The 57462-nt window shown below is 62.6% G+C and carries 50 protein-coding genes (1 of these 50 only partly in view); 20 read left to right on the top strand and 30 right to left on the bottom strand.

Going from position 1 to position 57462, the window contains the following annotated elements; genetic code table 11:
• Both QIW53_RS13995 and QIW53_RS13990 read left to right on the top strand, forming a co-directional pair.
• Positions 1-1408, top strand: the 3' portion of a protein-coding gene (locus tag QIW53_RS13995; RefSeq protein ID WP_371050192.1) for a circularly permuted type 2 ATP-grasp protein. Its footprint begins 1079 nt before the window's first position; only the last 1408 of its 2487 coding nucleotides appear in the window; its start codon lies beyond the left edge, outside the window; it ends in the stop codon at positions 1406-1408.
• Positions 1408-2298, top strand: coding sequence for a transglutaminase family protein (locus QIW53_RS13990; RefSeq protein WP_371050191.1), 891 nt, complete (start codon positions 1408-1410; stop codon positions 2296-2298). Before QIW53_RS13995 ends, QIW53_RS13990 begins: the two co-directional genes overlap by 1 nt.
• A 137-nt stretch (positions 2299-2435) precedes the next feature.
• Here the strand turns inward: QIW53_RS13990 and QIW53_RS13985 are convergent, their stop codons facing one another.
• Together QIW53_RS13985 and QIW53_RS13980 are read right to left on the bottom strand one after the other, a co-directional pair.
• Positions 2436-2627 carry a hypothetical protein gene (locus tag QIW53_RS13985; protein WP_192307724.1) on the bottom strand — a complete coding sequence of 64 codons (192 nt, stop codon included), beginning with the start codon at positions 2625-2627 and terminating at the stop codon, positions 2436-2438.
• A gap of 67 nt (positions 2628-2694) precedes the next feature.
• Positions 2695-3282 carry a TIGR00730 family Rossman fold protein gene (locus tag QIW53_RS13980; protein WP_371050189.1) on the bottom strand — a complete coding sequence of 196 codons (588 nt, stop codon included), beginning with the start codon at positions 3280-3282 and terminating at the stop codon, positions 2695-2697.
• Positions 3283-3627: 345 nt separating this feature from the next.
• Between QIW53_RS13980 and azu the strand changes: the two genes are divergently transcribed.
• On the top strand, positions 3628-4074 hold the full coding sequence (gene azu / locus QIW53_RS13975) for an azurin (protein ID WP_371050187.1): 447 nt from the start codon (positions 3628-3630) through the stop codon (positions 4072-4074).
• A 23-nt stretch (positions 4075-4097) separates the two neighbouring features.
• On the opposite strand, the gene QIW53_RS13970 is transcribed toward azu, so the two are convergent.
• The 4 genes from QIW53_RS13970 to QIW53_RS13955 form a co-directional block, all read right to left on the bottom strand.
• Entirely contained in the window at positions 4098-4445 is a 348-nt protein-coding gene (locus tag QIW53_RS13970) for a hypothetical protein (protein WP_371050186.1), read from the bottom strand.
• Positions 4446-4684: 239 nt separating this feature from the next.
• Entirely contained in the window at positions 4685-5512 is an 828-nt protein-coding gene (nadE, locus tag QIW53_RS13965; RefSeq protein ID WP_371050185.1) for an ammonia-dependent NAD(+) synthetase, read from the bottom strand.
• A 4-nt stretch (positions 5513-5516) separates the two neighbouring features.
• Positions 5517-6743: a nicotinate phosphoribosyltransferase gene (pncB, locus tag QIW53_RS13960; protein WP_371050184.1), complete on the bottom strand. Its 1227-nt coding sequence runs from the start codon at positions 6741-6743 to the stop codon at positions 5517-5519.
• Between the two features lie 189 nt (positions 6744-6932).
• A complete protein-coding gene (locus QIW53_RS13955; RefSeq protein WP_371050183.1) occupies positions 6933-7835 on the bottom strand; it encodes a LysR family transcriptional regulator in 903 nt (300 codons plus the stop codon).
• Between the two features lie 174 nt (positions 7836-8009).
• Between QIW53_RS13955 and amaB the strand changes: the two genes are divergently transcribed.
• The 8 genes from amaB (at position 8010) to QIW53_RS13915 (ending at position 17865) form a co-directional block, all read left to right on the top strand.
• On the top strand, positions 8010-9500 hold the full coding sequence (gene amaB / locus QIW53_RS13950) for an L-piperidine-6-carboxylate dehydrogenase (RefSeq protein WP_371050182.1): 1491 nt from the start codon (positions 8010-8012) through the stop codon (positions 9498-9500).
• Between the two features lie 153 nt (positions 9501-9653).
• Positions 9654-10937: an L-pipecolate oxidase gene (gene amaA / locus QIW53_RS13945; RefSeq protein ID WP_371050181.1), complete on the top strand. Its 1284-nt coding sequence runs from the start codon at positions 9654-9656 to the stop codon at positions 10935-10937.
• A gap of 355 nt (positions 10938-11292) precedes the next feature.
• Positions 11293-12426 carry an ABC transporter substrate-binding protein gene (locus QIW53_RS13940; RefSeq protein ID WP_201193642.1) on the top strand — a complete coding sequence of 378 codons (1134 nt, stop codon included), beginning with the start codon at positions 11293-11295 and terminating at the stop codon, positions 12424-12426.
• 171 nt (positions 12427-12597) lie between these two features.
• Entirely contained in the window at positions 12598-13512 is a 915-nt protein-coding gene (locus tag QIW53_RS13935; protein ID WP_201193640.1) for an ABC transporter permease subunit, read from the top strand.
• 3 nt (positions 13513-13515) lie between these two features.
• Complete coding sequence (livM, locus tag QIW53_RS13930; protein WP_201193636.1) at positions 13516-14799, top strand: high-affinity branched-chain amino acid ABC transporter permease LivM; 1284 nt, start codon at positions 13516-13518, stop codon at positions 14797-14799.
• Positions 14796-15668, top strand: coding sequence for an ABC transporter ATP-binding protein (locus tag QIW53_RS13925; protein ID WP_371050180.1), 873 nt, complete (start codon positions 14796-14798; stop codon positions 15666-15668). Before livM ends, QIW53_RS13925 begins: the two co-directional genes overlap by 4 nt.
• Positions 15665-16384 carry an ABC transporter ATP-binding protein gene (locus QIW53_RS13920; RefSeq protein WP_371050179.1) on the top strand — a complete coding sequence of 240 codons (720 nt, stop codon included), beginning with the start codon at positions 15665-15667 and terminating at the stop codon, positions 16382-16384. The genes QIW53_RS13925 and QIW53_RS13920 overlap by 4 nt, the downstream gene beginning before the upstream one ends.
• Positions 16385-17094: 710 nt before the next feature.
• On the top strand, positions 17095-17865 hold the full coding sequence (locus tag QIW53_RS13915) for an SDR family oxidoreductase (protein ID WP_371050178.1): 771 nt from the start codon (positions 17095-17097) through the stop codon (positions 17863-17865).
• A gap of 75 nt (positions 17866-17940) precedes the next feature.
• On the opposite strand, the gene QIW53_RS13910 is transcribed toward QIW53_RS13915, so the two are convergent.
• From QIW53_RS13910 to ureE, 5 genes are all read right to left on the bottom strand, one after another.
• Positions 17941-19074 (bottom strand): AGE family epimerase/isomerase, encoded by a 1134-nt coding sequence (locus QIW53_RS13910; protein WP_371050176.1) that lies wholly within the window; start codon positions 19072-19074, stop codon positions 17941-17943.
• Positions 19075-19301: 227 nt separating this feature from the next.
• Positions 19302-19874 (bottom strand): HupE/UreJ family protein, encoded by a 573-nt coding sequence (locus QIW53_RS13905; protein ID WP_371050175.1) that lies wholly within the window; start codon positions 19872-19874, stop codon positions 19302-19304.
• Between the two features lie 34 nt (positions 19875-19908).
• Entirely contained in the window at positions 19909-20523 is a 615-nt protein-coding gene (gene ureG, locus QIW53_RS13900; protein WP_371050173.1) for an urease accessory protein UreG, read from the bottom strand.
• A 23-nt stretch (positions 20524-20546) separates the two neighbouring features.
• Positions 20547-21221 carry an urease accessory protein UreF gene (locus QIW53_RS13895; RefSeq protein ID WP_371050172.1) on the bottom strand — a complete coding sequence of 225 codons (675 nt, stop codon included), beginning with the start codon at positions 21219-21221 and terminating at the stop codon, positions 20547-20549.
• On the bottom strand, positions 21218-21718 hold the full coding sequence (gene ureE, locus QIW53_RS13890) for an urease accessory protein UreE (RefSeq protein ID WP_371050170.1): 501 nt from the start codon (positions 21716-21718) through the stop codon (positions 21218-21220). Before ureE ends, QIW53_RS13895 begins: the two co-directional genes overlap by 4 nt.
• Before the next feature lie 313 nt (positions 21719-22031).
• On the opposite strand from ureE, the gene ycaC reads away from it, so the two are divergent.
• The gene (gene ycaC, locus QIW53_RS13885) at positions 22032-22661 is read left to right on the top strand and encodes an isochorismate family cysteine hydrolase YcaC (RefSeq protein ID WP_371050169.1); all 630 of its coding nucleotides are present in this window, start codon (positions 22032-22034) and stop codon (positions 22659-22661) included.
• A 277-nt stretch (positions 22662-22938) separates the two neighbouring features.
• Positions 22939-24780 (top strand): amidohydrolase, encoded by a 1842-nt coding sequence (locus QIW53_RS13880; RefSeq protein WP_371050347.1) that lies wholly within the window; start codon positions 22939-22941, stop codon positions 24778-24780.
• Between the two features lie 144 nt (positions 24781-24924).
• Here QIW53_RS13880 and QIW53_RS13875 read toward each other — a convergent pair whose 3' ends face one another.
• The 5 genes from QIW53_RS13875 to QIW53_RS13855 form a co-directional block, all read right to left on the bottom strand.
• Entirely contained in the window at positions 24925-26517 is a 1593-nt protein-coding gene (locus QIW53_RS13875; protein WP_371050167.1) for an MFS transporter, read from the bottom strand.
• Between the two features lies 1 nt (position 26518).
• Positions 26519-27817, bottom strand: coding sequence for an OprD family porin (locus QIW53_RS13870; protein WP_371050166.1), 1299 nt, complete (start codon positions 27815-27817; stop codon positions 26519-26521).
• 101 nt (positions 27818-27918) lie between these two features.
• Positions 27919-28830: a LysR substrate-binding domain-containing protein gene (locus QIW53_RS13865; RefSeq protein WP_371050165.1), complete on the bottom strand. Its 912-nt coding sequence runs from the start codon at positions 28828-28830 to the stop codon at positions 27919-27921.
• A 31-nt stretch (positions 28831-28861) separates the two neighbouring features.
• The gene (locus tag QIW53_RS13860) at positions 28862-29494 is read right to left on the bottom strand and encodes a TetR family transcriptional regulator (RefSeq protein WP_371050164.1); all 633 of its coding nucleotides are present in this window, start codon (positions 29492-29494) and stop codon (positions 28862-28864) included.
• 163 nt (positions 29495-29657) lie between these two features.
• Entirely contained in the window at positions 29658-30254 is a 597-nt protein-coding gene (locus tag QIW53_RS13855; RefSeq protein ID WP_371050163.1) for a hypothetical protein, read from the bottom strand.
• A 387-nt stretch (positions 30255-30641) separates the two neighbouring features.
• Between QIW53_RS13855 and QIW53_RS13850 the strand changes: the two genes are divergently transcribed.
• Positions 30642-32717, top strand: a complete 2076-nt coding sequence (locus tag QIW53_RS13850; RefSeq protein ID WP_371050162.1) for an AsmA family protein — start codon at positions 30642-30644, stop codon at positions 32715-32717.
• 80 nt (positions 32718-32797) lie between these two features.
• Here QIW53_RS13850 and QIW53_RS13845 read toward each other — a convergent pair whose 3' ends face one another.
• Positions 32798-33328, bottom strand: a complete 531-nt coding sequence (locus tag QIW53_RS13845; protein WP_371050161.1) for a ferritin-like domain-containing protein — start codon at positions 33326-33328, stop codon at positions 32798-32800.
• Between the two features lie 242 nt (positions 33329-33570).
• Here QIW53_RS13845 and QIW53_RS13840 point away from each other — a divergent pair, with 242 nt between their 5' ends.
• Entirely contained in the window at positions 33571-34461 is an 891-nt protein-coding gene (locus QIW53_RS13840) for an esterase/lipase family protein (protein ID WP_371050160.1), read from the top strand.
• Positions 34462-34575: 114 nt separating this feature from the next.
• Here the strand turns inward: QIW53_RS13840 and QIW53_RS13835 are convergent, their stop codons facing one another.
• Positions 34576-35463, bottom strand: a complete 888-nt coding sequence (locus QIW53_RS13835; RefSeq protein ID WP_371050159.1) for a DMT family transporter — start codon at positions 35461-35463, stop codon at positions 34576-34578.
• A 170-nt stretch (positions 35464-35633) separates the two neighbouring features.
• Between QIW53_RS13835 and QIW53_RS13830 the strand changes: the two genes are divergently transcribed.
• Both QIW53_RS13830 and QIW53_RS13825 read left to right on the top strand, forming a co-directional pair.
• Positions 35634-35936, top strand: coding sequence for a PsiF family protein (locus QIW53_RS13830; RefSeq protein WP_371050158.1), 303 nt, complete (start codon positions 35634-35636; stop codon positions 35934-35936).
• A 170-nt stretch (positions 35937-36106) separates the two neighbouring features.
• A complete protein-coding gene (locus QIW53_RS13825; RefSeq protein WP_371050157.1) occupies positions 36107-37120 on the top strand; it encodes an AI-2E family transporter in 1014 nt (337 codons plus the stop codon).
• Positions 37121-37166: 46 nt separating this feature from the next.
• Here the strand turns inward: QIW53_RS13825 and QIW53_RS13820 are convergent, their stop codons facing one another.
• Positions 37167-38441, bottom strand: a complete 1275-nt coding sequence (locus QIW53_RS13820; protein ID WP_371050156.1) for an Hsp70 family protein — start codon at positions 38439-38441, stop codon at positions 37167-37169.
• 297 nt (positions 38442-38738) lie between these two features.
• Here QIW53_RS13820 and QIW53_RS13815 point away from each other — a divergent pair, with 297 nt between their 5' ends.
• A complete protein-coding gene (locus QIW53_RS13815) occupies positions 38739-39686 on the top strand; it encodes a DnaJ C-terminal domain-containing protein (protein WP_192307757.1) in 948 nt (315 codons plus the stop codon).
• A gap of 23 nt (positions 39687-39709) precedes the next feature.
• The gene (locus QIW53_RS13810) at positions 39710-40015 is read left to right on the top strand and encodes a chaperone modulator CbpM (protein ID WP_192307758.1); all 306 of its coding nucleotides are present in this window, start codon (positions 39710-39712) and stop codon (positions 40013-40015) included.
• An 81-nt stretch (positions 40016-40096) separates the two neighbouring features.
• Here the strand turns inward: QIW53_RS13810 and QIW53_RS13805 are convergent, their stop codons facing one another.
• A complete protein-coding gene (locus QIW53_RS13805) occupies positions 40097-41221 on the bottom strand; it encodes an ATP-binding protein (RefSeq protein ID WP_371050154.1) in 1125 nt (374 codons plus the stop codon).
• 216 nt (positions 41222-41437) lie between these two features.
• On the opposite strand from QIW53_RS13805, the gene QIW53_RS13800 reads away from it, so the two are divergent.
• Positions 41438-48361, top strand: coding sequence for an NEL-type E3 ubiquitin ligase domain-containing protein (locus tag QIW53_RS13800; RefSeq protein ID WP_371050153.1), 6924 nt, complete (start codon positions 41438-41440; stop codon positions 48359-48361).
• Positions 48362-48424: 63 nt separating this feature from the next.
• Here QIW53_RS13800 and ureC read toward each other — a convergent pair whose 3' ends face one another.
• The 10 genes from ureC to urtB form a co-directional block, all read right to left on the bottom strand.
• Positions 48425-50125 carry an urease subunit alpha gene (gene ureC, locus QIW53_RS13795; RefSeq protein WP_201193607.1) on the bottom strand — a complete coding sequence of 567 codons (1701 nt, stop codon included), beginning with the start codon at positions 50123-50125 and terminating at the stop codon, positions 48425-48427.
• A 139-nt stretch (positions 50126-50264) separates the two neighbouring features.
• Positions 50265-50570, bottom strand: a complete 306-nt coding sequence (locus QIW53_RS13790; RefSeq protein ID WP_371050152.1) for an urease subunit beta — start codon at positions 50568-50570, stop codon at positions 50265-50267.
• Complete coding sequence (locus QIW53_RS13785; RefSeq protein ID WP_192307763.1) at positions 50570-51103, bottom strand: GNAT family N-acetyltransferase; 534 nt, start codon at positions 51101-51103, stop codon at positions 50570-50572. Before QIW53_RS13785 ends, QIW53_RS13790 begins: the two co-directional genes overlap by 1 nt.
• A gap of 6 nt (positions 51104-51109) precedes the next feature.
• Complete coding sequence (locus QIW53_RS13780; protein WP_371050151.1) at positions 51110-51643, bottom strand: GNAT family N-acetyltransferase; 534 nt, start codon at positions 51641-51643, stop codon at positions 51110-51112.
• A gap of 9 nt (positions 51644-51652) precedes the next feature.
• The gene (ureA, locus tag QIW53_RS13775; RefSeq protein ID WP_007915951.1) at positions 51653-51955 is read right to left on the bottom strand and encodes an urease subunit gamma; all 303 of its coding nucleotides are present in this window, start codon (positions 51953-51955) and stop codon (positions 51653-51655) included.
• A gap of 143 nt (positions 51956-52098) precedes the next feature.
• The gene (locus tag QIW53_RS13770) at positions 52099-52938 is read right to left on the bottom strand and encodes an urease accessory protein UreD (protein WP_371050150.1); all 840 of its coding nucleotides are present in this window, start codon (positions 52936-52938) and stop codon (positions 52099-52101) included.
• Between the two features lie 143 nt (positions 52939-53081).
• On the bottom strand, positions 53082-53780 hold the full coding sequence (gene urtE, locus QIW53_RS13765; RefSeq protein WP_371050149.1) for an urea ABC transporter ATP-binding subunit UrtE: 699 nt from the start codon (positions 53778-53780) through the stop codon (positions 53082-53084).
• A 133-nt stretch (positions 53781-53913) separates the two neighbouring features.
• Complete coding sequence (gene urtD, locus QIW53_RS13760) at positions 53914-54783, bottom strand: urea ABC transporter ATP-binding protein UrtD (protein ID WP_371050148.1); 870 nt, start codon at positions 54781-54783, stop codon at positions 53914-53916.
• The gene (gene urtC, locus QIW53_RS13755; protein ID WP_201193599.1) at positions 54780-55859 is read right to left on the bottom strand and encodes an urea ABC transporter permease subunit UrtC; all 1080 of its coding nucleotides are present in this window, start codon (positions 55857-55859) and stop codon (positions 54780-54782) included. The genes urtD and urtC overlap by 4 nt, the downstream gene beginning before the upstream one ends.
• Positions 55859-57361, bottom strand: coding sequence for an urea ABC transporter permease subunit UrtB (gene urtB / locus QIW53_RS13750; RefSeq protein ID WP_371050147.1), 1503 nt, complete (start codon positions 57359-57361; stop codon positions 55859-55861). Before urtB ends, urtC begins: the two co-directional genes overlap by 1 nt.
• Between the last annotated feature and the right edge of the window lie 101 nt (positions 57362-57462).

Genomic DNA, 57462 nt, shown 5'->3' with positions numbered 1-57462 from the left:
GCTGGCCCAGGCACTGGAAAAACTCCCGCAGTTGCTGATCAGGCCGGCGTTTCCCTCCCAGAGCTTCGCCCCGGTGCTGGGAAGGGACTTGAACGAAGAGCAGCGTCGGATACTCGCCGAACGCATGCAGGCGCGACCTTACGCCTACGTGGCGCAGGAGCTGGCGCAACTGTCCCAGGCGCCGGTGTGGCAGGCCGAGAATGGGCAGTTGCAGCCCAGGGCCATCGGCATGCGCGTGTATGCGGTGGCCAGCGATACCGGTTATCGGGTGCTGCCCGGTGGCCTGACCCGGGTGGCCGCCGAAGCGGATGCCGAAGTGGTGTCGATGCAACGCGGCGGTGCGAGCAAGGACACCTGGGTGCTGGGAGACCGCCCACCCAGCGGCGAGCAGTGGAAAGCCCAGCGCAGTATCGGCGTGCACGACCTGGTGCGACGCGATCCGTATTTGCCGTCGCGGGTCGTGGAGAACCTGTTCTGGTTCGGTCGTTACTGCGAGCGCTGCGATGACAGCGCCCGGCTGCTGCGGATCATGCTGGCGCGTTACGTCGACGGTGACGACCCGCAAGCTCTGCGCGCGGCGGTCGATCTCGGCGAGCGTCTGATGCTGTTGCCCGAAGAAGGCGCGTTGCCGGAGCGGTTGCTGGCGGCATTGCTCGGCGATGACTGGCCATTCAGCCTGCGCGCCAATCTGCAGCGTTTGCAGTGGGCGGCGTCTCAGGTGCGCGGCAAGCTTTCCCGGGAAAACTGGCAGGCGCTGGTGGAGTTGCAGCGTGAAGCGATGGAGCTGGAAACCGCAGAGCCGGACTTCGGCGAGTTGCTGGATTTTCTCAACCGACTGGTGATGTCGCTGGCGGCGCTATCCGGTTTCGCCCTCGACGACATGACGCGCGACGAAGGCTGGCGCTTCCTGATGATCGGGCGGCGGATTGAGCGCCTGCAGTTTCTCAGTGCCAGCCTGGCGGCGTTCCTGCGTGGCAGTGGGGCTTTCGATCAGGCGGGTCTTGAGTGGTTGCTGGAGCTGGGCAACAGCAGCATCACCTACCGTTCGCGGTATCTGGCGGTGGCGCAGTTGATCCCGGTGCTCGACCTGTTGCTGCTCGACGAGCAGAACCCGCACGCGGTGCTGTTCCAGCTGAAGCTGGTGACCCGCAGCCTCAAACGCCTGAACGACGATTTCGCCGCGCCGCGCGAAGCGGTGCTGCCGCTGTTGGTGGAGCGCCTGGCGCGTTTCGACCTGGGTTGCCTGGAGAATCCGCTGTTCGGCGAAACCAGTGTGCGGGCCGCAGTCGACGGTCTGGCTGACCTGTTGCAAGAGATCGCAGACGCCAGCGGACTGGTGTCGGATCGCCTGGCGCTGCGCCACTTCGCCCACGTCGACGATGTCAGCCAGCGCACGGTGTCCGTCTGATGAGCGCCCGTTACCAGATTTTCCACGACACTCATTATCACTACGACAGCCCGGTGTCCCTCGCCCAGCAGTTGGCGCATCTGTGGCCGCGACCGTGTGCGTGGCAGCGCTGCACCGAGCAGCAACTGCAGATCAGCCCCGAGCCGACTTCGCGCCGGGACGAGCTGGACGTGTTCGGCAATCCGCTCGCGCGCCTGGCGTTCGAGCGGCCCCATGATGAATTGCAGGTCAATGCCCGGCTCACCGTTGAAGTGCTGGCCAGGCCTGTGCTGGATTTCACCCGGTCCCCGGCCTGGGAGGACACCCGCGATGCGCTGGCCTACAGCGGCCAGCCACTGACTGCCGAGCGACTGGATGCGTGTCGATATCGATTCCAGTCGCCCTATGTGCACCTCAAGCGCAATTTCGTCGACTTCTCGCAAAGCTGTTTCCCGGCTGGTCGACCGCTGTTGCTGGGTGTCCAGGCGTTGATGGAGAAGATTTTCGGCGAGTTCACCTTCGATGCCGAAGCCACCCAGGTGGCGACGCCCCTGGTGGAAGTGCTGGAACGCCGGCGCGGGGTGTGCCAGGACTTCGCCCACCTGATGCTCGCGTGCGTACGCTCACGGGGGCTGGCGGCGAGGTACGTCAGCGGCTACCTGTTGACCCAGCCACCGCCGGGGCAACCGCGTCTGATCGGTGCCGATGCTTCTCATGCCTGGGTTTCGGTGTATTGCCCGGTGCTGGGGTGGGTGGATTTTGATCCGACCAACAATGTGCAGCCGGCGCTGGAACACATCACCCTGGCCTGGGGCCGGGACTTTTCCGATGTGTCGCCGTTGCGAGGGGTGATTCTGGGGGGCGGCAATCACGACCCGGAGGTTCGCGTCACCGTGATGCCCTTGGACTGACAGCAGCCCTTTCGCCCTGCGTGGGAGCGAGCCTGCTCGCGATGGACGTGAAGGTGACGCGGGGAATCAGATGCCCGGACGCCTTCACATACTTTGCGAACGTGCTCGCTCCTGCAACGTTCAGAGCGGCTGCAGGCTCAGGCGTCGGGCGCCTGGTCCTTCGGAGTTTCAGCATCACTTTCTGCAGCCGCGTCACCGTCTGTTTCCGGGTTCAGTGCGGCGGCTTCTTCTTCAGCCATCGCTTTCTTGCGCTGAAGTTTTTCCTCTTTCTTCTGCTCCTTGGCCAGGTCTCTCTGACGTTTGGCGAAGGAATAATTAGGTTTGGCCATGGGCGATCCTTTGGGGTCGAAGGTGAGGTGAACGGCGCATATTCTGCCCGGTATCGGCACCGAAGGGTTAGTCGGGCGTTTGCTCGGTCCACTTTGGCGTCATTGTCGGCTGCCAGGCGTTCAGGGCGTCGAGCAGCGTTTGCGGCGATTCGCTGACTTGCAGCATGTCACGGTGTGCTCCGCGAACGAAGCCTTCGCCGACGATGTGATCAAGGAAACCCGTCAATTTGCTGTAGAAACCGTTCACTTCCAGCAACCCCAGGGGTTTGCCGTGGTAACCGAGCTGGCCCCAGGTCCAGACTTCGAACAGTTCTTCCAGGGTGCCCAGGCCGCCGGGCAGGGCGATGAACGCGTCGCTGAGCTCGGCCATCCGGGCCTTGCGCGCGTGCATGCCATCGACCACTTCCAGGCGAGTCAGGCCGCTGTGGCCGATTTCCTTGTCTTTCAGGCTTTGGGGAATGATTCCGATCACTTCACCGCCGGCCGCCAGTGCGGCGTCGGCCACGATCCCCATCAGACCCACGGCGCCACCGCCGTACACCAGGGTCAACTGGCGCTGCGCCAAGGCGCGCCCGAGGGCGACGGCGGCTTCACGATAGGCCGGATGGGAGCCGGTGCTGGCGCCACAAAATACACAAACGGATGCTAATGACATGCCTTGCTCCAGGATCAGGGTGACCACAGGGTAAAGGCAGTGACGCGAGGCTCCAAGGTCTAAACGTCGCGCCGGGACGTTTCACAGGTGCCACTGGCGCCGCAGGCATAGGCGGCGAGCAAGCTGCACAAAAAGCTGTTGATGAACATGACAGGCGTTTCCTGATGAGGGGTAATGGTCTAATGATAGGGCTGCCTCGGACGTCTGACTGGTAGATTGTTTCGATGGGGGTCATAGCGCTAAAGTTGTATACAGTTTATGACCCAGGTCATATGAACTTGCCGGATTTTCAGGCAGTCTTCTGTCCATTCGAAATTGTTGTTAACCATGCCTTGGAGATTCACCATGTTTGCCAAACTTGTTGCGGTATCCCTGTTGACGCTGGCCAGCAGCCAATTGATGGCTGCCGAGTGCAAGACCACCATCGACTCCACCGACCAAATGTCCTTCAGCACCAAGGCCATTGAGATCGATAAAAGCTGCAAGACCTTCACCGTTGAGCTGACCCACTCCGGCAGCTTGCCGAAAAACGTGATGGGCCATAACTGGGTGCTGAGCAAAGAAGCTGACATGCAGCCCATCGCCACCGATGGCCTGGGTGCTGGCATCGACAAGAATTACCTGAAAGACGGCGACGCCCGCGTCATCGCCCACACCAAGATCATCGGCGCCAAGGAAACCGACTCGGTGACCTTCGATGTATCGAAACTGGATGCGGCCGAGAAATACGGCTTCTTCTGCTCGTTCCCGGGCCACATCTCGATGATGAAAGGCACCGTGACCCTGAAGTAATCGATGCCCGGGCCCCCGGGCGTCTAGTTCAAGGCCTCTATTGAAAGGGGGTCTTGCAGGTCGATTGAGATCCCGAACGAGCGGGGTCTCGATCGCTGCTCTTCCTTATCCAGAAAATGTTTCTGACGGGTGTCGGCCGGTTGCGTGCCGTCGCTCTGTGCGCCCGAGGGCCTGCAATTCAGCATCTGCGACGCCTGCGGAGTTTCCTCCGCTTGCCAGGCGTAGCTTGTTGCGCCCTTCAATGAAAAAAAGTCCGGCAGCAGCCTGTCTTGCGATGCGCCTGACTGCGGTTGGGCGAAGGCCAGCGGCTGGCTGACGATCAGCCCCAACACGATCGCGGCTTTGCGAGTAGCAAATAATCGGGATCTCATGAGGGCGGTCCGGCGAGGGGCGATGCCCGAATGTGCATCGCCGCTTGTGCCGCCTCAATGGGCGCCCATTGCTTTCAGAAACGCCCTACGTCGATCTCAGTTTTGCCTGACCTTCGACTGCGTCATCGTTCATCGCGAGCAGGCTCGCTCCCACAGGTTTGGAGTGTTCTGCAGATTTGTGTGGGAGCGAGCCTGCTCTGGGCGGCATTCCGAGATGGCGTCATTTCAGGCGCCCACAATCACGGCGCAAACGGCATCACGCGCTTGTGCCGGGTCTTGCGGTAGGTGTCGCAGATGATCCTGAACGCTTCCTCGCGCACCGGCTCGCCGTGCAGGAAGGCATCGATCTCGGCGTAGGTCACGCCGTGGGAGGCCTCGTCCGGCTTGCCCGGTGCCAGGTCTTCAAGGTCTGCGGTAGGGATTTTTTCCACCAGCGACTCCGGCGCGCCGAAGCTGCGGGCGATGGCCCGAACCTGATTTTTTACCAGGCCGCTCAACGGCGCGAGGTCGCAGGCGCCGTCACCGAACTTTGTGAAGAACCCCATCACGGCCTCGGCGGCGTGGTCGGTGCCGATCACCAAACCCTGGGCCGCGCCGGCGATGGTGTATTGAGCGACCATGCGCATCCGCGCCTTGGTATTGCCCAGAACAAAATCCACCGACACCGCCGCCTTGCCTTCAAACGCCGCGACTTCATTGGCCAGGGATTTGACCGCCGGGCCAATGTTCACGGTGTGACGCTCGTCGGGCGCGATGAAATCCACCGATGCGGTGGCGTCGTGCTCGTCGAATTGGGTTTCGTAAGGCAGGCGCACGGCAATGAACTTGTACTGTTCGTCCCCGGTGCGGGCGCGCAGTTCACGCATGGCGCGCTGGGCCAAGAGGCCAGCCGTCAGGGAATCGACGCCGCCGCTGATGCCGAGCACCAAGGTCTTGAGCCCGGAGTTGACCAGGCAATCCTGAATGAAACCGATGCGCCGGGCGACTTCCGCCTCGAGGGCGGCGTGGTCGGTGAACGGCGGTTGAACATTGAGCTGTTCAGCAATCTCACGCTGTACGGCTTGCATGAATTCACTCCTTGCTTGATGTGCTGGAAAGGGCGGCAGGTACTTTGAACACGTGTCGCAAGTAGGCGACGAAATTCGGGTCCTTGCAGTGCGTCTTGCCCGGCTCGTCGGAGATCTTCGCCACCGGTTGGCCATTGCAGGCAGCCATTTTAAGCACGATGCTCATCGGTTCAACACCCGGGATATCGCACGTCAGGTGGGTGCCGATGCCGAAGCTGACATTGATCCGCCCGCGCAGGGCGCGAAAGATCTCCAGTGACTTGGGCAGTGTCAGGCTGTCGGAGAACGTCAGGGTCTTGCTCATCGGGTCGATGCCGAGCTTCTGATAGTGGGCGATCGCCTTTTCCGCCCAGATCACCGGGTCCCCGGAGTCATGCCGCAGACCGTCGAAGAGCTTGGCGAAGTACAGGTCGAAGTCGCTGAGGAAGGCATCCATGGTGATGCAATCGGTCAGGGCGATACCCAGCAGGCCACGGTATTCGCGGACCCAGCAGTCGAGTGCGGCGCTCTGGCTGTCGATCAGGCGCGGGCCGAGTTGCTGGTGCGCCATGATCCATTCGTGGGCCATGGTGCCCAGTGGCTTCATGTCCAGTTCCCGGGACAGGTGCACGTTGCTGGTGCCGACGAAACGCCCGGGGAAATCGTGCTTGAGCACGTTGACCACTTCCTCCTGCACCCGGTATGAAAAACGTCGGCGGGTGCCGAAGTCGGCGACCTGCAACTCGGACAATTCGTCGCTGCTGGCGTTGGCGTTCAGCCAGTCGAACTTGCGGTAGAGCTGTTCGCGAGCCTGTTCCAGAACCACGTCCCGGTAGCGATAGCGGTTGCGTACTTCGCTGACGATGGACAGCAGCGGCACTTCAAACAGAATCACATGCAGCCACGGCCCACGCAGGCGGATGAACAGCTCGCCGTCTTCGATCCCGGTGTGGACATAGCGCAGGTTGAAGCGGAACAACCCGAGAAAACGCAGGAAATCCGGCTTCATGAAACTGATGCGTTCCATGAACCCCAACTGGTCGGCACTCAGGCTCAACTCGGCCAGGCGTTCGATCTGGAAGCGGATTTCCGCCAGATAAGGGCGCAGGTCTTCACGGTTGCGGCAACGAAACTCCCATTCGACTTCCACGTTCGGGTAGTTGTGCAGCACCGCCTGCATCATCGTCAGTTTGTAGAAATCGGTGTCGAGCAGGTTCTGCACGATGCGATCGGCAAATACGCTCTCGCTCATAACGGGGTTCTCCACTTTGAATAGCGACAGTGGCGCATATCGGTGCTGGGAATTACCAGCATTTTCTCAGGTGGCTGCGATCCTTGTGGGAGCGGGCTTGCTCGCGAAAGCGGTATGTCAGTGGACATCAATGTTGGATGACATATCGCTTTCGCGAGCAAGCCCGCTCCCACAGGGATTGAGCAAGCCTCAAGTTATGGGGCTGTCGATCTGTTCCAGCATCCACTGCACGAAATCCCGCACCTTGGGCACTTCCGCCGAATGTTCCGGATACGCCAGGTAATAGGCGTCGACGCTTGGCATCGCATGCTGCCAGGGAATGACCAGTTTGCCGTCGGCCAATTCCTCTTCCACCAGAAACCGTGGTAACAGCGCCACGCCGCAGCCGACCTGGGCGGCGCGGATGCACATGTAGAAGGTTTCGAAGCGCGGGCCGTGGTAGCTGTGCTCCGTGTGATAGCCCTGGCTGTCGAACCAGTCGTGCCACGCCTGGGGCCGGGAGGCGTTTTGCAGCAGGACCAGGTCGGTGAGTTGGGTGGGGTCGGTCAAGGGTTCGGCCGGCAGACTGGCCGGTGAGCACACCGGCACCAGCTCTTCGCCGAACAGCTTGAGGCATTCGCTGCGCGGGCGTGAGCCCTGGCCGAAATAGAACGCCAGGTCGCTGCGGCCTTGCAACAGGTCATCGGCTTCCTGTTCGCTGCACAGGTCCAGGTGGATCGACGGATGCCGCACACGCCAGCCTTTCAGGCGGGGCACCAGCCAGCGGGCGCCGAAGGTCGGAGGCGCCGAGACGCGCAGGACTTCGGTTTCACCGCCGTAGGAGCGCAGATAATGGGTGGACATTTCGACCTGCGTCAGGATTTTTCGGACTTCCACCAGGTACAGGTCGCCCGCCGGGGTCATTTGCAGGCGGCGACGGACCCGACGGAACAACAAGTGCTGCAACAAATCTTCCAGTTGCGCGACTTGCTTGCTGACCGCGCTCTGGGTCAGGTTCAGCTCTTCGGCGGCCCGTGTGAAGCTCAAATGCCGGGTCACGGCCTCGAAACACTGGAGGGCGGTGATCGACGGCAGGTAGCGTTTATTGAGCATGGCGTGTCCTGTTTCCGGATTCTTTCTGATCAGCAATTCGCAGCATGAATAAACGGAATGATATCTCTCTTAAAGGTCGTTTGTTGGGTAACCTTCGGCGAGCTAAAACTACAGGTCTGATCAGTCGAGAATACCCGGCTGCACGTTTACTGTTTTTTGCTTGAGGAGTGACCCATGGTTGCCGCATTGCTTGATCGTCTTGGTGTAAACCCGGCCCTGTACCAGAACGGCGAAGTGCCGGTGCATTCGCCGATCGATGGCAGCCGGATCGGCGCCGTGAACTGGGAAGGCGCCGCTGAAGTCGAGCAGCACATCAGTCGTGCAGATCATGCGTTCGAACTATGGCGCAAGGTTCCGGCGCCACGTCGTGGTGAGCTGGTGCGCCAATTTGGCGAGGTCCTGCGCGAGTACAAGGCGGACCTGGGCGAGTTGGTGTCCTGGGAAGCCGGCAAGATCACCCAGGAAGGCCTGGGCGAAGTTCAGGAAATGATCGACATCTGCGATTTCGCCGTCGGCCTGTCCCGCCAGCTGTACGGTCTGACCATCGCGTCCGAGCGTCCTGGCCACCACATGCGTGAAACCTGGCACCCGCTGGGCGTCGTCGGCGTGATCAGCGCGTTCAACTTCCCGGTGGCGGTCTGGGCCTGGAACACCACGCTGGCGCTGGTCTGCGGCAACCCGGTGATCTGGAAACCGTCGGAGAAAACCCCGCTGACCGCCCTGGCGTGCCAGGCCTTGTTCGAGCGCGTGCTGAAGAACTTCAGCGATGCGCCGCCACACCTGAGCCAGGTCATCATCGGTGGCCGCGATGCCGGCGAAGCACTGGTCGACGATCCGCGCGTGGCGCTGGTCAGCGCCACCGGCAGCACCCGCATGGGGCGCGAAGTGGCGCCGAAGATCGCTGCACGTTTTGCCCGCAGCATCCTGGAACTGGGCGGCAACAACGCCATGATCCTCGGCCCGAGCGCCGACCTGGACATGGCCGTTCGCGCGATTCTGTTCAGCGCCGTCGGCACCGCCGGCCAGCGCTGCACCACCCTGCGTCGCCTGATCGCCCACGAGTCGGTCAAGGAAGAAATCGTCACCCGCCTGAAAGCGGCCTACGCCAAGGTGCGCATCGGCAACCCACTGGAAGGCAACCTGATCGGTCCGCTGATCGACAAGCAAAGCTTTGACAACATGCAGGACGCCCTGGAGCAGGCGCTGAGCGAAGGTGGCCGGGTCTTCGGCGGCAAGCGCCAGCTCGAGGACCAGTACCCGAATGCTTACTACGTTTCGCCGGCGATCGTGGAAATGCCGGAACAGAGCGATGTGGTCCGCCACGAGACCTTCGCGCCGATCCTGTACGTGATCGGCTACAACGACTTCGACGAAGCCCTGCACCTGAACAACGCCGTGCCACAAGGCCTGTCCTCGTGCATCTTCACCACCGATGTGCGTGAAGCCGAGAAATTCATGTCGGCGGTGGGCAGCGACTGCGGCATTGCCAACGTCAACATCGGCCCGAGCGGCGCGGAAATCGGCGGTGCCTTTGGTGGCGAGAAGGAAACCGGCGGCGGTCGCGAATCCGGCTCCGACGCCTGGCGCGCCTACATGCGCCGTCAGACCAACACCGTGAACTACTCGCTGGAATTGCCGCTGGCGCAGGGCATCACGTTCGACTGATCCCTGGTCGAGCGGATAACCCTGTGGGAGCGGGCTTGCCCGCGATGAGGTAGGGTCAGTCACCATAAATGGCGACTGAATTACCGCCATCGCGAGCAAGCCCGCTCCCACATTTGATCTATGTGTTTGTTGGGTTTCTGTTGGAGTCTGGCAATGCCGTTACGCGAAGAGTGTCTGTGGGAAACGTTGACGCCGCAAAGGCCTGAGCATGCGGCACTCAAGGGCGAGGTCAGGGTCGATGTGTGCGTCATCGGTGCCGGCTTCACCGGGCTGTCGGCTGCGGTGCACCTGCTGGAGCAAGGCAAGACGGTCTGTGTGCTCGAAGCCCATCGAGCAGGCCATGGTGGTTCGGGGCGCAATGTCGGGCTGGTGAACGCCGGCATGTGGATTCCTCCGGACGAGATCGAAGCCGGTTTTGGCGAAGCGGTCGGCAGTCAGCTCAACCGCATGCTGGGCGCGGCGCCGGCGCTGGTGTTCAGCCTGGTCGACAAGTACAACATCGATTGCCAGTTACGCCGTGAAGGCACGCTGCACATGGCGCACAACGCCCGTGGCGAAGCGGATCTGCGCAGTCGCGAACAACAGTGGAAACGTCGCGGTGCCCCGGTCGAGCTGTTGACCGGCCAGGCGTGCGAGCAAGCCACGGGGACAAAAAAGATCGCCGCCGCGCTGCTCGACCGGCGGGCTGGCACGATCAACCCGATGGCCTACACCAGCGGTCTGGCCAAGGCGGCCGAGGGCCTTGGTGGTCAGTTGTTCGATCATTCACCCGTCACGCGCCTGGAACGTCAGGGCCAACGCTGGTCGGTGCAGACGGCGCAGGGTTCGGTGCTGGCCGAGCAGGTGGTGATCGCTTCCAACGCTTATACCGAAGGCGACTGGACGCAGCTGCGGCGCAATTTTTTCCCCGGATATTACTATCAGGTGGCGTCTGTGCCGCTCACCGACGAGGCCGCGCAGCGCATTCTGCCGGGTGGCCAGGGCTCCTGGGACACCCGTCAGGTGCTCAGCAGCATTCGTCGGGACAAGGACGGTCGACTGCTGCTCGGCAGCTTGGGCAATGGCAATCAGAAACCCACCTGGTTTCTCAAGGCCTGGGCGGATCGGGTCCAGCAGCACTACTTCCCCTACCTCAAGCCGGTGGAGTGGGAATGCACCTGGACCGGTCGCATCGCCTTTACTCCCGATCACCTGATGCGCCTGTTCGAACCGGCGCCTGGGCTGGTGGCAGTCACCGGTTACAACGGGCGCGGTGTGACCACGGGCACGGTGGTCGGCAAGGCCTTCGCCGACTACCTGTGTAACGGAAATCCTCAGGCGTTGCCGATTCCTTTCGCGCCCATGCAGCCGGTGGCCGGGGTGGGCTTGCGCAGCTGTCTGTACGAGGCCGGTTTTTCGCTGTATCACGCGGGCCAGTGCCTGCGCATCGTGATCTGAGTGCTGAAATTCCCGACGCTTTTCGGTGTAGCGACTAGCCTGTAATGGTGCGGGTTGTAGCAGTCCCCGCACCAGCAGTGTGCACTTCGGTTACGTGCATTGTTACAGGCGGGTTGCACGCCGTTTGGGGTCGCGGTTGCAATGATGGCGCATGTGGGTTGCGCCTTGAAAAATAAACGGTTTCACCTTCCGCGGTTTAGACGGTTGCACGCCCAATGAAAATGGGGACGAAACGGTCGTAAAAACAATAAAGCAGCGACTTTTTTCAGAATAAAAAACCGATGGCACGGCCCTTGCTCTGAGCATTCAGTGAAGTCGCAGTGCCAAATCAAAAAAAACCTTGGAGCACCACCTCATGTCCCAGACGTTTTACAAGAAAGGCTTTCTGGCCCTCGCAGTGGCTACTGCGTTGGGTGTTTCTGCGTTTGCTCAGGCCGACATCAAGATCGGCGTAGCGGGTCCAATGACGGGCGCCAACGCGGCATTTGGCGAACAATACATGAAGGGTGCACAGGCAGCGGCCGATGCGGTCAACGCAGCAGGCGGCGTGAACGGGGAAAAAATCGTACTGGTCAAGGGCGATGACGCCTGCGAACCGAAACAGGCTGTGACGGTCGCCAAGGACTTGACCAACCAGAAAGTGGCAGGCGTGGTGGGTCACTTCTGTTCCTCGTCGACCATCCCGGCCTCCGAGATCTACGACGAAGCGGGCATCATCGCCATCACCCCGGGCTCCACCAACCCGCAGGTCACCGAGCGCGGCCTGAGCGCCATGTTCCGCATGTGCGGGCGTGACGACCAGCAGGGCATCGTGGCCGGTGACTACATCGTCGACATGCTCAAGGGCAAGAACGTCGTCGTGCTGCACGACAAGGACACCTACGGCCAAGGCCTGGCTGACGCCACCAAGGCACAGCTGGAAAAACGCGGCGTGAAGCCGGTGCTGTACGAAGGCCTGACCCGTGGCGAGAAAGACTTCAGCGCCGTGGTCACCAAGATCCGTGCGGCCAAGGCCGACGTGGTCTATTTCGGCGGCCTGCACCCGGAAGCGGGTCCACTGGTCCGTCAACTGCGTGAGCAAGGTCTCAAGGACGTGAAATTCATGTCCGACGACGGCATCGTGACCGACGAGCTGGTGACCACCGCTGGCGGCCCGCAATACACCAATGGCGTGCTGATGACCTTCGGCGCCGACCCGCGCCTGCTGCCAGACAGCAAGGCCGTGGTAGACGCCTTCCGCAAGGCCGGCACCGAGCCTGAAGGCTACACCCTGTATGCCTACGCGTCGGTTCAGACCCTGGCGGCTGCCTTCAACGGCGCCAAATCCAACGATGGCGAGAAAGCCGCCGCCTGGCTGAAAGCCAACCCGGTCAAAACCGTCATGGGTGAAAAGGCCTGGGACAGCAAGGGCGACCTGAAAGTCTCCGACTACGTGGTTTACGAGTGGGACGCGAACGGCAAATACCATCAGCTGGACAAGCAGAAGTGATATGACCTGCTGAACCGCCCGGCGCCTGGTGCGCCGGGCTTTCAACAGCCATGTCCGTGCAGTACTGGTCTTTTCTCGTAGAGCTGCACACAACCGAATTGCGCCGGCGGCTGAACCCCGGTCCGTCGCAGGCGGCTTCTGTGCAGTCTCTCAAATGCGTGAGATTGCGTTATGGATGGTATTTTCCTGCAGCAACTGGTCAACGGCCTGACCCTCGGGTCGGTCTATGGCCTGATCGCCATCGGCTACACAATGGTCTATGGCATCATTGGCATGATCAACTTCGCCCACGGCGAGGTTTACATGATTTCCGCTTACCTCGCGGCAATCAGTCTGGCACTGCTGGCTTACTTCGGTATTGAATCCTTCCCTCTGCTGATGCTCGGCACACTGGTGTTCACCATTGTCGTCACCGGCGTGTATGGCTGGGTGATCGAACGGATCGCCTACAAACCCCTGCGCAACTCCACCCGACTGGCTCCGCTGATCAGCGCCATCGGGATCTCGCTGATCCTGCAAAACTACGCACAGATTGCCCAGGGCGCGCGCCAGCAGGGTGTTCCGACCTTGCTCACCGGTGCCATGCGCATCGATGTGGGCAGCGGCTTCGTCCAGCTCACCTACACCAAGATCTTCATTCTGGTGGCGGCTTTCGTCGGCATGGGCGTACTCACCTACATCATCAAGTACACCAAGCTTGGCCGCATGTGCCGTGCGACCCAGCAGGACCGCAAGATGGCCTCGATCCTGGGGATCAACACCGACCGGGTGATTTCCTACGTGTTCATCATCGGTGCAGCCATGGCGGCACTGGCGGGTGTGCTGATCACCATGAACTACGGCACGTTCGACTTCTATGCCGGTTTCATCATCGGGATCAAGGCCTTCACCGCAGCAGTGCTGGGCGGCATCGGTTCGCTGCCGGGCGCCATGCTGGGCGGGATCATCCTGGGCATCTCCGAGTCGATGTTCTCGGGGTTGGTCAACTCGGACTACAAAGACGTGTTCAGCTTCTCATTGCTGGTTCTCGTTCTGGTCTTTCGGCCTCAAGGCCTGCTCGGCCGTCCTCTTGTGTCGAAGGTGTAAGCGATGTCTTCAACCACCAAAAAAACCATAGATCTGAAAAAAAGCCTGGTTGATGCGATTCTTTCCGGCCTCATCGCCCTGATCGTCTTCGGACCGATTGTCGGCGTCGTCCTGGACGGCTACGGCTTCAACATGGAGACCACGCGCCTGGCGTGGCTCATTGGCATCGTCATGCTCGGGCGCTTCGCCCTCAGCACCTTTCTGCAGACCCCCCGGGGCCTGAAGATCCTCGAGGGATTCGAGAGCTCCGGTTCAGGCGTGCACGTACTGCCACCGGATTACAAATCGCGCCTGCGCTGGATCATCCCGCTGATGATCGTGATCGCCGTGGTCTTTCCGTTTTTCTCCAACTCCTATCTGCTGGGTGTGGTCATTCTCGGGCTGATCTACGTGCTGCTGGGCCTGGGCCTGAACATCGTGGTCGGCCTCGCCGGCCTGCTCGACCTGGGTTACGTGGCGTTCTACGCCATTGGCGCCTATGGCCTGGCGCTCGGTTACCAGTACCTGGGACTGGGCTTCTGGACGGTGCTGCCGCTCGCGGCCATCGCTGCGGCCATGGCCGGCTGTATCCTGGGTTTCCCGGTATTGCGTCTGCACGGTGACTACCTGGCGATCGTTACCCTGGGCTTCGGCGAAATCATTCGTCTGGTGCTCAACAACTGGCTGTCGCTGACCGGCGGCCCCAACGGCATGCCGGCGCCGCTGCCTACCTTCTTCGGCCTGGAATTCGGCAAGCGGGCCAAGGATGGCGGGGTGCCATTCCACGAGTTTTTCGGCATCGCCTACAACCCTGACGTGAAGTACTACTTCATCTACGCTGTGCTGTTCCTGGTGGTACTGGCCGTGCTGTACATCAAGCATCGGCTGGTCAAGATGCCGGTCGGCCGCGCCTGGGAAGCCCTGCGTGAAGACGAGATCGCCTGCCGCTCCATGGGCCTGAACCATGTGCTGGTCAAGCTTTCGGCGTTCACCATCGGTGCCTCCACTGCCGGTCTGGCCGGGGTGTTCTTCGCCACGTACCAAGGGTTCGTCAACCCGACCTCGTTCACTTTCTTCGAATCGGCGCTGATCCTCGCCATCGTGGTACTGGGCGGCATGGGCTCGACCATCGGCGTCGTCATCGCCGCATTCGTGCTCACCGTGGCCCCGGAACTGCTGCGCGGCTTTGCCGAATACCGTGTGCTGCTGTTTGGCGTCCTGATGGTGGTGATGATGATCTGGCGACCGCGTGGGCTGATCAGGATCAGCCGCACCGGTGTGACCCCGCGTAAAGGAGTGGCGCCATGAAGGACGTCGTACTCAACGTAGAAAAACTGATGATGCACTTCGGTGGCATCAAGGCCCTGAACGATGTCAGCCTGAAGGTGCACCGCAACTCGATCTTCGCCCTGATCGGCCCCAACGGTGCCGGCAAGACCACGGTGTTCAACTGCCTGACCGGTTTCTACAAGGCTTCGGGCGGCAAGATCGAACTCAACGTTCGCGGCGAAAACACCAACGTCATCCAGTTGCTGGGCGAGTCTTTCAAACCGACGGATTTCGTTTCGCCGAAATCCTTCATCAGCCGCCTGTACTACAAGATGTTCGGCGGCACCCACCTGGTGAACCGGGCCGGGCTGGCGCGAACTTTCCAGAACATTCGCCTGTTCAAGGAAATGTCGGTGCTGGAAAACCTGCTGGTGGCCCAGCACATGTGGGTCAACCGCAACATGCTCGCCGGCATCCTCAATACCAAGGGCTACCGCAAGGCCGAAAGCGATGCGCTGGACCACGCCTTCTACTGGCTGGAAGTGGTGGACCTGGTGGACTGCGCCAACCGTCTGGCCGGTGAGCTGTCCTATGGTCAGCAACGCCGTCTGGAAATTGCCCGTGCCATGTGCACACGGCCGCAGATCATCTGCCTGGACGAACCGGCCGCCGGCCTCAACCCTCAGGAAACCGAAGCGCTGAGCGCGATGATCCGGCTGCTGCGCGACGAGCACGATCTGACCGTGGTGCTGATTGAACACGACATGGGCATGGTGATGAGCATTTCCGACCACATCGTGGTGCTGGACCACGGCGTCGTGATCGCCGAGGGCGGCCCCGATGACATCCGCAACGATCCGAAAGTGATTGCCGCCTACCTGGGCGCCGATGAAGAGGAGCTCGTATGACCAAGGCTCCCATCCTCGAACTGAAGAACCTGGACGTGTTCTATGGCCCGATCCAGGCGCTGAAAAAAGTCTCGCTGCACATCGACGAAGGTGAAACCGTCAGCCTGATCGGCTCCAACGGGGCCGGCAAATCGACCCTGCTGATGTCGATCTTCGGCCAGCCACGGGCGGCGGACGGGCAGATCCTCTACCAGGGCGTGGACATCACCCACAAGTCTTCGCACTACATCGCGTCCAACGGTATCGCCCAGTCGCCGGAAGGCCGGCGGGTGTTCCCCGACATGACCGTCGAAGAAAACCTGCTGATGGGCACCATTCCGATCGGTGACAAGCACGCCACCGAAGACATGCAGCGCATGTTCGAGCTGTTTCCGCGCCTCAAGGAACGGCGGACTCAGCGGGCGATGACCATGTCCGGTGGCGAGCAGCAAATGCTCGCCATCGCCCGGGCACTCATGAGCCGTCCGAAGCTGCTGTTGCTCGATGAACCGAGCCTGGGCCTGGCACCCATCGTGGTCAAACAGATCTTCGCCACCCTGCGTGAACTGGCCCAGACCGGCATGACCATCTTCCTGGTCGAGCAGAATGCCAACCATGCGCTGCGGCTGTCCGACCGTGCGTATGTGATGGTCAACGGCGAGATCCGCATGAGCGGTACCGGCAAGGAGTTGCTGGTGAACGAGGATGTGCGCAACGCCTACCTTGGCGGGCATTGAGTCGGCCGTTACACCAAAACCCCGGCGGGCAACTGCCGGGGTTTTTTCATTCCATGGGCCAATTGTGGAAAACAAATTTGCCAAGCTCGGAAAGCGCGACATAAAGCCGCTGTAAACAGTTGTTTCGCCACGCTTTTGACTTGTCCCCGTTTGCTGTGGAGCTGGCTGTGAATAACGTGGGAGTAGCTGGCTGAAAGCCTTTGAAAACGTGGCTTGCAGCGATGCGGTCGTTTTTTGATCAGCAGCTTTTGCCAGTCCGCAAGCCGGTAATGTCAACCTTTTAATTGGCTTCCACAGTCGGCTGACAGCGTTCCCAGCAGCCTGTGGATAACTCTGTGGTTAATCTCTGGAAAGAGTCGGCTGAGGGCCGTCGTTACTGGCTTGGCGCCATCGGTGATGAACCGGTCCGCGCCAGCCACGGGGCCCGGGGTGCACAGTGAACGTTCCAGGGTCAAGCAAAAAACTTTGCATTCTGCCCGCCAGGCCTTGTGCACAGCGGCGTACAGCCTTTTTCACTTGCCCCCGGAAACTGTGGAACCACCGGTGGATAAGGTGCGGGTATGTGGCTGGAGGCCACGGCGGGCAAGGCACCCAGCGACGTGGTTGTTTTTTGTACAGCGCTGCCAGTTGCCGGTGTGAGTCAAGGCGGGCATGCTGCCCACTGAATTTTCATTCCAGGGCTGTCAGTCAGCCCACGCTAGGAGAACACGATGTCCAACACCCTGTTTATTACCGGCGCGACCTCCGGTTTTGGTGAAGCCTGTGCCCGTCGATTCGCCGAGGCGGGTTGGAAACTGGTGCTGACCGGCCGTCGTGAAGAGCGCCTCAATGCCCTGTGCGCCGAATTGTCGAAGCAGACTGAAGTCCATGGCCTGGTGCTCGACGTGCGTGATCGCAAGGCCATGGAGGAGGCGATCGCCAGCCTGCCACCCACCTTTGCCAAGCTGCGCGGGCTGATCAACAACGCCGGCCTGGCCCTGGGCGTGGACCCGGCACCGAAGTGCAATCTCGATGATTGGGACACCATGGTCGACACCAACATCAAGGGCCTGATGTACAGCACTCGTCTGCTGCTGCCGCGCCTGATCGCCCACGGTCGCGGTGCGGGTATCGTCAACCTGGGGTCGGTCGCTGGCAACTACCCGTATCCGGGCAGCCATGTCTATGGCGGGACCAAGGCCTTCGTCCAGCAGTTCTCGCTGAACCTGCGCTGCGACCTGCAAGGCACGGGCGTGCGCGTCAGCAACATCGAGCCTGGCCTGTGCGAAAGCGAGTTCTCGCTGGTGCGTTTCGCCGGCGACCAGGAGCGTTACAACGCGACCTACGCCGGCGCCGAGCCGATCCAGCCGCAGGACATTGCCGAGACGATTTTCTGGGTGCTCAACGCTCCGGCGCACATCAACATCAACAGCCTGGAACTGATGCCGGTGAGCCAGACCTGGGCGGGTTTTGCGATTGATCGCACGCGTGGCGAGGCGTAAGGCCGCGTAACGGCCATCGCGAGCAGGCTCGCACCCACAGGGGCTGTACATACCCTGTGAGAGCGAGCTTACCCGTCACTGCAGATAATCGAGCAGTCCGCGATAGCAGGTCGCCAGGTGATAAGGCGTGGTCGACGGCATGTCGCGGCGGCTGACTTCACCGTTGACCGCCCGGCATTCGTGCCAGCCGCCCGCATGCAGGAAGCGCCGTTGCAGGGTCTGTAACTGCCGCAGTACGTGGGCTTCGCTGTCCGGTCGCAGCGTCAGCGCGCGCAGGTATTCCGCCTGAGCCCAGATACGCTGCGTCGCGTCGCGGGGTTGACCATCCGCCTGCAGAACCAGCGTTGCCTTGACCGCTCCGGTCTTCTGATCGACACCCAGTCGCTCGGTGTAGGTAAAGGCGCGCTTCAAGGATTGGTGCAGCACCGAGTCGCGCAGCAGCGGCGAAGATTGCAACAGGAAATACCACTCGAACTGATGCCCCGGTTCGAACCAGTTATCCACAGCCCCCAGCGGTTTCTCCATCAGCACCCCGTGTTCCGGGTCGATGAAGCGCTGCTGCATGGCTGTGCACAACTCGACGAGGGCGGTTTGCACGGCGGGATCTTCACGCACCGACACCGTGGCGAGGAAGCCTTCCGCGAGATGCATCAGAGGGTTTTGCAGGGGGCCGCTGTCCAGCGACGACCAGTCGCGTTCGAGGCTGGCTTCGTACAGGCCGTCGCCTGTGGCGAAACGTTGGGCAACCACTTGCAGCGCGGCATTGAGCACAGACTCCACCAGCGGTTCGCGCACCTTGTTCCAGTAGTGGGCGCAGGCAAAAACGATGAAGGCGTGAGTGTAGAGATCCTTGCGCTGATCCAGCGGCTTGCCTTGTGGGTCGATGCTGTAGAACCAGCCGCCGTGTTCGGCATCATGGAAATGTTGCTGCAACGAACGGAACAAGGCGGCGGCCCGTGCCTGGGCGCCGGACACCTGGCCGATCAGGCTGGAAAACAGATACAGCTGCCGCGCGCAGGCCATGGCCCGGTAACGTTGCGCTGGCAAAGGCTGGTGCGCGGCGTCCAGGGCCTCGTAGGGCAGCGCCATGTCGGCGTTCCAGCCAGGCCCGAGCCAGAGAGGCACGATCACGTTCTGGAAGTGAGTTTGCACCGTGGCAAACAGGGCGGTCAGTTCAGGCTGGGAAGCGGAGCGGGAAACAGGCGGCATTGGCTGGCGTCGTCACGGCAGGGTTGATTGCGCGACATGTTAGCAGGCCTTAGGGATGTGGTGTCTGTCAGGCCGCCATCGCTGGCAAGCCAGCTCCCACAGGTTCAGCCGAAAATCCTGTGGTGTCTGTCAGGCCGCTATCGCTGGCAAGCCAGCTCCCACAGGTTCACCGCAAACGCTGTGGGAGCTGGCTTGCCAGCGATGAGGCCATCAGCAGCAGCGAAGGATCAACTCGCCAGCAACCACCCACCCGTTACCGCCGACACCGCCCCCGCAACCCGCACCAGCGGCGCCGCCGCTTGCGGCAACACGCGGACCACGCCGTACCCCGCCGCATGGAGCGCCGCTGTAGCGGCGACAAAACCTGCGGCGTACGCCCACGGGCTGGACATGTCCGGCAGCTCCAGGCCATGCGCCACGCCATGGAACAGCGCAAACAGTGCCGTTGCGCCCACCGCCAGGCTCAGTGGTGGACGAACGGCCAGCGCCACTGACAGGCCCAGCGCCAGCACCGAGGCGGCGATTCCGCTTTCCAGTGCCGGCAGTTCCAGCCCTTCGAAACCCAGCAGGCCGCCCAGCAACATGGTGCCGACAAACGTGCATGGCAGGGCCCAGCGTGCGGCACCTTGCTGCTGTGCCGCCCACAGGCCGACGGCGAGCATTGCCAGCAAGTGATCGAGGCCACCGATCGGGTGGCTGATGCCGGCGATCAAGCCGTTGTCGCCATGGCCGGGGTGGGCGAAAGCGATGGCCGGGGCCAGCAGCAGGGCCAGGGCGCCGAGAATGCTTTTGAGTGTCATGGATAAGCTTCCTTGTTGAGTTCGGTGAGGGTGATCAGGCAGCGGTCAGCAGGCCCTGGCGTTCGATGAAGGCAATGATGTCTTCCAGCCCCAGGCCGGTTTTCTGGTTGCTGAAGACAAACGGCTTGCCGTTGCGCATGCGCTGGGTGTCGCTGTCCATCATTTCCAGCGACGCGCCCACCAGCGGCGCGAGGTCGACCTTGTTGATCACCAGCAGGTCGGATTTGCAGATGCCCGGCCCCCCCTTGCGCGGCAGCTTGTCGCCGGCCGAGACGTCGATCACGTAGATCGTCAGGTCGGACAGCTCGGGGCTGAAGGTGGCGGACAGGTTGTCGCCACCGGACTCCACCAGAATCAGGTCCAGCCCCGGGAAGCGCCGGTTCAACTGATCGACGGCTTCGAGGTTGATCGAGGCGTCCTCGCGGATTGCCGTGTGCGGGCAGCCGCCGGTTTCCACGCCGATGATTCGCTCCGGCGCGAGGGCCTGATTGCGCACCAGAAAGTCGGCGTCTTCGCGGGTGTAAATGTCGTTGGTCACGACCGCCAGGTTGTAGCGATCGCGCAGCGCCAGGCACAGGGCCAGTGTCAGCGCGGTCTTGCCGGATCCGACCGGGCCGCCGATGCCGACGCGCAGAGGTTGTGTGTTCATGTGATTCTCCAAAATGACAGGCCCTAGGAACGGAACAGGCGGCTGTACTGGCGCTCGTGGGCCATACAGGACAGGGACAGGCCGAATGCGGCACTGCCCAGGTGTTCGGGGTTGATGCGGCTGGCGTCCTGCTGGGCTTGCTGCAGCAACGGCAACAGTTCGCTGGTCAGGCGCTGCGCGGCTTGCTGGCCCAGTGGCAGGGTTTTCATGAGCACCGCGAGCTGGTTTTCCAGCCAGCTCCAGAGCCAGGCGGCCAACGCGTCCTGTGCGCAGATATGCCAGGCGCGTGCCGCCAGCGCCCAGCCCAAGGCCAGGTGCGGTTCGGGTTGGCGCTCGAGAAAGGCGCGGGCCGGCGCATCCAGTTCCGGCAGGCCGTTTAGCAATTGCTGCAACGAATAACCCATTTGCCGGCTCTCCTGATGCAGCTCGCGGGTTTCCCGGCTGGCGCGATGTTCTTCACAGCGCTGCTGCAGCCCCTCCCAGTCCAGGTCTGCGGCGGCCACGCAATGGGCAAGCAGCAGGGGGGCTTCAAAACGCGCCAGGTTCAGCAGCAGTTGATCGCCGATCCAGCGTCGCGCGCTGGCGTTGTCGTGCACCCGGCCGTTGTCCACCGCCATTTCCAGCCCCTGGGAATAGCTGTAGCCGCCAATCGGCAACTGTGGACTGGCCAGGCGCAGCAGCGCCCAGGCCGGGTTCATGTGCGCACGCCGAATTGATGCAGTTTTGGCGGGTAGTTGAAATCCTCGTCGCCATGCCGCGAATGGTGATGGCCACCCCCGTAGGCGCCGTGTTCGGGCTGGAACGGGGCTTCGACCGGCTCGACCCGCGCACCCAACTGTTCAAGCATGGCCTTGAGCACGTAATCGTCGAGCAGGCGCAGCCAGCCATCGCCCACTTGCAGGGCGACGTGGCGATTGCCCAGGTGATAGGCCGCGCGGGTCAACTCGAACGCATTGGCGCAGGTGACGTGCAGCAGTTGTTCGGGGCGGGCGCAGACCCGGACGATGCGACCGTCCTGCGCTTCAAGGCACTCGCCGTCGTACAGCGGCGGCTGGCCACGCTCCAGAAACAGCCCGACGTCTTCGCCGTCGGCACTGAAACAGCGCAGGCGGCTTTTGCTCCGAGCTTCGAAGCTCAGGTGCAACTCGGCGGCCCAGACGGGTTGAGGATCGATTCTGCGATGAATCACCAGCATCGGAAAGCTTCCAGCAATAGACAGTACCGGGGCTAGAGCAAAGGGCTTGCCAATGACTGAAGGTGTAGGAAATAGCTGTCGGAGACCTAGGAGTGGTTCGGTGCAATGTCAGTTTTGCATCGTTGTGGAGCGCTTGGTTTGCCTGTCGCACTGATTTGTGGCGTAAACCGTCCTGTTTCTCCATCGTTCGTAAAATAGAACGCTAAGGCTGATTTTCACTATCTAGCGGGTAAAACGCGTTGGTTTTAATCTTCTCCCATCAACGCGAAACACACCCACTACTGAAAAATCGAAACCCTTAGGAGCAACAGCCATGACCAACTTCAAATACAACCGCCTGAACAAAGACGACGCTGCCGTGCTGCTGGTCGACCACCAGGCTGGCCTGCTGTCCCTGGTCCGCGACATCGAGCCGGACGCGTTCAAGAACAACGTTCTGGCCCTGGCTGACCTGGCCAAGTTCTTCAACCTGCCAACCATCCTCACCACCAGCTTCGAGCAAGGCCCCAACGGTCCGCTGGTGCCTGAACTGAAAGCGCTGTTCCCGGATGCCCCGTACATCGCCCGCCCTGGCCAGATCAACGCCTGGGACAACGAAGATTTCGTCAAGGCGGTGAAGGCCACCGGCAAGAAACAACTGATCATCGCCGGTGTGGTGACTGAAGTCTGCGTAGCATTCCCGGCCCTGGCGGCGCTGGAAGAAGAGTTCGACGTGTTCGTGGTGACCGACGCCTCCGGCACCTTCAACCAAATGACCCGCGACGCTGCCCATGACCGCATGAGCCAGGCCGGTGCACAACTGATGACCTGGTTCGGCGTGGCCTGCGAGCTGCACCGCGACTGGCGCAACGACATCGAAGGCCTGGCCGCGCTGTGCTCCAACCACATCCCGGACTACCGCAATTTGATGACCAGCTACAACGCCTTCAACACTGCCAAGTAATGCGCCGCCGCCCCGGACACCGACTATCGTTGTCCGGGGCGCACGTTTATACACCGCACATCCATCCAATTCCTGCCGGGCATTGCCCGGCATGCTACGCAGTCGTGCCCACCGCTGCCGCATCCAGATGGAGACCATCATGACCCAAGACTCCAATGACAAGAGCCGCCGCCAGTTCCTGGCCAACAGCACCCTTCTCGGTGCTGCCGGTGCACTCTGGTCCGCCCTGCCATTTGCAGGTTCAGGCTCCGCCTTCGCATCCACCCAGCCAGGCTCGCTGACCGCCGACCTGATCCTGTTCAACGGCAAATTGCACACGGTCGACCGTGAGAAGCCGCTGGCAACGGCGGTCGCCATCAAGGACGGCCGCTTCATTGCCGTGGGTACGGATGGTGAAGCCATGGCCCACAAAAGTTCGGCCACGCAAGTCATCGACCTCAAGGGCCGTACGGTCATTCCGGGGCTCAACGACTCCCACCTGCACCTGATTCGCGGCGGCCTCAACTACAACCTGGAGCTGCGTTGGGAAGGCGTGCCCTCGGTCGCCGACGCCTTGCGCCTGCTCAAGGATCAGGCCGCCCGCACCCCGACGCCGCAGTGGGTGCGCGTGGTGGGTGGCTGGAACGAATTCCAGTTCGCCGAAAAACGCATGCCGACCCTGGAGGAAATCAACCAGGCGGCGCCCGATACCCCGGTGTTCCTGCTGCACCTGTACGACCGCGCGCTGCTCAACCGTGCAGCGCTCAAGGCCGTGGGTTACACCAAGGACACGCCGAACCCGCCCGGTGGCGAAATCCAGCGCAACAAGTTCGGCGAGCCGACCGGCCTGCTGATCGCGCGGCCCAACGCGATGATCCTCTATGCCACCCTGGCCAAGGGGCCGAAGCTGCCGCTGGAGTATCAGGTCAACTCGACCCGCCAGTTCATGCGCGAACTCAACCGCCTCGGCCTGACCAGCGCCATCGATGCCGGCGGCGGCTACCAGAATTACCCGGACGACTATCAGGTCATCCAGGAGCTGGCCGACCGGGGTCAGTTGAGCGTGCGCATCGCCTACAACCTGTTCACCCAGAAGCCCAAGGAAGAGCTCGCCGATTTCAAGAACTGGACCTCGAAGGTCAAGCCCGGCGACGGCAGCGACTTCCTGCGCCACAACGGCGCCGGCGAAATGCTGGTGTTCTCCGCTGCCGACTTCGAAGACTTCCTGGAGCCGCGCCCGGACCTGCCACAGACCATGGAGCAGGAACTGGAGCCGGTGGTGCGCCATCTGGTCGAGCAGCGCTGGCCGTTCCGCCTGCATGCCACCTACGACGAATCGATCTCGCGCATGCTCGACGTGTTCGAGAAGGTCAACCGCGACATGCCGTTCAATGGCCTGCCGTGGTTCTTCGATCACGCCGAAACCATCAGCTCGAAAAACATCGAACGGGTACGCGCGCTGGGTGGCGGGATTGCGATCCAGGATCGCATGGCCTTTCAGGGCGAGTATTTTGTCGATCGTTACGGCGCCAAGGCGGCCGAGAAGACGCCGCCGATCCAGCGCATGCTCGCCGAAGGCATCCCGGTGGGCGCCGGCACGGACGCCACCCGTGTTTCCAGCTACAACCCGTGGACGTCGCTGTACTGGCTGGTCAGTGGCAAGACCGTGGGCGGCATGGCGCTGTACCCGGAAGGCCTGAGCCGCGACACCGCCCTGCAACTGTTCACCCACGGCAGCGCCTGGTTCTCCAGCGAGCAGGGCAAGAAGGGGCAGATCAAGGTCGGCCAGTTGGCGGACCTGGCGGCCTTGTCGCTGGACTTCTTCAGCGTCGACGAAGAGGCGATCAAGGGCATCGAGTCGGTGCTGACGATTGTCGATGGCAAGGTGGTGTACGGCGCAGCCGAATTCGACAAGCTCGGCCCGGCCCAGGTGCCGGTGCTGCCCGAGTGGTCGCCGGTGGCCAAGGTGCCCGGGCACTGGCGCGCCGGTGCGCCATCCCTGGCGGCCGCGGTGCACCAGTGTGTCGGGCCTTGCGGGGTGCATGCGCACAGCCACGAACGGGCGCGGCATTCGAGTGTGCCGGTCAATGACTACCAGGGTTTCTGGGGGGCGTTGGGTTGTTCGTGTTTTGCGTTCTGAGGTGAATGGAGGGAGCCGTGATTGCTCCCTTTTTTGTGCTGTTTGAATGGGCCTCTTCGCGAGCAAGCCCGCTCCCACAGGGATCACGCTGGACCTGTGGGGGCGGGCTTGCTCGCGAAGGGGCCATCACAGCCGCGAGATAGCTCAGGTCTTGGGCACCGCCCCCGCCAACAAATGCCGAATCCGAATCGGCACGCCGTCGGTCTGCAGCTGCCGCACCCGCGCTTCGATCTTGAGCTCGCCACGGGTCACGCGGCCGTGATGACGCAAGTGCTCCAGCCACGATTCCTCGAAGAAAAACTCCACCCAAAGCTGCGGATCGGCGCTGTCGCGCATCAAGCCCCATGACAGCGCGCCGTTGCGCTTGCGCATGGCCTCCAGGTCGCGTGCGGCCTGCTGGAACGCGTCGACCTTGCCCGGCTCGACGTGGTACTCGACCGTGACCATCACCGGCCCGCCGTCCCGATTCAGGTCCTCGCTGAGCAATGGCGTCGGCCAGTGAAGCGACGGTGTCAGCTCTTCGACCTCGGTGCTGGGCAATGCCACCTTCAGCGTCAGCAGCGTGCCGAGGGCCAGGCCACCGGAGGCCAGCAGCAGGCTCAAGGTGATCGAGGCATGGCTGGCCAGGCTGCCCCATAGCAAACTGCCCGCGGCCATGGCGCCGAAAAACACCAGGATGTACACCGACAGCGCCCGGGCCCTGACCCAGGCCGGCACCGAGGTCTGCGCCGCGACTTGCAGGTTGGACAGCACGGCGATCCACGCCGCACCGCTGAGCAGCATCGCCGGGAGCAGGGCGTAGAAGTTGCGCGTCAGCGCCAGCACCAGCAGGAACAACGCATACACCAGGCTGGCCGCCGCCACCAGGCGGTCACGGCTGATTCGCTCGCGCAAGCGCGGCAACAGGGTCGCACCGCCAACTGCGCCAATGCCGATCGCCGCCAGCAACAGGCCGAAGTCGGCGGCGCTGCCGTGCATTTCACCGCGAACGATCAGCGGCAGCAGCGACATGCCGGCGCTGGCGCAGAAGAAAAAGGCCAGGGCGCGGATCAGCACCGCCTGCAACGGCTTCGAGCTGCGGGCAAAGCGCAGCCCGGTGCGGATGGCGCCGACGAAGCGCTCGGCCGGCAGCAAGGGTTCCTGCACCTGACGCTTCCACAGCAACAGGACCACGATCACCCCGGCGAACGACACGGCGTTGAGGGCGAACGTCAGCCACGGCCCGACCAGGCTCACCAGCACCCCGGCCAGCGCCGGGCCGACCGCGCGTGACACGTTGATGCCGACGCTGGAGATGGCCACGGCGTTCGACAGCTCATCCTTGCCCACCAGTTCCGGCGTCAATGCACTCCAGGCCGGCATCATCAGCGCCGTGCCGATCCCCAACGCCAGGGTCAGCACCAGCAACAGCGGGACGTTCATCATGCCGAACAGGGTCAGCAGCGCCAGGGCCAGCGCAACGCCCGACATCCACAACTGCACCAGCAGCAGGTAGCGGCGCTTGTCGACGATGTCCGCCGCCGCGCCGGCGGGCAGGGCGAGGAAGAACATCGGCAGTGAGCCGGCAACCTGGATCAGGGCGACATGCAGCGGGCTGGCCGACAGCGTGGTCATCAGCCAGCCGGCCCCCACTTCATGCATCCAGGTGCCGATGTTGGAGGCGATGGTGGCGATCCACAGCATGCGGAAGGTGGTGTTGCGCAAGGGGCTCCAGGCGCCGGAAGGTGCGGTACTCATATCAGAAGGTGCCTTTGAGTGGGTATTCGATGATCAGGTAGAGGCGGTCGATGTCATCGCCGGCCTGGGCGCTGTTGGCGCGGTGGCTGACATGGGACAGCGACAGGTTCAGACCCTTGGCGCTGCCGGACTGCACGGTGTATTTCAGGTCGATATCGCGCTCCCAGTGCCGGCCACCCTTGCCTTGCTGGGGCGTGTAGCGGTCGTCGTCCGGATCGAAGGGATTGTAGGCACCGCCCTGGGGGGCGTGGGTGCCGTCGATGCCGCTGCCGCTGACGTAACGCGCCATCAGCTTCAGGCCCGGGACACTGAAGGTGGCCATGTCGAGGTCGTAGCGCAGTTGCCAGGAGCGCTCGCCCGGGCCGTTGAAGTCGGCGTACTTGATCGAGTTGGCGAGGTAGATGGAGTCGCCGCCGACGAAATCGAACGGGGTGTCGCCCTCGATTTTCTGATAGGCCAGGGTCACGGCCTGGGCAGCGAAGGCGTATTTGGCCGCCACACTGTAGGCCAGGGTATCGATGGCGCCGGCACTGGCGTTGCCGGTGTCGCGGGTCCGGTAGAGGTTGCCGTCCAGATGCCAGCCACCCTGCCTGGCATTCAGGTTCAGGTAGGCCTGACGCCAGGTGTCCTGCAGTTGCGAGGCGAACAGCGCGCCGCCGAACGGACCGTCGGGTGACCAGGTGGCGCCCGCCAGGCTGATGGCGTGGCCGTCGGTGTTGGCGCCGTAGCCGTCGAAATCTTCATGGCTCGAACTGCTGTCCTGATTGCTGAAGGCAGTAAAGCGCCCCGCCTGCAGGCGCCAGTCGGGCAGGTCGGTGTTTTCCAGCAGCCAGCCGGTCGCGTACTCCGGGCGCAGGCGCTTGTCGGCGGTGTCGAACACCGGGGTTTCGACGGTCATTTCGCCATAGTGCAGTTGGGTGTTGCCCATGCGCAGTTTCAACGCCGCCCCAGCGCTGGAGTAATCGGATTCGGCGCGGCCGTCGCTGTCGCGCGGCAGCAGGCCGGTGCCGGCGTGGCCACGGCCGCCGTCGAGCTTGAGCCCGACAAAGCCATGAGCATCGATGCCCAGGCCGAGCGTGCCGTCGGTAAACCCTGAACGGATGTCGCCGATGAAGCCCTGGGCCCATTCCTGACGGTAGTTCTGACCGCTGGCGGAAGGCGAGCGGAAGTCGCTGTGCAGAAAGTAGTTGCGGCTGAGCAGCGTCCAGCCCGCTTCGTCATCGGCGTGGCTCAGGGGCGGGGTGACGATCGCGACAGTGGCGAGCAGGGCGCGGGATGGCCCACGTATCGATAGGGTCATGGGCGCTCCGGGGTAGATGATCCGGCACTGTAGAGGAGCGTCTGGAATGGGGATTGTACGCGTGTGCTGGATCTGATCCGGGCGCCGCGCCGGGCCCGGGTTCACGCCATGTCGCTGACGCTGAACTCCTCGGCCAGGTGGTCGATCAGCGAGCGCACCGACGGCAGCAATCCGCGCCGTGACGGGAAGATCGCATGAACGATGCCGCAACGCGGGTGCCAGCCTGGCAACAATTCCACCAGTCGGCCCTCCGCCAGGTCCTCGCGCACGGCCACCCGTGGCAGGTGTGCAATCCCTACGCCGGCCACCACGAAGTGGCGCAGGGCAAACAGGTCATCGGTAACCATGCGCGGTGTGTGGGGGATGACAATGCTGTGGCTCATGTCCTCGCCCTGTATCAGTTCCCACTGGTACTCGCGCTGGGCGCTGCCCCAGTGCACGCTCGGCAGTTGGCTGAGCACCTGTGGATCGAAACCCGGCGGCAGTTGCTCGAGGTAGCGCGGGTGGCCGACCAGGCACTGGGTGCTGTTGCCCAGGACCTTCATCACCATGTCGGTGTTTTCCAGGGGCGGAAAGCGCACGCGCAGGGCAACGTCGATGCCCTCATGCAGCAGGTCGACCCGACGGTTGGTGCTCTCGATGAACAGTTCGACCTGGGGATACTTGAGCATGAAACGCGACAGCATCGGCCCGACCCAGAAGTTCAGCAGGGTGGTCGGGCAACTGATGCGGACCAGGCCGCGGGGTTCACTGCGGTTGCGTTCGATGATCTCGGCGGCACCCTCGGCTTCCACGCGCATGGCCAGGCAACGCTGGTAATAGGCCTGGCCGATTTCGGTCAGCGAGCAGTGGCGGCTGGTGCGGTGCAACAGGCGGACACCCAGGCGCTCCTCGAGGTCGGCGATGCGCCGGCTGAGCTTGGATTTGGGCATGTCCAGCGCCCGCCCGGCCGGGGCGAAGCCACCGTGCTCGACTACCTGGGTGAAGTAGTAGAGGGAATTGAGGTCTTCCAATGATCGTTCTCCGAGGGGCAGCGCAGCGGGTTTATTCGGTGCTGCCCAGACCTTGCCAGTGCTTGAGGCCGATGAAGATGAAGCGCAGTTGCTGGGTCATCTTGGCCTGGGGCGTCAGGTGTTCGGGCAGTGCCTGGGCCGGCGGTTCGATGATGTCGGGGAGGGTGGCGAACACGCTTTTGACGATCAGGTCCGCCATGACGTTGAGACCGGCGCCATCCAGGTGATGCAACTTGGGCATCAGCGCCAGGTCGGCGGCCAGGTCGGAGCTGATGTCTTCGCGCAAGCGGCCGATGGCCTGGCGCACCGGTTGCGAGCCGCCGTATTGCTCGCGGGCGAGAAACAGGAACTGCGAGCGATTGGCCGACACCACATCGAGAAAGATCCGCACGGAGGCGTCGATGATGCCGCCCATCACGAATTCGTTATGGCGCACCAGTCGAATGGTTTCGCGAAAGGTCTGACCGACTTCGCTGACCAGCACCAGGCCCAGTTCATCCATGTCGGCGAAATGCCGGTAGAAACCGGTGGGGACTATCCCGGCGGTTTTCGCCACTTCACGCAGGCTCAGGCTGCCGAAACCACGGCCGCACTCCATCAAATGACGGGCGGCGTCCATCAGGGCGTTGCGGGTTTGTTGTTTCTGTTCGGCGCGGGGCAGCATCGCAAGGGGTGTTTTCTGGACAGGACAGCGACGCACTCTAGCAAATCGGCTTTGTCGGCGTCGAACGATGAGGCGGGGAGAGCGGGGTGAATAAAGAAGCAGGCATCTACAAAATCAAAAGCCCAATCCGGGGATTGGGCTTTTTTTCAGGGCCGACATGGCCTTAGCTCAAGCGGCTGTTGCGTTCGATTACACGGTCACCACCACCTTCAGCGAGGGCTTGGCCCAGTGGGGTGCGGTCAGAGCCGTCGGCAGCGAGGGCTTGGCCCAGTGGGGTGCGGTCGGAGCCGTCAGCAGCCAGGGTTTGGCCCAGTGGAGTGCGGTCGGAACCGTCAGCAGCCAGGGTTTGGCCCAGTGGGGTGCGGTCGGAGCCGTCAGCAGCCAGGGTTTGGCCCAGTGGGGTGCGGTCGGAACCGTCAGCAGCCAGGGTTTGGCCCAGTGGGGTGCGGTCGGAACCGTCAGCTGCCAGGGTTTGGCCCAGTGGGGTGCGGTCGGAACCGTCAGCGGCCAGGGTCTGACCTTGTGGGGTACGATCCGAACCGTCCTGAGTGATCAGGCCTTTTTCTTTCAGGCGATCGTTGCCGCCTTCAGCCAGGGTCTGGCCTTGTGGGGTGCGGTCGGAACCATCAGCCGCCACGGTCTGGCCGAACGCCGATTGGCTGGCTTTGACTTGTGGGGTGGCCTGTTCGGCGGCCGGCAGGGCGAAAGCGGTGCTGGCCAGCATTGAGAGGGTAAGGCTAAGCAGTAATTGGCGTTTCATGATCGGGGTGCTCCGTGGCAAGGCAAGAATTTGGGTACGAGTGCAATGCTACTCTTGATAAATCGATATAAAAGTTCATAACCGCAATGGTAATAATCAACGGAATTGATTGTTCCCTGCGAAGGCTCTAAACCGGGCCTTTCCGGCCGGCGTTTTCGCACCGATGTGGGTATTTTCAACTCACATGTGCCGCACAAAAGTGCGGGGGCGGTAACACCGGATGACGAGCGCAGGGTGAGCCGGGCCGATTATTTGAACGTTAAGCCGCATTTCGGTTAAACCTGCGGGCGGTTTTCCAGTCGTACATTTCATGGCAGGCCGATCTGGCCTAACGTTTCACAGGTGCGTCGCAGTCAGGGCGCTCAGTCGTATCAGGAGCCTTGTGCAATGACGCGCACCCCGAAAATTTTCCTCTGGACCTTTGCCAGCCTGGTGGTTCTGCTGGCGATACTGGTGCTGATCATCGCGTTCTTCGATTGGAACCGGATCAAACCGACCCTCAACAGCAAAGTCTCCGAAGAGCTGCATCGACCGTTCGCCATCAATGGCAACCTCGCGGTGATCTGGCGCCGCGAGCTCGACGAGGGCGGATGGCGGGCATGGGTGCCTTGGCCGCACGTGGTGGCCGAGGACCTGAGCCTGGGCAACCCGGACTGGTCGAAACAACCGCAGATGGTCACCCTCAAACGCGTTGAGCTGCGCATTTCGCCATTGGCCCTGCTGGCGCAACGGGTGACGATCCCGCGCATCGACCTCACCGAACCCAACGCTCAGTTGCAGCGGCTGGCCGATGGCCGGGCGAACTGGACGTTTCAGTTCGATCCCAAGGACCCCAATGCCGAACCTTCAAGCTGGGTGGTGGACATCGGTTCGATCGGTTTCGACAAGGGCCATGTCACCCTCGACGACCAGACGCTGAAAACCCAGCTCGACCTGCTGATCGATCCGCTGGGCAAGCCGATTCAGTTCAGCGAGATCGTCGGCGACAAAGCGGCGAAAACCGCGCAGGAGAAGGGCAGCGCGCCCCAGGACTATGCGTTTGCGCTCAAGGTCAAGGGCCAGTATCACGGGCAGAAACTCTCGGGCGAGGGCAAGATCGGTGGCTTGCTGGCCTTGCAGGATGCCAGCCGGCCTTTCCCGCTCCAGGCCCAGGTGGCGATTGCCGACACCCGTGTCGAGCTCGCCGGTACGCTCACCGACCCGCTCAACCTTGGCGCGCTGGACTTGCGCCTGAAACTGGCGGGCGCCAGTCTCGGCAACCTCTATCCGCTGACCGGCGTGACACTGCCGGACACGCCGCCCTACGCCACCGACGGTCACTTGATCGCCAAGCTGCACGAAGCGGGCGGCGCGGTGTTTCGCTATGAAGGGTTCAACGGCAAGATCGGCGACAGCGACATCCATGGCAGCCTGGCCTATGTCGCCAGCCAGCCCCGGCCGAAACTCAGCGGTTCGCTGGTCTCCAACCAACTGCTGTTTGCCGACCTGGCGCCGCTGATCGGCGCCGACTCCAACGCCAAGCAAAAGGCCCGGGGCGGGGAAAGCAAGCAACCGGCGGACAAGGTGTTGCCGGTCGAGGAGTTCAAGACCGAGCGCTGGCGCGACATGGACGCGGATGTCGAATTCACCGGCAAGCGCATCGTCCACAGCGAAAAACTGCCGTTCAACGACCTTTATACCCACCTGGTGCTGAACGACGGCGCGCTCAGCCTCGAGCCGCTGCGCTTTGGCGTCGCCGGCGGCAAGCTGGACGCGCAGATTCGCCTCAACGGGCGCACCGAGCCGCTGGAAGGCAACGCCAGGCTCACCGCCCGCGGCTTCAAGCTCAAGCAACTGTTCCCGACCTTCGAACCGATGAAAACCAGTTTCGGCGAGCTCAACGGCGATGCCGACATCAGCGGTCGCGGCAACTCGGTGGCGACTTTGCTCGGCACAGCCAATGGCAACCTGAAAATGCTGATCAACGACGGCGCCATCAGTCGCGAACTGATGGAGCTGGCCGGGCTCAATGTCGGCAACTACGTGGTCGGCAAGATCTTTGGCGACAAGGAAGTGAAGATCAACTGCGCGGCTGCCGACTTCGGCATCAAGTCGGGCCTGGCGAGTACACGGTTGTTCGTCTTCGACACCGAGAACGCGATCATCTACATCGATGGCACGGCGAACATGACAACCGAACAACTGGACCTGACCGTGACCCCGGAATCCAAGGGCTGGCGCCTGATTTCGCTGCGCTCGCCACTGTATGTGCGCGGCAAGTTCATCAAGCCCGATGCCGGCGTGAAAGCGGTGCCGCTGATGCTGCGCGGCGCGGGGATGGTGGCGTTGGGCGTGATCGCTGCGCCGGCGGCGGGATTGCTGGCGCTGGTCGCGCCCAGTGGTGGAGAGCCCAATCAGTGCGCGCCGTTGCTGCAGCAGATGAAGGCAGGCAAGGCCCCGGTGACGGTCAAACCCACGAAGTAAGTGGTATCGCCATCGCGAGCAAGCCCCCCATCACGTCGCAGTGTGGAAGCGAGCCTGCTCGCGATAGGGCGTGTCAGACGCTACAAATCCTGCAGGATGTCCGCCATGTCATCCGCATGCTCTTCTTCCTGAGCCAGGATGTCTTCGAAAATGCGGCGGGTGGTCGGGTCCTTCTCGCCGACGTACTGAATGATCTCGCGGTAGCTGTCGATGGCGATACGCTCGGCCACCAGGTCTTCGTAGACCATTTCCTTGAGCGTGTTGCCTGCGACGTACTGTGCATGGGAGTTCTTCGACAGCAGGTCAGGATTGAACTCGGGCTCGCCGCCCAATTGCACGATGCGCTCGGCCAGACGGTCGGCGTGTGCGGCCTCCTGGTTGGCGTGTTCGAGGAATTCGTCGGCGGCGGCATGAGCTTTCAGTCCGCTGGCCATGAAGTAGTGGCGCTTGTAACGCAACACGCACACAAGCTCGGTAGCCAGTGATTCGTTGAGCAGGCGCAGTACTTCCTCGCGGTCGGCGCTGTAGCTTTCAGTGACCGCGCCGTTCTCGACGTTCTGGCGGGCACGGGCGCGAAGCGTCGTTACATCAGACAAATGCATGTCATTCATTTCGTTCTCCTGGAGGCTAATCCGATGGGCGTCGCCTTCTATGGGGCAATCGCTACATAGGGTGTGAGTCCGGAGGTGGGGTAAAAGTTTGATGCAATTTGCCCATCGCAAACCCGAGCCAGGACGGGCGCGGAATGCGCGATGTCATAGACTGCTCGTCGAGTTGTCATTTTCTCTGGCGATGCTTGGCGGATGTCTTGCATCCAGCCGGGTGTTACCTCACCGCTCACAAGGATGTCCCCATGTCGCAAGGTTCGGCCACGCGTTATCCGTTGGTGCTGGTTCCGGGAATGCTCGGGTTCATCCGGCTGGTGCTCTACCCCTACTGGTATGGCATTGTCGAAGCGTTGCGCCGTGGCGGGGCGACGGTGATCGCGGTGCAGGTTTCGCCGCTCAACTCCACGGAGGTGCGCGGTGAACAGTTGCTGGCGCGGATCGAGGAGATTCTGCGTGAAACCGGCGCCGAGAAGGTCAACCTGATCGGCCACAGCCAGGGCTCGCTGACGGCCCGCTACGCAGCGGCCAAGCGCCCGGATCGCGTGGCCTCGGTGACCTCGGTGGCCGGTCCCAACCATGGTTCGGAACTGGCCGATCACATCCACACCCATTACCCGGCGGACAGCGCCAAGGGGCGGCTGCTGGCGTTTTTCCTGCGCCTGATCGGTGCGGTGATGGGGCTGCTGGACACCGGTTATCGCGGACCGAAGTTGCCCGTGGATATTCACGCGTCTCACGAATCCCTGACCACGGCGGGGGTGGCGCTGTTCAATCAGCGTTATCCACAGGGCCTGCCCGACACCTGGGGCGGGCACGGGCCGGAAGAGGTCAACGGCGTGCGCTACTACTCGTGGTCAGGCACCCTGCAGCCGGGCAAGACTGACCGTGGACGCAACCTGCTGGACGGCACCAACCGCAGCTGTCGGCTGTTCGCGACCACCTTCGTGCGCGAAGCCGGGCAGTGCGACGGCATGGTCGGGCGCTACAGCTCGCACCTGGGCACCGTGATTGGCGACGATTACCCGCTGGATCATTTCGACATCGTCAACCAGTCGCTGGGGTTGGTGGGCAAGGGAGCGGAGCCGATTCGCCTGTTTGTCGAGCATGCGGGGCGCCTCAAGGCGGCTGGCCTGTAGACCGCGTCGCTCCCAATCGCGAGCAGGCTCGCTCCCACAGGGATCTGAGTGAACACAATATAGGTGAGCACTATTGACCACTGTGGGAGCGGGCTTGCCCGCGATAGCGTCCGCTCAGGCACTGCGGCTTTGACGCCCCAACACCGTCGTCCACCGCTCCGAAACAATCACTCCGCCCAGCGTCAAAGCCCCTCCCACCAGGTGATACATCGCCAACTGTTCACGCAACACCACGGCGGCGATCAGCGCGGTAATCAGGGGCAGAAGATTGAAGAACATCACGGTCCGGCTCGGCCCCAGACGCACCACCGCCTGCATCCACGCCAGTGGTGCAACCATCGAAGCGAGCAGGCAGGCGTACAGGACCAGAGGAATGTTCTGCGGCGTCGGGCCGATCTTCGGCGACGCGGCGAACAGCGGGAACAACACGATCACCGCCACCAGCACTTGCAGGTACAGCAACACCAGGGGCGGCAGGCGCAACTGCCATTTTTTCAGCAGTGTGCTGTAGAGCGCGTAGGCCAGGGTGGCAATCAGCATCAGCCCGTCGCCCAGGTTCAGCCCGTGTTCCATCAATGTCGCGAGGCTGCCGGAGGACACCACGACCAGCACGCCGATGAGCGACAGCATTGCGCCGGCCAGCGCCCCCGCCGTGAGGCGCTGGCCAAGGCTGGCGATGGCCATGGCCAGCGACATCAACGGCATCAGCGAGAGAATGATGCCCATGTTGGTGGCCGTGGTCATGCTGGCGGCGAAGTACGCCAAGCTCTGGTAAACCGCCATCCCCAGCACGCCGAGGATGAAAATCTTGCCCAGGTTGGCAGCAATCGCCGGCCAATGGGCAATGACCGACTTGAACATGAACGGTGTGAACAGCAACCCGGCCAGCAGCCAGCGGTAAAAGCCGATCTCGGCGGGGAAAATCGCCCCAGCCGACATTTTGGTGATCACGGTGTTGCCGGCCCAGATGAAAATGGCCAGCAGGGGGTAAGCGTATTGCATCAGGACAACCAGAACGTTAATGGATGGCCATTATCCACGGTCTGGCGGCAATGCCCACGCCCATGGCCCTGCCTCCGACATGCGCCGGGGTCGCAGGAATGTGTAACAGGCCTTGTCTACACTTCAGGACGAGGCCGTGCCCCTCGGTGCGGCGACAAGGAGAAAACTCCATGAAGATGTTGCGTGTCCCTTTGTTGATGATCGGGCTGCTGCTTTGTTCCCAGGGCTTCGCCGCCACGGCGCAGCAGAACAAGATGACCACCTGCAATGCCGACGCCAGCGCCAAGAGCCTCAAGGGCGACGAGCGCAAGGCCTTCATGAGCACCTGCCTCAAGGCAGCACCGGCGGCCAACGACGCCAAGGCTCTGACCCCGCAGCAGGAGAAAATGAAAACCTGCAATGCCGATGCCGCGACCAAGGCCCTCAAGGGTGATGAGCGCAAGGCGTTCATGAGCAGCTGCCTGAAGAAATAACCGGGTCCGGGATTTTTTGCCGGCCGTCCGGCCCCATCGTCGGAACGCCGCCCGACGATGGGGCCGGCAGGGTCGCCTGAATTTCACTTCCCCACCCGGGACAATCCCTAGTGCTGACACCCGAACGCTGGCAGACTGCCAATCCTTTTACGCCGTTCGTTTGAGGCTGTATGCCAACGTTTTCTCAACGCCAAGTCCTGCTGGTCATCAGTTGGGTCATCATCTTCGGTGGGTTGCTCCTGGTGATCCCGTTGCGCTTGCTGCCCAGCCTGCTGGCCGGGCTGTTGGTGTTCGAGCTGGTCAACATGCTGACCCCGCAATTGCAGCGCCTGATCGAAGGCCGCCGCGCGCGCTGGCTGGCCGTGGCGTTGCTGGGAACCCTGGTGGTGAGTGTGCTGGCGCTGATCTTTGCCGGCGCCATCAGCTTCCTGCTGCACGAGGCGGAAAACCCTGGCGCGTCCCTCGATAAATTCATGCACGTGGTCGACCGCGCGCGCGGGCAGTTGCCGCCGTTCGTCGATGCCTACCTGCCGGCCAGTGCCGCCGAGTTCCGCGTGGCGATCGGCGATTGGCTGAGCAAGCACCTCAGCGACCTGCAACTGGTTGGCAAGGACGCCGCGCACATGTTCGTGACGCTGCTGATCGGCATGGTGCTGGGGGCGATCATCGCCTTGCAGCGTATCCCCGACCTGACCAAGCGCAAACCGCTGGCCGCCGCACTGTTCGATCGTCTGCACCTGCTGGTCCAGGCCTTTCGCAACATCGTGTTCGCGCAGATCAAGATTTCCCTGCTCAACACCTTCTTCACCGGGATTTTCCTGGCGGTGGTGCTGCCGATGTTCGGCATCAAGCTGCCCCTGACCAAGACCCTGATCGTCCTGACCTTCCTGCTCGGCCTGTTGCCGGTGATCGGCAACCTGATCTCCAACACCCTGATCACCATCGTCGGCCTGTCCCTGTCGATCTGGGTCGCGGTGGCGGCGCTGGGTTACCTGATCGTCATCCACAAGCTCGAATACTTCCTCAACGCACGCATCGTCGGCGGACAGATCAGCGCCAAGTCCTGGGAGTTGCTCCTGGCGATGCTGGTGTTCGAGGCCGCTTTCGGCCTGCCGGGGGTGGTGGCAGGGCCGATTTATTACGCGTATTTGAAGAGTGAGTTGAAGCAGGTGGGGATGGTTTGATCCGGCAGTTTTGACTTGCCAGCGATGGACGGGACTCGGTGTTGGATCAGTCCATCGAACCGTAACGCTTCGCCGCCTCAATCGCCAGACCGCTGCCGATGCTGCCAAAGATGTTCCCTTCCACATGCCGTGCATTCGGCAACATGGCCGACACACTGTTGCGCAGCGCCGGAATCCCGCTCGAACCGCCGGTGAAGAACACCGTGTCCACCTGATCGACCCGAACGTTGGCGTCGGTCAGCAGTTGGGTCACGCTGTTGCGCACACGCTCCAGCAGGTTGTCGATGGCCGACTCGAACAGCGCGCGGCTCAGTTCCACGCTCAGGCCCGGCTCGATGCGGTCCAGCGGTACGTGGCGGCTGTCGGCGTGGGTCAGGTGGATCTTGGTTTCTTCCACTTCCATCGCCAGCCAGTGCCCGGCGCGTTGCTCGATCAGCTTGAACAGCCGGTCGATGCCGCCCGTGTCCTCGATGTCGTAGCGCATGCTGCCCAGCGCCAGCTGCGACTTCTGCGAGTACACCGAGTTGATGGTGTGCCAGGTCGCCAGGTTCATGTGGTGGCTGGTGGGCATGTAGGCACCGCTCTTCATCCGACTGCCGTAGCCGAACAGCGGCATCAGGCCTTGCAGGCTCAGTTGCTTGTCGAAGTCGGTCCCGCCGATGTGCACGCCACCGGTGGCGAGGATATCGTCCTGGCGGTTGTCGTGGCCACGGCGCTCCGGCGACAGGCGCACCAGGGAGAAGTCCGATGTACCGCCGCCGATGTCGACGATCAGCACCAGCTCTTCGTTCTCGATGGTCGACTCGTAGTCGAACGCCGCCGCAATCGGTTCGTACTGGAAGGACACGTCCTTGAAACCGATGGCACGGGCGACGTCCACCAGGGTGTTTTCCGCTTCCTGGTCGGCCATTTCATCGTCATCGACAAAAAACACCGGACGCCCGAGTACCACTTCATCGAATTCGCGACCGGCGGTCGTCTCGGCGCGCTTCTTCAACTGGCCGATGAACAGCCCGAGCAGGTCCTTGAAGGGCATCGCCGTGCCCAGCACGCTGGTGTCGTGCTTGATCAGCTTGGAACCCAGAAGGCTCTTGAGCGAGCGCATCAGGCGGCCTTCGTAACCTTCCAGGTACTCGTGAAGTGCCAGTCGGCCGTACACCGGGCGGCGCTCTTCCATGTTGAAGAACACCACCGACGGCAGGGTGATCTTGTCGTCCTCCAGCGCGATCAGCGTTTCCATGCCGGGGCGCAGCCAGCCGACGGTGGAGTTGGACGTGCCGAAGTCGATACCACAGGCACGGGCTGGAGATGCGTTTTTCATGACTTTCAGGTTCCGGTTAAAAAACGGCCGCGCAGTGTATGTCAGAGCGGCGCAGATTCGAAGGCCGACTATCCGCTAAATCTCGGACAATAGCGCCTTGATAAGCAGCCTGGATGCCCCCAACTTGTCTGCATTGACCCTGGCAGCCATCGGACGGTCGCAAGAACCGCCCACCGCTGCCGATAAACTTCTGATGCGCTACCCGGTCACAAACTTGAGATCGGTCAACCCGGCGCCTGCAAATACGCGCAGACTGCCGGTGACGGCGCGATATCGATAACGGATGGTGATCCTTAGATGGACTTCAAAGACTATTACAAGATTCTCGGTGTGGAACCGACCGCGGACGATAAGACGATCAAGGCCGCTTATCGCAAGCTCGCGCGCAAATACCACCCCGACGTCAGCAAGGAAAAAGATGCCGAGGCCAAGTTCAAGGACGCCTCGGAAGCCTATGAAGCGCTGAAAAGCGCGGACAAGCGCGCCGAGTATGACGACTTGCGCAAATACGGCCAGCACGGCCAGCCGTTCCAGGGCCCGCCGGGTTGGCAGGGACGTGGCGGCGCCGGTTTCGGTGGTGGCCAGGGCTCGGGCGACTTTTCGGACTTCTTCAGTTCGATCTTCGGCAACCGTGGGCCTGGTTTTGGCGGTGGACAATCGGGTCGTAGCGCTGGGCGCCGAGGGCAGGACGTGGAAATGGAACTGGCGATTTTCCTTGAGGAAACCCTGTCCAACGAGTCGAAGAAGGTGACCTTCCAGGTGCCGCAGTACAACGCGGCGGGCCAACATGTCAGCAATACCAGCAAGAGCCTGAACGTGAAGATTCCGGCCGGTGTCACCGACGGCGAACGCATCCGCCTCAAGGGGCAGGGCGCGCCGGGCATCGGCGGCGGGGCCAATGGCGACCTGTTCCTGATCATTCGCTTCGCGCCGCACCCCAAGTTCGACGTCGAAGGTGAAAACCTGATCATCACCTTGCCGCTGGCACCGTGGGAACTGGCGCTGGGCACCGAAGTGGCCGTGCCGACCCTGACCGGCAAGATCAACCTCAAGGTGCCCGCCGGCAGCCAGAATGGCCAGCGCATGCGCGCCAAGGGCCACGGCCTGCTGAACAAGGCCGGGCAACGCGGCTACCTGTTCGTGCAACTCAAGGCCGTGATGCCCAAGGCATCCAGCGACGAGGTCAAGGCACTGTGGCAGGAACTGGCGAAAAAAGCCGCGTTCGACCCCAGAGAGAACTTCTGATACCCGAGACGGAGTAGCCCACGATGAGCAGCCCCCTGATCGTTCAACTGGACATGGCAGAATTCTGTGAGGCGACCGATCTGTCGGACGTCTACGTGATCGAAATCGTCGAACACGGCATCCTCGAACCTCAAGGCCGGCAGCCCAAGGACTGGCGTTTCACCGATTACGAGCTGACCCTGGCCAAGCGTGCCGCCAAGCTGCGGCACGACCTGGAACTGGAATGGGAAGGCGTCGCCCTGGCGCTGGACCTCTTGGAAGAGGTCCAGCAACTGCGGGCCGAGAACAAGATGCTCAAGCAGCGCCTGGGGCGGCTGGTCGTCGACTGAGCATTCTGCTGTTCTCGTGTGGGCCGACCCGGGCCCTTCGCGAGCAGGCTAGCGATGAGCGTAACAGCGTGGTGTCCGGGTCTACCCCCTGGGCAACACCACGGTAAACAGTGTCCCGTCCGCCTCGCTGGAGCTGACCTCGATGGTCCCTGCATGGGCGTTGACCACTTCCTTGACGATGAACAGGCCCAGCCCAAGGCTGGTGGTCGGCTGGCCGAGTGCTTCGTCAACGCTGCGCACCAACGGATCGAAGATCGTGCCGATGGCGATTTCAGGAATCGGTGTGCCGTGGTTGTGCACGGTGAGGCGTACCGTGTCGGGTTCGCCGGTCAGCGTCACGGTCACGTCTCGCTTGTTCAAACCGTGCTGCAAGGCATTGCCGATCAGGTTGCGCAGCAGTTGATCGAGGCGCCCGGCGTCCCAGATACCGCGGGTGTCGCCGTGCACGTTCAGCGTCGGGTCACACTCGGGCTGGCCGGCGCAGGCTTCGGCGATGGCCGCCTGTGCCGCATCGGCAAGGTCCATGGGCGCCGGCTCGATGGGCAGGCTCTTGCCCAGGCGACTGCGCACCAGTTCCAGCAAGTCGCTGACCATCACCGCCATGTGCCGAGCACCGCGCTGGATGTGGGTTGCGCATTTCAGCGCCTCGCCTTCGAGGCTGGCCTTGCGCAGCAGCAAGTCGGTGGACATGCTCACGGCTTGCAGCGGCGCGCGCAGATCGTGGCCAAGGATCGCCAGGAAGATGTCCCGCGAGCGGTTGACCCGTTCGGCATAGGCCGCCGTGGATTCGGCCAGTGCCTCGTCGATGGCTTCGTTGAAGCGGATCATGTCCTGGAAGTAGATGATGTCCGGCGATTGCAGGCTCTCGACCCACCGGCGAATGACAACGGCGCGCAAATGGCGGAATTCGCTGGTCATCTGCACCAGGTCGAAGCCTACGGTGTGTCGCAGCTCACCGTGGCTGGCGCCGGCCTGATCCAGGCTCGGGGTTTTTTCCGGGCCCTCGCCCATGGATTTGGCCCGTTGCTCGCTGGCGCTCTGCGCGGTGTCCATGTCCCGCGCGGCGGCCAACAGGATCTCTTTGGAGTGATCACGCAGGGCTGCGCGGTCCATGTTCTCGGCCGCCGGCGTGATCGTGCTTGCGAATTGCTCCCATTCATCGACGATAAGGTCAACCTGTTGCCTTATGAATTGCGAGAGGCGCATGGCCGGGTTCCTGGGTATTTGAAAACGGGATGTTTCGCATAGTAGCGCCTTTACGCAGGAAAAAAACCTCAGGCGCGGCGGCGCGACAATGCGCTTTTATCGAGGCGACACACAGGTGCATTTGCACCATCGCCCGCCCACCCCAAAACAACTATGTACCGCAAATGCAGTTGCCCGAGATGGTGTCCTAGCGCTCCACTTCACAGGAGAGACGCCATGTCTGACCCCACTGCAGCAACCCCGGCCGCTACCGCGAGCATCCACGGCCTGTTCCTCGAAAAAGCCATTCCCGACTGGCTGGTCAACGCTACCCCGGAACGTCGCGCGGCCCTGAAAAACAGCGCCACGCCCACGCCGGACTGGCTCAAGGACACGACCCGCGCACAACGCGACGCGCTGGGCTATCGCGCCACCGCCAGCTTCGCTGCGCAGACCCGACTCGACAAGGCCATGTCAGCTTTCCTGGACGTCGACACGTTTGCCAGACCTCTGCTGGTCAAGGCCTTGAAGGACCGGTTCAGCGTCACACTGGACGTCGACAAGACCCTGATCTGCCTCAGGCAGCCGCTGGAGTGGGGCGTCCTTGGCGTCGATATCGGATCCTTCGAGGTGTTGAGGCTGCCGCTGCTGCAGGCCGCCCTGCATAATTTCGAAGCCTCGGAAACCGAGGACGGGGCGTTTCACGAGTCCTCGGGTTTCCTGGTGGAGAACCCTACGCCGGGCACGTTCAGTTCCGTCAGCATCACCCTGACCGTGACGCAATTTACCGGGCTGTGCCGCTCGCTGGATATCGGCGCGAAATATCAGGTGTACCTCAAGGCATTCTTCAAAACCGCCGACGCGCAAGCGCAAAAGGCGCTCCGCCAACCCTTCATCGAATCCCAGAAAGCCGCGTTACGTGCTGCGGCTGACCTGGCGTTGCTGAAAAAGGACATCACGCCGGCGGACTACACCATGATCGTGTCGGTGATCGACGGCGAAGTGCATCCGTGGATGGGCAAAAAGCAGGTGTGGTTCCGCGACCTGTGCCTGATGAACCTCACCATGACCGGCTGCGTGGTGTTCTACATCTGTGAAAAGTACCGCTACGGTGGCGAAATGATCGTGTATATCCCCAACGATCCGGAGCATCCCCTCAAGCGCTACCTCTATGAGGACCTGACGGCGATGTTCAAGCGCCGTTTCACCGCCCGCGATGCGGCGCAACCCAGGGACGGCAGCCCGACCGAGTATCAACGGTTTTTCAGCCAGTTCGTGGCATACGGCGATCTTGCGCGTTACTTCAACGAGTTCACCCAGAATGCGTCCGGCAGACCGCTGGGGCAGAAGCTCAGCCCCTATGCGTCGATCCTCAACACGCTGTTGCAGGGGATCAATCCCTTTGCAGGCTTCAAGAAATTGCCGCCCACCACGATCAATCAGGAGCCGAATGACGACCCTTTTCTCGCCCCTCGGGTTCAGGTCCGAACCGGCCAGGGGCTGTGGGTCGAGAACATCGATCTGTGGGGTTATCTCTACGAGCAGCATCGCGACAAAGTCCTGGCCGACGCGCGCAGCCACGCAGTGCCCACGGCGGATGTCGATGCCCGGGTCCGTTCCGAGAAGTTCGCCTTTCTGTTGAACATCGGCATGCTGGTCCTGACCACGGTGAGCATGTTCGTCCCGGTGTTGGGCGAGGTCATGATGGTGGCGATCGCCGGCCAGCTGATGTCCGAAACGTTCGAAGCCTCGATTGAATGGAGCGAGGGCGATCGCAAGGCGGCCAAGGCGCACCTGATCGACGTGGCCGAGAACCTGGCGTTTTTCGCCGTGGCGGCCGGTGTCGGCAAAGGCCTGGCCAAGCTGACTGCGGTCAAGGCCGAACCGGTGATCGAGCAACTCGACCCGGTCACGCTGCCCAATGGCGACACCCGCTTGTGGAAGGCCGATTTGAAGGGCTATGAACGCGCCGTTTCCGTGGACCGCGACGTGCCGGCCACTGACCTGGGGCAATTCGAGTTCGACGGTAAGACCCATGTCCGGATCGACAATCGGTTTTATCAAAAAACCTACGACCCGCAACTGAAACGCTGGCGCATCAAGCACCCCAGCGACCCCCAAGCCTACCAGCCACCGCTCGCCCACAACGGCACCGGCGCCTGGCGGCATACCCTGGAGCGGCCGCAGACTTGGGACCGCCTGACGCTGCTACGGCGCATTGGACCGGTGACCGACACTTTCTCCGACCAGCGACTGCTGCAGATCGCCGACGTCAGTGGTGTCAGCGACAGCGCCTTGCGCAAAATGCACCTGGACAACGCGCCGCCGCCACCCGAGCTGACCGATGCTCTGCGTTTGTTCGAAGCTGACCATGGCGTGGCGCAAGTCATCGAACAGATCGAGACCGGTCACGCCATCGATGATCGCTACTTGTTCACCCTGCCCCTGGTCACCGAGTTGCCACGCTGGCCGGTCGGGCGGGTGCTGAAAGTGTTCGAAGGGCCGGAACTGTCGGGGAAATCGCTCAAATACGGTTCCGAGCGGCTGTATCCCGGCGTCAAACTGAAGCCAGCCATCTGCATTACCCGGGCCGATGTCCTGAGCGGCAACCTGCCTGCGCTCATTCTGGCGGGGCTCGAAGAGTCGGAAATCACCCGCCTGCTCGGTGGCGAACCGGCGCGTGTGAAAGCATTACGGCCTAGGGAGTTGCGCAAGCAGATCGCCGATTTCGCCCGAACCCGTCAGCCGGCCCTGTTCGAAAGTCTCTACAAGGGTTTGGGCCCGGTGGACCCCCGGGTCGCCAAGCTGCAACGGCTGTGCCCCGGACTCAGCGAATCGGCGGCAATCAGCGTGCTGGACGACGCCACGGTCGAGGAGCTGACACGGCTTGAGGGCACCGCCCGCTTATCGTTGCGCTTGCTGGAACAGGCCCGCTGGTACGTGCAACAAGGCCGCTTGACAGAAGCCTTTGCCGGCTTGCACATGGAAAACCTGGTGTGGGCGGACAGCAAGCGCCTGGCGCTGCATATCCTGGAAAAATTGCCGGGCTGGAAGGGTGATGTACGCCTGGAAATTCGCGAGGGCGGGATTGAAGGGGAACTGCTCGATGGCATTGGCAACGAAAACAGCGGCAACCGTAAGTTCGTGGTGAAAAAAGGGCCGTTTTACCAGGCATTCAACGAGCGGGGCGAAACCCTCAACAGCCTGCCGCGAACGGGCGATAACTTTTTCGCCTCCATCCTGCATGCCTTGCCCGACGACGCACGTCAGTCGTTGGGAATCCCCAGCGTGGGCCAAAGCGCTGATTTGCGGCGCGCGGTTATCGACTATGCCACCGCGCATCCCACCGAGTCGGCGCAATGGCTGCGCGATAAAACCGCAGCCAGGCCACCCCGGCGTATTGCACAGAAGCAGTGGGGCTACCTATCCAGCGGACGGGGTGCTGATGCGACCGGCGAGCTGACCAGTCGAGTGCAGGATGTTTACCCGGACCTGTCCGATGTCGAGGCCCTCAAGTTTCTCCTCGAACAGTGGGGGCTTGGCCAGTCCAACCAGCAGATTTTCCACCTGCTGAGCAACCGTCTGCGCGAGTGGCAGGCGCTGGAGGCGACCCTTGATCAATGGGTGGGCGGGGACAGCGCGCTGCGCGCCATGCTGGATGGCAAAGGCCCGGCGGCGGATGCGATCAAGTCAGCCTGGAAAAATTCGCCCAAGGCCGGGGGAAACCCGAGGTATGCGCGGCTCGAACTGTCCTGCCACGATTCGTTGCCGCCGCTGTCGGCGGATTTTTCCCATATCAGGGAATTGTCGGTTGGCGGCGTGGGCATGACCAGCGCGACCATCGAAGGGCTGTTGGGCTCTTTTCAGCAGCTCGAAAAACTGTCGATCACCGGCAGTATGCGGTTGCGCACGGTTCCTCGGGCGCTGGACGGCATGGAGCAACTCACCGATCTGAGCCTGGCCTCGAACTTCCCCTACAGTGCGGCGGAAATCGCCAGGCTCGAGAACCTGGTCAGGCTCGAAAAATTGGAACTGCGAGGGGTACTGCAGAGGGCCGAAGACTTTGATGTGAGCCGCCTGAGCAACCTGCGCAGCCTGACCATCACGAATGCCACCGCACAGGCCTGGCCGGCGGGTGTGCTCGAGTTGCCTCACCTGGAGCGTCTGAACATGCGTGGCAGCTTCGTCTACCAGTTGCCCGGCAGATTGTTCGAGGGCGGGCATGATCGGTTATTGTCCGGACTCTCTCTGGACTGGTCCTGGCTCACGCGCGAAACGTTCAAGGTGGCTTATCACTATGTGAGACGCCAGCCTGTGCACTTGATCGACCTGGAAGAAATGGTCGCGGATCACTGCAGAGGAGAGCTGCGGCAGTTTGGCGGGGCTGGCGAGACGTCCAACGCTCCGGGGCCGGGGGGAGAGCGTTCCGGCTTTTTGTTTCAGTCGTTTCTCCAGCGCTGGGAGGGCGCCGAAGCCAGGTTCAACGCCATCGAAGCCTTGGGCGACGAGTACGATGTGTTCTATCGCCGCCTCCATGTGTGGCTATCCAAGTTGTTTGTGCTTGAGGTGGAAAAAAGTTGGGACATTGGGGCTGCCCTGAGAAGTAGCTGGCACAGTGGACTGCTGCGCCGCTACGGCTCAACGGATTACTCGACGCGTCTAAAACTGAACCTGATGTCGATCAACCAACTTCCGGAGCTGGCCGCCCGGGACTTTGAGCACGTAGAGACCCTGATCCTGCGCGGGGGCGCTGCCTCTCTCGAGGAGACCCGTCGTTTTGTCAGCGGTTTCAATCGGGTGCAAAACCTCGACCTGAGTGGCAGCCGCTTCGCCGATGCCGGCACCTCGTCAGTGGGCCTGGATGTCAGCGCCATGAGCGAGCTCAAGGCCTTGAACCTGAACGGGACCAATCTGCAGGTGTGGCCGACGGGCGCCGAGAACCTGGCTGAACTGACTTGGCTGGACCTGGGGGGCACCGCGATTACCACGCTGCCGGAAGCCGCCCTGGCCCGCGACGACCTGGTGATCGGCACCCACCTGAGTGGCGCGCCGTTGACGCCACAGGCCTTGCAGGCGCTGAGTGCCGCGCGGGCCCGGGTCGAACTGAGCAAAGGCTTGCCGCCCGGCGCCCTCGAACGCTTCGACCGTGAGCCGGTGCCTCGGGACTTTCCACCGACCGAGACGGGGGCCTCGATTGCCGGGAATCTGTGGCCGTTGCCCGCGCAAGTGCCGGCCGGCGAAGGCACGGCCTGGCTTGCCCAGCGTTTGAAAGCCGTCCGCTGGATGGTGGACGACGAACCCTTGCATGCCATTGAGAAGCTGCGCAAGGAAGGCCTGGGCAGCGCGCAAATCAGCGAGCGCATCGACGGTTGGCACCGGACCCTGGAAGACTTGACCCGTCGCTTGAACGGTTGGCTGTTTACCCGTGGAACCCGAGGGACGGGCTGGGACGTGTCGGCGCACTCTCGCCGGTTGGCCGCACTGCGCATCATCGAGTGTTGGCAGGAAGGTTTGATTGGCTGGAACGGTGTGGCCGACCATCGCCTTGACTTCAACGGCCTGCAGCTGGGCGATCTGCCTGAACTGGCGCTGGATTTCCCCCATGTGGGCGATTTGAACCTGACCGGTGTGCGTCTGACCGGGCAGGGTTCCAATGGCTTCCTGAACGCATTTCCCAACGTGCACAGCCTGGCGCTGGGTGGCCAGCCGTTGCACGTCTTGCCCCGGGCACTTGAGTCGATGAGCGCGCTGGAACGGCTGGACCTGTCGAGTACCGGTCTGCTGGCACCCGAGAATATCTATTCGGCGCTGGGTTCCCTTGAGCAATTGCGCATGCTCGACCTGAGCTACAACAACCTACAGTCTTTCAGCGTCGAATCACTGCCGCGACTGGAAGAACTGGATTTGCGCAACAACCGGATCACGGACTGGCCCGAAGGCGTGCTGCAGGCCGATCATCTCCGCGTGCTGAACCTCAGCGGCAACCGCATGGCGACGATTCCGGAGGAAGCACTCGACGGGCACCACGACGTGCTGATGGCGCATACGGACGTGTCCGACAATAGCTTTTCGCGTCACCAGCTGGAGCAGATCAGGGACTACGGGCGCAGCGTCACGCCCAACGCATGGTTGGGTTATACACCTGACTTGCTTGATGAGCTGATCGACGATCTGGGCAGCGACGGTGAGGATGAGGTACACCCGGTCTTGCCGGATGAGGTGATCACGCACGTGGAGGCCGGGCCTGAACAGCTCAAGCCTTGGCTGGAAATGCAGGATCCGGGGTTGATGGCCGAGCGCCGAGCGCTGTGGAACCGACTGGCGGCCGAGCCGGATAACGGGGCGTTTTTTCACCTGCTGGCCCTGTTGCAACTCACCCCGGAGTTCCGCCTGGCCCGCGCCGACCTGACACGACGGATGTGGGTGGTGGCCAGTGCGGCGGGTGAGGATAGCGAGCTCAGGGAAATATTGTTCGGCATGTCCAGCACCCACGGGACGTGCGTGGACGGGCGGATTCTGACCTTCAGTGAACTTGAGGTGAAGGTCTTCGAACGCAACGTCTTGCAGGATATTGCGCCGGGTCAGCTGGAGCAGAGAGGCCGCGCGTTGCTGCGCCTGGGCCGACAGCTGTTCCGCCTGAACAAAGTCGAGGACCTGGCCAAGAAGGCGAGGGGATACACCGATCAGGCGGAAGCACGCCTGGAATACAGGATTGGCCTGACCCAGGGCTGGAGCGACGGGCTGGAGTTGCCCGGGCAACCCAGGAACATGCAATACGGCAGGCCTATCAGCGGAACGATCCTCAGCACCGCACGCGCCACCATCGAAGGCCTGGAAAAAACCGAGGCCTTTTATGAAAACCTGATTGGCCGTGATTTCTGGGTGCAATTCCTGCGGGAAAAATACCCTGAAGAGTTCAGCGTGCTTGACCAGAGCGCGGCGGACAAACAAAGCCGTTTCGAGGATGACCATGCTCATGAAACGGTGGGGAGTGACGCCTACAAAGCCGCGGTGGAAACGCTCAACATCGAACTCAGCATCGAGCGCAATCAAAAGCTGATCGAGCTGTCCCGACGAGTCACCGGCGAAGCCGCACCCGCTGTTTCCGCGCAGCCGCAACCCGGCACCTCGCGGAACCTGATGGGGCGGCCTCGGCGCTGATTCGAAGACCGCTGCCGAGCCGGACGTAGCCTCGCAGGCTCGGCAGCTGCGACAGGGAATCGCTCAGAACAGGAAGTAACGCTGTGCCATCGGCAGGGTTTCAGCCGGTTCGCACCACAGCAATTCCCCGTCGGCCTTGACCTGGTAGGTCTGCGGGTCGACGTCGATGTCCGGCAGGTAATCGTTGTGGATCAGGTCGGTTTTCTGCACCTCGCGGCAGCCCTTGACCACGGCGATTGTCTTTTTCAGGCCCAGGGCTTCGGGCAGGCCGGCCGCCTGCGCCGCCTGGCTGATGAAGGTCAGGCTGGTGGCGTGCAGCGAACCGCCGAAACTGGCGAACATCGGTCGGTAGTGCACCGGCTGCGGTGTCGGAATCGAGGCGTTGGCATCGCCCATCAGGCTCGCCGCAATGGCGCCACCCTTGAGGATCAGCGTCGGCTTGACGCCGAAAAACGCCGGGCGCCACAGCACCAGGTCGGCCCATTTGCCCACTTCCACCGAGCCCACCTCATGGCTGATGCCGTGGGTGATCGCCGGATTGATGGTGTATTTGGCGATGTAGCGTTTGGCGCGGAAGTTGTCATTGCCAGCGCCGTCGCCAGGCAGTGGCCCGCGCTGTTTTTTCATTTTGTCGGCGGTCTGCCAGGTGCGCGTGATCACTTCGCCGACCCGGCCCATGGCCTGGCTGTCGGAGCTGATCATCGAGAACGCGCCGAGGTCGTGGAGGATGTCCTCGGCGGCAATCGTCTCGCGGCGGATGCGGCTTTCGGCGAAGGCCACGTCTTCGGCAATGCTCGGGTCCAGGTGGTGGCAGACCATCAGCATGTCCAGGTGCTCATCGATGGTGTTGCGGGTGAACGGGCGGGTCGGGTTGGTCGAGCTGGGCAGCACGTTCGGGAAGCCGCAGGCCTTGATGATGTCCGGTGCATGACCACCGCCCGCGCCTTCGGTGTGATAGGTGTGGATGGTGCGGCCCTTGAAGGCGGCGAGGGTGGTTTCGACGAAACCGGATTCGTTGAGGGTGTCGGTGTGGATGGCGACCTGCACGTCGTACTGATCCGCCACGCTCAGGCAGTTGTCGATGCTCGCGGGGGTGGTGCCCCAGTCTTCGTGCAGCTTGAGGCCGATGGCACCGGCCTTGACCTGTTCGATCAACGGCTCCGGCAGGCTGGCGTTGCCTTTGCCGGTCAGGCCGATGTTCATCGCGAAGGCGTCCGCCGCCTGGAGCATCCGCGCCAGGTGCCACGGCCCGGACGTGCAGGTGGTGGCATTGGTGCCGGTGGCCGGGCCGGTGCCGCCACCGATCATGGTGGTGACACCGCTCATCAGCGCCTCTTCGATCTGCTGCGGGCAGATGAAATGGATATGGGTGTCGATGCCGCCTGCGGTGAGGATCATGCCCTCGCCGGCGATGACTTCGGTGCCGGCGCCGATGGCAATGGTCACGTCCGGTTGCACGTCCGGGTTGCCCGCCTTGCCGATGCCGGCGATGCGCCCGTCCTTGAGACCGACGTCGGCCTTGACGATGCCCCAGTGATCGACGATCAGGGCATTGGTGATCACCGTGTCGACCACCTCGGCGGCGAGCAACTGGCTCTGGCCCTGACCGTCGCGAATGACCTTGCCGCCACCGAACTTCACTTCTTCGCCGTAGGTGGTGAAGTCCTTCTCGACTTCGATCCACAGCTCGGTATCGGCCAGACGGACCTTGTCACCCACGGTGGGGCCGAACATGTCGGCGTAGGCTTGTCTTGAGATTTTCATGGGCATGCCTTGAGATTCAATTGAATTTGAAACCGCTCGCGTAGCTCGCTATCGCCGGCAAGCCGGCGCCTGCAGGGATCACCACAAACCTGTGGGAGCGGGCTTGCCCGCGAAGAGGCCGGTACAGACAGCAAAAAACCTACAGATCACCCATGACCCGCCCGGCAAAGCCGAACACGCGCCGATGCCCGGCCAGGTCGACCAGCTCGACCTCGCGACTCTGCCCCGGTTCGAATCGCACGGCGGTGCCGGCCGGGATGTTCAGGCGCATGCCGCGACTGGCGGCGCGGTCGAACGTGAGGGCGTCGTTGGTTTCGAAAAAATGGTAATGCGAGCCGACCTGGATCGGCCGGTCGCCGCTGTTGGCCACTTTCAGGCTGAGGGTGCGACGGCCGGCATTGAGTTCGATGTCGCCAGGCTGGACCTGCAGTTCACCGGGAATCATCAGTGGGCTCCCTGAAGAATCTTGTAGTAGAGGGCGGTTGGCTTGTAGCGACCGCTGGGGTCGCAGGCGTAGTCGGGAATTTCCCCGACGCGGGTGTAACCCAGGGCCTTGTAGAAATCCTCGGCGGGCGAACCGGCTTCGGTGTCGAGGTAGAGCAGGCCGCGCTTGTGCTGCAGCGCGGCCTGTTCCAGGGCGCTCATCAGCTGCTGGCCCAGGCCACGGCGGCGCGCATGTTCGCGCACCAGCAGTTTCTGCACTTCGGCGCGGTTCAGGCCGTTGGCCTTCTGGCACAGGGTCAGTTGCACACTGGCCTGCACCTGTTCGTCCTTGACCACGACCCACAGCAGCACATTGCCTTTGCCCAACTGCACCTGCACCTCATCGAAATAGGCGCGTGCCTGGGCGGCATCCAGGTCAGCCATGAAACCGACGCTGGCGCCATAACCGACGGCGTCCAGCAGCAGGTCGATCAATCCCTGGCGATAGTGCGCAAAGCTTTCAATATTGACGCGGCGCAGTTGAGCGGCGTTCATCGAGCGTTACTCCTTGCTGGCGGCGGGAGGTTCGGCGCCAGGATTGAGGATCAATTGCATGAAGGTCAGGTCCAGCCAGCGACCGAACTTGGTGCCCACTTGCGGCATTTGCCCGGTGGTCACGAAGCCCGCGCGTTCATGCAGGCGGATGGAAGCGGCGTTGCCGCTTTCGATGGCCGCGACCATCACGTGCTTGTCGCAGGCCCTGGCGCGCTCGATCAATACGTCCATCAGCTGCGGGCCCAGGCCATTGCCTCGCTGGTCGCTGCGCACGTAGACCGAGTGCTCCACGGTGTGGCGGAATCCGTCGAACGGGCGCCAGTCACCAAACGAAGCGTAGCCCAGGACGCTGTTATCGCCGTCGACGATCACCAGAATCGGATAGCCCTGGGATTGCCGGGCGCTGAACCAGGCCTGACGGTTGCCCAGGTCGACTGCCTGCTCGTTCCAGATCGCCGTGGTGTTGAGTACGGCGTCGTTGTAGATGTCGCGGACCGCTGGCAGGTCGGCGTGCACCGCATCGCGGATGGAATAGGTCATGGCGCGGCCTCAGACGATCGGTTGGTGGACGGTGACCAGTTTGGTGCCGTCGGGGAAGGTGGCTTCGACCTGAATCTCCGGAATCATTTCCGGGATGCCTTCCATCACTTGTTCGCGGCTGAGCAGGGTGGTGCCGAAGTGCATCAGTTCGGCGACGGTCTGACCGTCACGGGCGCCTTCGAGCAGCGCGGCGGAAATGTAGGCCATCGCTTCCGGGTAATTGAGTTTCACACCGCGTGCCAAACGTCGCTCGGCCACCAGGCCGGCGGTGAAGATCAGCAGCTTGTCTTTTTCGCGTGGGGTCAGGTCCATTTGGAGTCCATCAGGGCAGATTGAAAAGGTCAGATCACGCTGTGGGAGCGGGCTTGCTCGCGAATGCGGTGTATCAGGCAGCATAAGCGTTGAATGTCAGTGCGCCTTCGCGAGCAAGCCCGCTCCCACAGTCTGGATTGCATTCAGGTGCTCCATATTCGTGGGGAGACTGCTTCGCGGCCAAGCAGGGCCGGGCGTAGCAGTTTCCACAGCTCGATCAACCAGCCCCGCGCCAGCAACGCTTCACTGGCCAGGCAGCGGGCCACCAGCAGCCCCGGCAACTGGGTCAGGTCACCGCGCACATCATGGGGCAAGCGGCGGCAACGCTCCAGCAGGTCTGGGTCGATCTCTCCCGTCACCAGCAATGTTGCGAACACCGGTTGCCCATCCAGGCCGATGGGGGAGTCGAGCAAACCGTCGCCGCCGGTGATGCGCTGACGTTCATGCCAGAGCAGGCGCCCGTCGCGGCGGATGTCCAGCCGCGCCTGAAAATGCCCGAGGTCGAAGCGCTCGCCGCTGGCCGGGCGTCCGAGCGCGACCACATCCCAGTAGAACAACCGGGCGTCGCCTTCCAGGTCGATGGCGGTGCTCAGTTCAGCCTGCGCCGCGCTGAAGATGATGGTTTCCTGAGGCAGCCACTCCAGGGTAGCGCCGGCAGCGACACGCACCTCCAGTTGTTGATAGGCGGGAGCGGCGGCGCGATACCACTTGGCCGCACCGGGATTGGTGATCTGTGCCCAGGCGTCGCGGCCGACGCTGGCGCTGATGTCCAGGCGATCACCGCCGGCAATCCCGCCCGGCGGATGGACGATGATGTGCTGGCACACTTCAGGCCCTTCGGCATACAGATGCTTCTGCACCCGCAGCGGACCTTTGTGCCGACGCTGGATCGGGCGCGTGCTGTCACCGAATCGGGCATAGCCCAGGTCCAGCTCGGCATGCCAGCTGGGGGTGAACAAGGCGCCAGTCGCGGGGAGGGTCATAGTCAGTGCTTGTCGGGGTGGTCCTTGAAGGATTGCAAAGGCTGTGCCGCGAGGGATTGCAGCGCTTCGGCAGAGATGAGGGGCTGGTGCGCACCAAGCAGGGGCTGCTGGTGGTGCGCAGCGCAACAATATGGTGCGTCCGGCTAGATCGTTACCAGCCCGCGCACCCCTTCGGCTTCCATGTGTTCGCCTCGGCCCTGTTGCACGATCTCGCCCCGGGACATCACCAGGTACTGATCGGCCAGTTCGGCGGCGAAATCGTAGAACTGTTCCACCAGCAGGATCGCCATGTCGCCGCGCGCTGCGAGTTTCTTGATCACGGCGCCGATCTCCTTGATCACCGACGGCTGGATGCCTTCGGTGGGTTCGTCGAGGATCAGCAGGCGGGGCCGGCTGGCCAGGGCACGGCCGATGGCCAGCTGTTGCTGTTGGCCGCCGGACAAGTCGCCGCCGCGTCGGTGCTTCATTTGCAGCAGCACGGGGAACAGCTCGTAGATGAACGCCGGGACTTCCTTCGCTTCACGGCCGGGAAATCGCGACAGGCCCATCAGCAGGTTTTCTTCGACGGTCAGCCGGCCAAAGATTTCACGGCCCTGGGGCACGTAGGCGATCCCGGCGTGCACCCGCTGGTGCGGTTTGAGCGTGGTGATCGGCTGGCCCTCCCAGTTGACCGCGCCTTCCTTGGCTGGCAACAGGCCCATCAGGCACTTGAGCAACGTGGTCTTGCCCACGCCGTTGCGTCCGAGCAGGCAGGTGACTTCGCCGACTTTCACGTCGAACGTCAGGCCGCGAAGGATGTGGCTACCGCCGTAGTATTGGTGCAGTTTGTCGACTTGCAGCATTTCAAACTCTCCTCAATTCCCTGTGGGAGCGGGCTTGCTCGCGAAAGCGGTCTGTCAGGTAACAACGATGTTGATCAAAAAATTGCTTTCGCGAGCAAGCCCGCTCCCACCGTCGAATCAGTGTTCGCACACCTCAGCGACCGAGATAAACCTCGATCACCCGCTCATTTTCCTGCACCTGCTCCAGCGAGCCCTCGGCCAGTACGCTGCCCTGGTGCAACACGGTGACGTGGTCGGCGATGGCGCCGACGAAGCCCATGTCGTGTTCCACCACCATCAGCGAATGCTTGCCCGCCAGGCGCTTGAACAGTTCGGCGGTGAATTCGGTCTCGGCGTCGGTCATGCCGGCCACCGGCTCGTCGAGCAGCAGCAGTTGCGGGTCCTGCATCAGCAACATGCCGATTTCCAGGAACTGCTTCTGCCCGTGGGACAGCAAACCGGCCGGTCGATTGACCGACGCGGTCAGGCGAATGGTCTCCAGCACTTCGCCGATGCGGTCCCTCTGCTCGCCGCTCAGGCGCGCCCGCAGGCTGGCCCACACCGATTTATCGGTGTTCTGCGCCAGCTCCAGGTTTTCGAACACGCTCAAGGCTTCGAACACGGTCGGCTTCTGGAACTTGCGGCCGATGCCGGCCTGGGCGATCTGCACCTCGCTCATCTTGGTCAGGTCCAGGGTTTCGCCGAACCAGGCCTTGCCATGGCTGGGCCGGGTCTTGCCGGTGATGACGTCCATCAGTGTGGTCTTGCCCGCGCCGTTGGGGCCGATGATACAGCGCAGCTCGCCAACACCGATGTACAGGGTCAGGTCGTTCAGGGCCTTGAAACCATCGAAGCTGACACTGATGTCCTCCAGGGTCAGGACGGTGCCGTGACGGGTGTTCAGGCCGGGGCCGACGCGCTGGCCGAGGCCGATGGCATCGCGGCTGCTACCGGCATCCTTGTTCGGATGCGGCGGATAAAAGGCCGGCTCGAGCATGAATTCAGCCGTGGCAGTGACTCTCATTGTTCACCTCTCTTTTTCAGCAGGCCGATCACGCCTTTGGGCAGGTACAGGGTCACGACAATGAACAGCGCGCCGAGGAAAAACAGCCAGTATTCCGGGAACGCTACGGTGAACCAGCTCTTCATGCCGTTGACCACGCCGGCGCCGAGCAATGGCCCGATCAGTGTGCCGCGCCCGCCGAGCGCGACCCAGACGGCCGCTTCGATGGAGTTGGTGGGCGACATCTCGCTCGGGTTGATGATGCCGACCTGCGGCACATACAGCGCACCGGCCAAACCACATAGCACCGCACTCAACACCCAGACGAACAGCTTGAACCCCCGGGGATCGTAGCCGCAGAACATCAGGCGGTTTTCCGCGTCGCGCAGGGCGGTCAGGACCCGGCCGAACTTGCTTTGCGCCAGGCGCCAGCCGATGTAAAGACTCGCCACCAGCAACAGCACCGTGGCGAAGAACAGCACCGCGCGCGTCCCCGGTTCGGTGATGCCAAAGCCGAGAATGCTGCGGAAATTGGTGAAGCCGTTGTTGCCGCCAAAGCCGGTCTCGTTGCGGAAGAACAGCAGCATGCCGGCGAAGGTCAGGGCCTGGGTCATGATCGAGAAATACACGCCCTTGATCCGCGAACGGAAGGCGAAAAAACCGAACACCAGGGCCAGCAAACCCGGCGCCAGCACCACCAGGCACATCGCCCAGAGGAAGCTGCTGGTGCCGGTCCAGTACCAGGGCAGCTCGGTCCACGACAGGAACGTCATGAACGCCGGCAAGCCATCGCCTGCCGCCTGGCGCATGAGGTACATGCCCATCGCATACCCGCCCAGGGCGAAGAACAGACCATGGCCGAGGGACAACAGGCCGGCATAACCCCACACCAGGTCCAGCGCCAGGGCGACGATGGCGTAGCACAGGATCTTGCCCACCAGCGTCAGGGTGTAGGCCGAGACGTGCAGCGTGCTGTCTGCCGGCAACAGCGACAGCAACGGCAGTGCCAGCAGCAGGGCGAGGATGAGGGTCCCGATGACTATCGTGACGGTGGGGCCGGCTTTGCGGGTGGCCGTAACCAAGAGAGGTTGATTCATCAGTCGATCACCCGTCCTTTCAGTGCGAAGAGGCCTTGCGGACGTTTCTGGATGAACAGAATGATCAGCGCGAGGATGAGGATCTTGCCGAGCACGGCACCGATCTGCGGTTCGAGAATCTTGTTGGCGATGCCCAGGCCGAACGCCGCCAGGACACTGCCGGCCAACTGCCCGACACCGCCGAGCACCACCACCAGGAACGAGTCGATGATGTAGCTCTGGCCAAGGTCCGGACCGACGTTGCCGATCTGGCTCAGCGCCACGCCGCCGAGGCCGGCGATGCCCGAACCGAGGCCGAAGGCGAGCATGTCGACGCGCCCGGTGGGCACACCGCAGCAGGCGGCCATGTTGCGGTTCTGGGTCACGGCGCGCACGTTGAGGCCCAGGCGTGTCTTGTTCAGCAGCAGCCAGGTCAGCACCACCACGAACAGGGCGAACGCGATGATCACGATGCGGTTGTACGGCAGCACCAGGTTGGGCAGCACCTGAATCCCGCCGGACAGCCACTCGGGGTTGGCCACTTCAACGTTCTGCGCACCGAACAGCAATCGCACCAACTGGATCAGCATGAGGCTGATGCCCCAGGTGGCCAGCAGCGTTTCCAGCGGGCGACCGTAGAGGTGGCGAATCACCGTGCGCTCCAGCGCCATGCCGATGGCGGCGGTGACGATGAAGGCCACCGGCAGGGCGATCAAGGGATAGAACTCGATGGCCTGCGGCGCGAAACGCTGGAACAGCAGTTGCACCACATAGGTCGAGTAGGCGCCGAGCATCAGCATCTCGCCGTGGGCCATATTGATCACGCCGAGCAGGCCAAAGGTGATTGCCAGGCCGAGTGCGGCGAGCAGCAGGATCGAACCGAGGGACATGCCGCTGAACGCCTGGCCGAGCATCTCGCCGATCAGCAGTTTGCGTTTGACTTGCGCCAGGCTGGTTTCGGCAGCGGTGCGCACGGCGGCGTCGGTTTCGACGCCGGGGTCGAGCAGGCTTTCGAGGCGCGTGCGTGCCAGCGGGTCACCGGTTTCGCCGAGCAAACGCACGGCGGCAAGGCGCACGGCCGGATCGGCGTCGACCAATTGCAGGTTGGCCAGCGCCAGGCTCAGCGCGGCGTGCACGCGCTCGTCCTGTTCGCCCGCCAGTTGTTGCTCGAGGAATTTCAACTGCGCCGGCTTGGCGCTTTTCTGCAGTTGCTGCGCGGCGGCCAGGCGGATTTTGCCGTCGGCGGCGAGCAATTGGTGGCTGGCCAGGGCGGTGTCGATCAGACCCCGCAGGCGGTTGTTCAGGCGCAGGGTTTTGGGTTGGCCATCGACGGTCAACTCGCCTTGTTGCAGGGCATTGATCAATTCGATGCGGACCGGATCGGGCTGCGCAGCCCAGGCTTCGAGGAGTTTGGCTTGTTGCACGGGATTGGCAGCAACGAAGTCTTCGGCATCGCCGGCGTGACTGACCATCGGCAGCAACAGGACGATGGCGAGGATCAAACGGTAAAGGGCAGTGGGCATAGGAAGTCGCCTTGACGCGGACTAAATGTGGGAGCGGGCTTGCTCGCGAAGGCGGTGGACCAGTCGCCATCGATGGTGTCTGTTACACCGCCTTCGCGAGC

This window comes from Pseudomonas fluorescens (assembly GCF_041354075.1).
GTDB classification, from domain to species: Bacteria; Pseudomonadota; Gammaproteobacteria; order Pseudomonadales; family Pseudomonadaceae; genus Aquipseudomonas; species Aquipseudomonas fluorescens_CE.
This window is presented reverse-complemented; position numbering and strand designations above follow the sequence as displayed.

Coding starts and splice junctions, on each gene's coding strand:
- QIW53_RS13990 (WP_371050191.1), top strand. CDS start 1,408: ATGAGCGCCCGTTACCAGATTTTCCACGACACTCATTATCACTACGAC.
- QIW53_RS13985 (WP_192307724.1), bottom strand. CDS start 2,627: ATGGCCAAACCTAATTATTCCTTCGCCAAACGTCAGAGAGACCTGGCC.
- QIW53_RS13980 (WP_371050189.1), bottom strand. CDS start 3,282: ATGTCATTAGCATCCGTTTGTGTATTTTGTGGCGCCAGCACCGGCTCC.
- azu (WP_371050187.1), top strand. CDS start 3,628: ATGTTTGCCAAACTTGTTGCGGTATCCCTGTTGACGCTGGCCAGCAGC.
- QIW53_RS13970 (WP_371050186.1), bottom strand. CDS start 4,445: ATGAGATCCCGATTATTTGCTACTCGCAAAGCCGCGATCGTGTTGGGG.
- nadE (WP_371050185.1), bottom strand. CDS start 5,512: ATGCAAGCCGTACAGCGTGAGATTGCTGAACAGCTCAATGTTCAACCG.
- pncB (WP_371050184.1), bottom strand. CDS start 6,743: ATGAGCGAGAGCGTATTTGCCGATCGCATCGTGCAGAACCTGCTCGAC.
- QIW53_RS13955 (WP_371050183.1), bottom strand. CDS start 7,835: ATGCTCAATAAACGCTACCTGCCGTCGATCACCGCCCTCCAGTGTTTC.
- amaB (WP_371050182.1), top strand. CDS start 8,010: ATGGTTGCCGCATTGCTTGATCGTCTTGGTGTAAACCCGGCCCTGTAC.
- amaA (WP_371050181.1), top strand. CDS start 9,654: ATGCCGTTACGCGAAGAGTGTCTGTGGGAAACGTTGACGCCGCAAAGG.
- QIW53_RS13940 (WP_201193642.1), top strand. CDS start 11,293: ATGTCCCAGACGTTTTACAAGAAAGGCTTTCTGGCCCTCGCAGTGGCT.
- QIW53_RS13935 (WP_201193640.1), top strand. CDS start 12,598: ATGGATGGTATTTTCCTGCAGCAACTGGTCAACGGCCTGACCCTCGGG.
- livM (WP_201193636.1), top strand. CDS start 13,516: ATGTCTTCAACCACCAAAAAAACCATAGATCTGAAAAAAAGCCTGGTT.
- QIW53_RS13925 (WP_371050180.1), top strand. CDS start 14,796: ATGAAGGACGTCGTACTCAACGTAGAAAAACTGATGATGCACTTCGGT.
- QIW53_RS13920 (WP_371050179.1), top strand. CDS start 15,665: ATGACCAAGGCTCCCATCCTCGAACTGAAGAACCTGGACGTGTTCTAT.
- QIW53_RS13915 (WP_371050178.1), top strand. CDS start 17,095: ATGTCCAACACCCTGTTTATTACCGGCGCGACCTCCGGTTTTGGTGAA.
- QIW53_RS13910 (WP_371050176.1), bottom strand. CDS start 19,074: ATGCCGCCTGTTTCCCGCTCCGCTTCCCAGCCTGAACTGACCGCCCTG.
- QIW53_RS13905 (WP_371050175.1), bottom strand. CDS start 19,874: ATGACACTCAAAAGCATTCTCGGCGCCCTGGCCCTGCTGCTGGCCCCG.
- ureG (WP_371050173.1), bottom strand. CDS start 20,523: ATGAACACACAACCTCTGCGCGTCGGCATCGGCGGCCCGGTCGGATCC.
- QIW53_RS13895 (WP_371050172.1), bottom strand. CDS start 21,221: ATGAACCCGGCCTGGGCGCTGCTGCGCCTGGCCAGTCCACAGTTGCCG.
- ureE (WP_371050170.1), bottom strand. CDS start 21,718: ATGCTGGTGATTCATCGCAGAATCGATCCTCAACCCGTCTGGGCCGCC.
- ycaC (WP_371050169.1), top strand. CDS start 22,032: ATGACCAACTTCAAATACAACCGCCTGAACAAAGACGACGCTGCCGTG.
- QIW53_RS13875 (WP_371050167.1), bottom strand. CDS start 26,517: ATGAGTACCGCACCTTCCGGCGCCTGGAGCCCCTTGCGCAACACCACC.
- QIW53_RS13870 (WP_371050166.1), bottom strand. CDS start 27,817: ATGACCCTATCGATACGTGGGCCATCCCGCGCCCTGCTCGCCACTGTC.
- QIW53_RS13860 (WP_371050164.1), bottom strand. CDS start 29,494: ATGCTGCCCCGCGCCGAACAGAAACAACAAACCCGCAACGCCCTGATG.
- QIW53_RS13855 (WP_371050163.1), bottom strand. CDS start 30,254: ATGAAACGCCAATTACTGCTTAGCCTTACCCTCTCAATGCTGGCCAGC.
- QIW53_RS13850 (WP_371050162.1), top strand. CDS start 30,642: ATGACGCGCACCCCGAAAATTTTCCTCTGGACCTTTGCCAGCCTGGTG.
- QIW53_RS13845 (WP_371050161.1), bottom strand. CDS start 33,328: ATGAATGACATGCATTTGTCTGATGTAACGACGCTTCGCGCCCGTGCC.
- QIW53_RS13840 (WP_371050160.1), top strand. CDS start 33,571: ATGTCGCAAGGTTCGGCCACGCGTTATCCGTTGGTGCTGGTTCCGGGA.
- QIW53_RS13835 (WP_371050159.1), bottom strand. CDS start 35,463: ATGCAATACGCTTACCCCCTGCTGGCCATTTTCATCTGGGCCGGCAAC.
- QIW53_RS13830 (WP_371050158.1), top strand. CDS start 35,634: ATGAAGATGTTGCGTGTCCCTTTGTTGATGATCGGGCTGCTGCTTTGT.
- QIW53_RS13825 (WP_371050157.1), top strand. CDS start 36,107: ATGCCAACGTTTTCTCAACGCCAAGTCCTGCTGGTCATCAGTTGGGTC.
- QIW53_RS13820 (WP_371050156.1), bottom strand. CDS start 38,441: ATGAAAAACGCATCTCCAGCCCGTGCCTGTGGTATCGACTTCGGCACG.
- QIW53_RS13815 (WP_192307757.1), top strand. CDS start 38,739: ATGGACTTCAAAGACTATTACAAGATTCTCGGTGTGGAACCGACCGCG.
- QIW53_RS13810 (WP_192307758.1), top strand. CDS start 39,710: ATGAGCAGCCCCCTGATCGTTCAACTGGACATGGCAGAATTCTGTGAG.
- QIW53_RS13805 (WP_371050154.1), bottom strand. CDS start 41,221: ATGCGCCTCTCGCAATTCATAAGGCAACAGGTTGACCTTATCGTCGAT.
- QIW53_RS13800 (WP_371050153.1), top strand. CDS start 41,438: ATGTCTGACCCCACTGCAGCAACCCCGGCCGCTACCGCGAGCATCCAC.
- ureC (WP_201193607.1), bottom strand. CDS start 50,125: ATGAAAATCTCAAGACAAGCCTACGCCGACATGTTCGGCCCCACCGTG.
- QIW53_RS13790 (WP_371050152.1), bottom strand. CDS start 50,570: ATGATTCCCGGTGAACTGCAGGTCCAGCCTGGCGACATCGAACTCAAT.
- QIW53_RS13785 (WP_192307763.1), bottom strand. CDS start 51,103: ATGAACGCCGCTCAACTGCGCCGCGTCAATATTGAAAGCTTTGCGCAC.
- QIW53_RS13780 (WP_371050151.1), bottom strand. CDS start 51,643: ATGACCTATTCCATCCGCGATGCGGTGCACGCCGACCTGCCAGCGGTC.
- ureA (WP_007915951.1), bottom strand. CDS start 51,955: ATGGACCTGACCCCACGCGAAAAAGACAAGCTGCTGATCTTCACCGCC.
- QIW53_RS13770 (WP_371050150.1), bottom strand. CDS start 52,938: ATGACCCTCCCCGCGACTGGCGCCTTGTTCACCCCCAGCTGGCATGCC.
- urtE (WP_371050149.1), bottom strand. CDS start 53,780: ATGCTGCAAGTCGACAAACTGCACCAATACTACGGCGGTAGCCACATC.
- urtD (WP_371050148.1), bottom strand. CDS start 54,783: ATGAGAGTCACTGCCACGGCTGAATTCATGCTCGAGCCGGCCTTTTAT.
- urtC (WP_201193599.1), bottom strand. CDS start 55,859: ATGAATCAACCTCTCTTGGTTACGGCCACCCGCAAAGCCGGCCCCACC.
- urtB (WP_371050147.1), bottom strand. CDS start 57,361: ATGCCCACTGCCCTTTACCGTTTGATCCTCGCCATCGTCCTGTTGCTG.